Below are 57,671 nucleotides of genomic sequence, written 5' to 3'. Positions count from 1 at the left end.
GATGTCCTCGAAGTTGTCGGGCTTCATCAGCCGCAGCAGCGAGCGCATCGGCCCGCCGTCGAGCTGGAAGACGCCCAGCGTGTCACCCCGCGTGAGCAGGTCGTACGCGGGGCGGTCGTCGAGGGCGAGATGCTCGAGGTCGAGCTCCTCGCCGCGGTTGAGGCGGATGTTGTCGAGGGCGTCCGAGATGATCGTGAGGTTGCGCAGCCCCAGGAAGTCCATCTTGATGAGGCCGAGGGTCTCGCACGACGGGTAGTCGAACTGCGTGACGATCTGGCCGTCCTGCTCGCGGCGCATGATCGGGATGATGTCGAGCAGCGGCTCCGACGACATGATCACGCCGGCGGCGTGAACTCCCCACTGGCGCTTCAGCCCCTCGAGCCCGAGGGCGCGATCGAACACCGTCTTCGCCTCGGGGTCGGTCTCGATGAGCGTGCGGAACTCCACCGCCTCCTTGAAGCGGGGGTGCTGCGGATCGAACATGCCGTCGAGCGGCATGTCCTTGCCCATGACGGGCGGCGGCATCGCCTTGGTCAGGCGCTCCCCCATGCTGAACGGGAAGCCGAGGACGCGGCCGGCGTCCTTGAGCGCCTGCTTCGACTTGATCGTGCCGTACGTGACGATCTGCGCGACGCGCTCGGAGCCGTACTTCTCGGTGACGTACTCGATCACCTCGCCGCGGCGGCGGTCGTCGAAGTCGACGTCGAAGTCGGGCATCGAGACGCGGTCGGGGTTGAGGAAGCGCTCGAAGATGAGGCCGTGCTCGAGCGGGTCGAGGTCGGTGATCTTCATCGCGTAGGCGACCATCGACCCCGCACCCGAGCCGCGGCCCGGGCCGACGCGGATGCCGTGGTCCTTCGCCCAGTTGATGAAGTCCGCGACCACGAGGAAGTAGCCCGGGAAGCCCATCTGCAGGATGATCCCGGTCTCGTACTCGGCCTGCTTGCGTACCTTGTCGGGGATGCCGCCCGGGTACCGGTAGTGAAGGCCGCGCTCGACCTCCTTGATGAGCCAGCTGTCTTCGGTCTCGCCGTCGGGCACCGGAAACCGCGGCATGTAGTTCGCCGACGTGTTGAACTCGACCTTGCAGCGCTCGGCGATCAGCAGTGTGTTGTCGCACGCCTCGGGGTGGTCGCGGAAGAGCTGCCGCATCTCCTGCGCCGTCTTGATGTAATAGCCGTCGCCGTCGAACTTGAACCGGTTGGGGTCGTCGAGCGTCGACCCGGACTGCACGCACAGCAGGGCGGCGTGGGCGTCGGCCTCGTGCTGGTGCGTGTAGTGCGAGTCGTTGGTCCCGACGAGCGGGATGTCGAGGTCCTTGGCGAGCCGGAGCAGGTCGGACATGATCCGCCGCTCGATCGGCAGGCCGTGGTCCATGATCTCGGCGAAGTAGTTCTCCTTGCCGAAGATGTCTTGGAACTCGGCGGCTGCCGCCCGCGCCGCGTCGTACTGCCCCAGGCGCAGCCGGGTCTGCACCTCGCCGGACGGGCAGCCCGTCGTGGCGATGAGCCCCTTCCCGTACGTCTGCAGCAGCTCGCGGTCCATGCGGGGCTTGAAGTAATAGCCCTCCATGCTCGACAGCGAGCTCAGCCGGAAGAGGTTGTGCATGCCGGCCGTGGTCTCGCTCCACAGGGTCATGTGGGTGTAAGCGCCCGAGCCCGAGACGTCGTCGCTCTTCTGCTCGGGCGAGCCCCAGGCCACCCGCGACTTGTCGCTGCGGTGGGTGCCCGGAGTGACGTAGGCCTCGAGCCCGATGATCGGGTTCACCCCCGCGGCCTGCGCCGCGCGATAGAACTCGAACGCGGCGAACGTGTTGCCGTGGTCGGTGACCGCGATCGCCGGCATCCCGTAGTCCGCGGCGGCTTGCGTCATGGCGCCGATCTTGGCCGCCCCGTCGAGCATCGAGTACTCGCTGTGCACGTGCAGATGGACGAAGGAATCGGATGCCACGTCCTCGAGTCTACGAACGCCCGGGGACACTCCCGCCGACCTCGCCGGGTGTCAGCCGGACTGCCGCGACAGGTCGATTCACTCTCGAGTAGAGGATGAAGGTTCCGGCCGCGCGGCGGCCTCACCCTCCACCGGAGGTCGAAGGTGAGGGGCTCAGAACTCCTCGTCGAGGGCGTACTGCCGCTGCCACGACTCGGGCCGCTGAATGCCGAGGCCGTACAGGTAGCGGATCAGCTGGCCGTGGTGCTGCGTCTCGTGCTCCAGCAGCGCGAGCGCGTACGTGGCGGATGCCTCGTCATCGGCGTCGAACCCCGCGATCCAGGCGTCGACGTCCGACGCGGTCTGGACGAAGGCGGCGCGCAGGGCCGCGGCATCCGTCGTCTGCTCCGCCGTGACGGGACTCGTGAAGCCCTGCCACTCCCCTGCCCGGGCGGCCGCCGGGTAGCTCTCGCGCGCACCGAGCACGCACCAGAGCTGGTGGCCCACCGTGTCGGATGGGAGGTCGGCGAGGTGCGAGCCGAGCTGCTCGGCCGAGACGGCATCGACGAGGTCGAGATAGAGCGTGTTGGCGCGTGCGAGGCGGCGCCGGAGGAGTTCGTTCACGCGTCCACGCTAGAGGTCGCGACGCATCAGCACGCGCGGAAATCCCGACAGCACGGACTCGGTGTCCGCGGCCTTGACGAACCCCGCCTGCTCGAACAGCCGGCGGGTGCCGACGTATGCCATGGTGAGGTCGACCTTCGCGCCGCGATTGTCGACCGGATACCCCTCGATCGCCGGCGCCCCCTGCTCGCGGGCGAACTCCACGGCTCCGTCCACGAGAGCGTGCATGACGCCCTTCTTGCGGTGGCCCGGGCGGACCCGGAAGCACCACAGCGACCACACGTCCTGATCATCGACGTGCGGGATCTTCCGGAACGTCGCGAAGTGCGTGCGCGTGCGCGGCGCCACGGCGGCCCAGCCGACGACGTCGTCGCCGTCGTACGCGAGCACCCCGATCGGCCCCTCCTCGTCCATCAGACGCTGCACGCGTTCGGCGCGCTCGGGTCCCCTGAGCGCGAGATTCTCCTTGCTGGGGATGCGGTAGCTCAAGCAGAAGCACACGTTCGACGCCGGGTTCTTCGGGCCGACCATCGTCGCGACGTCTTCGAACTCCGTGGCCGGCCGCACCTCGATCGTCATGACGACACTCTGCCCGACGCATCCGACACGATCCATCCCTCGGCCGACGTCCGCCGGTTCGGCAGCGAGAGCTCGCGCGCGTCGACCCTAGGGTTGATGCATGCCCACACCTGACTTCGTCCTCGACCTCCGCAGCAAGGTCGGCACCGACCCGCTGCCCCTCGTCGGCGTCACCGCCGTCGTGCTGCGGGACGGGAAGGTGCTGCTGGGACGCCGGGTCGACAACGGGCACCTGACGCCGATCACCGGCATCGTCGATCCCGGCGAGGAGCCGGCCGACGCGGCCGTGCGCGAGACGCTCGAGGAGGCCGACGTCGTATGCCGCGTCGAACGGCTGGCGTGGGTTCACCAGCTCCCCCGAGTCACCTATGAGAACGGCGACCAGAGCGACTACCTCGACATCACCTTCCGCTGCAGCTGGGTATCGGGCGAGCCCTATCCTGCCGACGGCGAGATGACGGAAGTGGGCTGGTACGACCTCGCCGCGCTGCCCGCGCTCGTGGGGCCCGAGATGCGCCGCCGCATCGAGGTCGCCCTCGACGCCGACGGCTCGGCCCGCTTCGAGGGTGGCCGCTAGAACGCAGCTCAGTCGCCGCGCAGCACGTCGAGCGCGTGGGCGAGGTCGGCCGGGTACTCCGAGGTGAACGTGACCCACTCCCCCGTGGCCGGGTGCGCGAACGAGAGTTCGCGCGCGTGGAGCCACTGGCGTGTGAGGCCCAGGCGCGCCGACAGCGTCGGGTCCGCGCCGTAGAGGGGGTCTCCCACACACGGATGCCGGTGCGCGGCCATGTGCACCCGGATCTGGTGCGTGCGCCCGGTCTCGAGATGGATCTCCAGCAGCGAGGCGCCGGGAAACGCCTCGAGCGTCTCGTAGTGGGTGATGGAGTCCTTGCCGTCGTGCGTCACCGCGAACTTCCAGGAGTGCGACGGATGCCGCCCGATGGGCGCGTCGATCGTCCCCACGAGCGGGTCGGGGTGCCCCTGCACGACCGCGTGATAGATCTTCTCGACCTCGCGCTCTTTGAAGGCGCGCTTGAGGGCGACATACGCCCGCTCCGTCTTCGCGACCACCATGAGTCCGCTGGTGCCGACGTCGAGGCGGTGCACCACGCCCTGGCGCTCGGCGGCGCCGGTCGTCGCGATGCGGAACCCTCCCGCCGCCAATGCGCCCAGCACCGTGGGGCCCTCCCAGCCGACCGACGGATGCGCGGCGACGCCCGAGGGCTTGTCGACGACGACGATGTCGTCGTCGTCGTACGCGATGCCGAGCTCGGGCACATCGACCGGGATGACGCGCGGCGCCTCCCTCGGCGCCCACGAGACGTCGAGCCACGCGCCGCCGCGGAGCTTGTCGGACTTGGCGAGCGTGCGGCCGTCCATCGTCACGCCGCCCGCCTCGGCCACCTCAGCGGCGAAGGTGCGCGAGAAGCCGAGCATCTTCGCCAGCGCCGCGTCGACGCGGGCTCCGTCGAGGCCGTCGGGGACGGGCAGGCTGCGCGATTCCACGTCAGAGCTGGGCGCCGGAGCCGGAGCGTCCGTTGTCGGAGCCGGTGTCGCGACCGGCCTCGTACTCCTCGGCCTCGCGCTCGGCCTCCGCCTCGACCGCGCGCTGCTCGCTGTCGCTGAGCGGCGGCAGGCCGCGTTCGGCGGCCGGGATGCCGGCATCCGGATCGGCGACGGGGAACTCGTCGCCGAATCCCTCCACCGTCCCGCCGGACGCGAACTGGTCGCCCTCGGCGCCGAGGAGCGTCTCGTCGTCGCCGGCGTTCTCGTTCTCGCTGTCGTTCTTGCCGCTGCTGTCGCGCGTACCGTCCATGTGGACCCCCACGAGTACCAGGAGTGCGATCGCGATCATGTCGCACACGATGAAGATGTCGGCGATGTTGTAGATCGCCGGAGACATGCCGGGGAAGAACCACATCCACGGCGTGTTGATGAAGTCGATCACGTGCCCGACGCCGAAGCCGGGCTCGCGGAACAGCCGGTCGGTGAGGTTGCCCAGCACACCGCCGAGCAGAAGCCCGAGGGTGACGGCCCACAGGCGCGAGCGCACCCGCCTGGCGGCCAGCCAGCCGATGACGACGGCGACGACCGCCAGGGCGATCGTGAAGATCCAGGTGACCTCCTCGCCGAGCGAGAAGGCCGCGCCGGGATTGCGCGTGAGGTAGAAGCTCAGGAAGTCACCGAGGACCTCGACCGGCTCCTGGTACGGAAGATTCTCGAGGGCGAGGTACTTCGCCAACTGGTCGGCGGCCAGCACCAGCACCGCGAGAATCGCGATGATGGTGCCGGCCGCCGCCTGACGAAGGGGAGGTCGGCGCGTCAAGGCCTAGAGGCCCAGCGCCGAGACCGGCTGTGCGCCGGACGTCGTCGCCGTGGTCTCGAGGTCGCGCAGCTTGCCCTCGATGTAGCTGCGCAGCTGGGCGCGGTAGTCGCGCTCGAAGTTGCGCAGCTCGCTGATGCGGCCCTCGAGGACCGTGCGCTCGCGGTCGAGCTTCGCGAGCTCCTCGCGACCACGGGTCTCGGCCTCCGACACGATCGACGCAGCCTGCGACTTGGCGTCGGAGATGAGCTGGTCGCGCTGCGCGATGCCCTCGGCGACGTGCTCGTCGTGGAGGCGCTGAGCCAGCTCGATGATGCCCGCGCTGGCGGCAGGGGCGGCGCCGGTGGCCGGAGCGGCCTCGACGACGGGAGCGGGCGCCGGCTCGGCGGCACGTGCGGGAGCATCACCCGACTCGTACGCCGCCAGCTTGGCCTTCAGCTCCTCGTTCTCGGCGAGGGCCTTGCGCCACTCCACGACGATCTCGTCGAGGAAGTCGTCCACCTCGTCAGGGTCGAAACCCTCCTTGAAGCGGACGTGCTGGAACTGCTTGGTGACGACGTCATCGGGGGACAATGCCATGGTGATTCCTCTTTCGAGCGTCTGGACGGTGCCGGCTGACGACCGGTGCCCGGGGGCCGATGTCGGTGCGGCCGTCGTGTGACGGCCGTTCGTATCAGCAAAGCATAGTCATCGGTTCTGAGAGTGTCGAAGGCCACCGGCGGGTCGGATCGGAGTCGGCTCAGCCCGCGAGCGTACGGGTGACGCTGAGCAGGATGAAGCACAGCAGCATCGTCAGCGCGAACCCGAAGTCGATCGCGATGGCGCCGACGCGCAGCGGCGGAATGAAGCGGCGGAACAGCTTGATCGGCGGGTCGGTGACCGTGTAGACGATCTCCGCCGCGACCAATCCGGCGCCCCGCGGACGCCACTCGCGGTTGAAGAACGGGATCCAGTCGAGGATCAGCCGGGTGAGCAACACGAAGACATAGAGCAGCAGCGCGAGGTTGAGGATCGCTGCGATGAGTTGGACGACTGCCACGTAGCCAGATTACGGCTGCGCGAACGGAACCGACTCCGGATCCGCCTGTGCGACCGCTCCGTCGCCCGACACGGCGACGTTCTCGGGCGAGAGCAGGAACACCTTGCTCGTGACCCGCTCGATGCGTCCGTAGAGCCCGAGCGACAGCCCGCTCGCGAAGTCGATCAGACGGCGCGCGTCGGCGTCGCTCATCTGCGACAGGTTGATGATGACCGGGATGCCGTCGCGGAAGTTCTCGGCGATGACCTGGGCGTCGCGGTACTGCTTGGGGTGCACCGTCAGGATCTCGTTGATCGCGGCGGGCGCCGGCTGACGCACGACCGCCGGACGGTGGATCGGCGTCACAGGAGCGGCGGGCTTCTCCGCGACCTGCTCGGTCTTGCGAGCACGCGGCTGCGGGGCCGGCTCTTCGTAGACCTCTTCCTCGTCGGCGAGTCCGAGGTACACCATGGTCTTCTTGAGCGGGTTCGACATCTGATCCTCCGTAGTGCTCATGTGTTCCGAGGTTAACCGCGTTCTGGTCTGGGGCCGGTGATTGCCGACCCGATCCGCAGGTGTGTCGCACCCGCGGCGATCGCCTCGGCGAAGTCCGCGGTCATGCCCGCCGAGATCCAGCCAGCATCAGGGACCACGCGGCGCACGATCCCGGCCAGTCCGGCGAGCCGCTCGAAGGCGGGTGCCGGCGGCTCGTCGAGCGGCGCGACGGCCATGACCCCGCGCACGCGGAGCGAGGCGAGACCCGCCGTATGGGTCGCGAGGGCTTCGAGATCGCCCGAGGCGACACCCCCTCGTCCCGGGTCGTCGGTGAGGTTCACCTGCAGCAGCACGTCGAGCGGGGCGTCTTCGGGCTCTGCGGCGGCGTGCAGAGCGTCGGCGAGGCGGGCGCGGTCGAGCGAGTGGACGACGGATGCCGCGCCCCGGATCGCCCGCGCCTTGTTGGTCTGCGCCTGCCCGATGAAATGCCACCGCAGGCCGTCGAGAGGGCCGACCTCGACGACCTTGCGGCTGAACTCCTGCTGCCGGTTCTCCCCCACGTCGCGCACGCCGAGCGCGTAGAGCTCCTCGACGAGCGCGGCGGGGTGGAACTTCGTCACCACGATGCGGGTGAGCTCGGACGGATCGCGGCCGGCCGCGCGTGCGGCATCCGCTATCCGCTCATCGATCGCCGCGAGGCGCTCCGCGAGCACTTACTTGAGGAAGTCGGGGATGTCGAGATCGTCGTCGCCGAAGGCGGTGTCGTACGACGACTCCGTCACCGCGCCGACCGAGACCGGCACCGCGGGCTGCTCGACGACGTCGCGGTCCTTCGCGGCCTCGTCCGCCGACGTGGCCGGCAGGGCGGGCGCCGAGACGACGCGCGACACCGCGATGGGTTCGATGCGCGCCTGCGGCTCACCGCCGTCGAAGCCCGCGGCGATGACCGTCACGCGCACCTCATCGCCGAGCGTGTCGTCGATGACCGTTCCGAAGATGATGTTCGCCTCGGGGTGCGCGGCTTCCTTCACCAGCTGGGCGGCGTCGTTGATCTCGAAGATTCCCAGGTTGGAACCGCCCTGGATCGACAGCAGCACGCCGTGTGCACCCTCGATCGACGCTTCGAGCAGCGGCGACTCGACCGCGAGCTCGGCGGCCTTGATGGCACGGTCCGCCCCCCGCGCCGAGCCGATGCCCATGAGCGCGGAGCCTGCTCCCTGCATGACCGACTTGACGTCGGCGAAGTCGAGGTTGATCAGACCCGGCGTCGTGATGAGGTCGGTGATGCCCTGCACACCGGCGAGGAGCACCTGGTCGGCGGTCGCGAACGCCTCGATCATCGAGATGCCCCGGTCGCTGATCTCGAGGAGGCGGTCGTTCGGCACCACGATGAGGGTGTCGACCTCTTCCTTGAGCCGCGCGACGCCGGTCTCGGCCTGCTGCTGTCGGCGACGGCCCTCGAACGAGAAAGGCTTGGTCACGACACCGATGGTCAGGGCGCCGATCGACTTCGCGATCTTGGCGACCACCGGCGCACCGCCGGTGCCCGTGCCGCCGCCTTCGCCGGCCGTGACGAAGACCATGTCGGCGCCGCGCAGCGCCTCTTCGATCTCTTCGGCGTGGTCTTCCGCGGCGCGACGGCCCACCTCGGGATCGGCGCCTGCGCCGAGTCCCCGGGTCAGTTCGCGCCCGACGTCGAGCTTGACGTCGGCGTCGCTCATCAGCAGCGCCTGGGCGTCGGTGTTGATGGCGATGAACTCGACGCCCCGCAGGCCGAGCTCGATCATGCGGTTGACCGCGTTGACGCCGCCGCCGCCGACGCCGACGACCTTGATCACGGCGAGGTAGTTCTGGTTCTGGCTCATGCCGGCCTCCGTAGCCCTGGACCTTCTAAACCTTCAACCTCTAGTAGAGGTGTAAAGAATTGCCCGGTATGCAATTCCTGAGATCGAAAGTAAGCGCGCCGGGCGCGTCGGCCCGGACCGCTTCGGCGTGTCGCGGCATCCGGCGCGCAAGTCGTCGTTCGGGCTCGGCTCGGCTCGGCTCGGCTCGAGGGCCGAGGTGCGTCAGTGGATGACGATCGCGTCCGGCGACGACACGTCGTAGGTGTAGACGTCGGCGGGCGGGCGGCCGGCCATGGCCTTCTGGAGCACCAGGGCCTTCTCGGCCGACTCCTCGGCACTCCCCCACACGACCTGCGTGTTGGTGCCGCCGAGCGAGAGCGTCACGTCGTCGGGCGTCGAGGCGGTCACCTCGGTGACCTGCGCGCGGATCTCGGCCGGCAGCGACCGCATGACCTGTCCCGCCGCCGTGAAGGCGTCCGAGTCGACGCCGCCCCTGATCGTCAGCAGCGGTGTACCGGCCGCCGGCGTCGCTGTGGTCGAGAGCGCCACCCCTGCCGCATCGACGAGCGTGTAGCCCGCGCGGGTCTCGACGAGGCCGATCGGCGTGCGCTCCACGATCCGCACGACGAGCTCGTGCGGCGGTCGCGCCTCGAGCGCGTACGTCTCGATCAGCGGGAAGCCGATGAGCTCCGCCTTGACCGCGCTCTCGTCGACGAGGGGCAGCGGCGTGCCGAGCTGGCCAGACAGTGCGTCGGCGATGTCGGCGGCGGCGAGCTGCTGCGCGCCGACCACCGAGATCTTCTCGACTCCGAACAGAGGACTGTACGCGGCGCCCACCGTGCCCAGGGCGAGGAAGGTGACGGATGCCGCGGCCCCCAGCCAGACCGCCCGCCGGCGCCGCTGACGCACGGTGAAGCGGCGGATCTCGGCGCGCAGCGCCTTGCGTCGGGCGCGGGCCGCCTTCCACACCTGGCGGAAGCCGACCTCTCCCCCGTCAGGATCGCCGGCGGTCTCTCCTTCGGACGGGGTCGTTCCGGGCAGCGGGGTCGGCGAGCCTGCGAGCGCGCTCGGCGCGCCCGCAGGCGCCCCGGAGCCGATCGGGATGACCGGCGCCGTGTCGCCGTCGCCAGGGGCCGGCGCGGCCGCCGGGGATGCGGCATCCGTCCCCTCGTCGGCACCGCGGGCGAACCCGCTCTCGGCGGAATCGGGCGCCAGCGCGCCGCGGAGCCCCTCGAGGTCTTCGGTGTCGTCGGCGCCGTGCGCCCGCGTCGGGGCGGCCGCCTTCGGCGCGGCCGTCTTCGCCGTGGCGCGCGAGGCGACCGGCGGCTGCGGCAGCGGCGAGGGGCGGCGCATGCGGGTCTACTCCGCGCTGCTCGTCAGGGGTGCGGAACCCGGGCGGCCGAGGGCCTCGAGCACCTGCGGGATGATGAGGTACACGTTGCCGCAGCCGAGCGTGATGACGTAGTCGCCCTCGCGCGCGACCGACGCGGTGTAGTCGGCGGCTTCTTGCCAGTCGGGCACGAAGTGGACGTGCGACGGGTCGTCGAAAGCGTCGCTGACGAGTTCGCCGGTCACGCCGGGCACCGGGTCTTCGCGCGCACCGTAGACGTCGAGCATGACGGTGTGGTCGGCGTACTCCTCGAGCACCTGCGCGAACTCGCGGTACATCTCCTGCGTGCGCGAGTAGGTGTGCGGCTGCTGGATCGCGATGATGCGACCGTCGCCGACGACCGTGCGCGCCGCGGCCAGGGCGGCGGCCACCTCGGTGGGGTGATGCGCGTAGTCGTCGAAGACGCTGACCCCGCGCTCGACGCCGTGCAGCTCGAAGCGGCGCACCGTGCCCGCGAAGCCCTCGACCGCGCGCACGGCGGGCTCGAGCTCGTGGCCCAGCGTGAGGAGCACGGCGACCGCGCCGGCGGCGTTGATCGCGTTGTGGGCGCCGGGGACGGGCAGCTGCGCGTCGACGGTCGCACCGTCGTGCGTGATGCGGAACGACACGGGACCGTCGGTGACGATGTCGCTCACGCGCACTGCGGCATCGGCAGCCTCGCCGAAGGTGACGACGCGCGGATGGGTGAGCTGCTCGGTCACGAGCTTCGCGCCCGCGTCGTCGGCCGAGATCACGACCGCCTCGCGCGCCTCGTTCGCAAACCGGGCGAACGCGGCGTAGAACGCCTCGCGCGTGCCCCAGTGGTCCAGGTGGTCGGGGTCGACGTTCGTGATGAGCGCGATCGAGGTGTCGTAGAGCAGGAACGTGCCGTCGGACTCGTCGGCTTCGATCACGAACAGGTCGTCGCTCCCGCTGCCGCTCGAGACGCCGAGCTGCGCGATAACGCCGCCGTTGACGAAGGTGGGATCGGTGCCCAGGTCGCGCAGCGCGGTCACGATCATGCCTGTCGAGGTGGTCTTGCCGTGCGCACCCGCGACCGATACGAGGCGCCGGCCGCCGATGAGCCAGTACAGCGCCTGCGAGCGGTGGATGACATGCAGCCCGCGCTCCTTGGCGAGCAGGAACTCCGGGTTCTCGGGCCAGATGGCACCCGTGTGGACGACGGTGTCGACATCGCCGGCGAGATTCGCGGCGTCGTGCCCGACGTGGACGGTCGCGCCGAGCTCGGCGAGCTCGCGCAGCGCCGTGCTGTCGGCGCGGTCGGAGCCCGACACGCGGATGCCGCGCGCGAGGAACATGCGGGCGAGCCCCGACATGCCGGATCCGCCGATTCCGATGAAGTGGGCGGCGGTGATGTCGTCGGGGATGGGAAGACTGAGATCGGGTCTGATCATGACCGGTCAAGTCTAAGTTGGGGGACGGATGCCGCGGCCCCGGCGCGCTGGGCCGCACGGGCTCGAGCGCGGTATTTGTATTGACACATTGATACAGAACCCGACACAATAGGCTCCGTGCCCGGAGAGTTCACGATGTCGTTCGAGACATTCAACCTGCTGCTGCTCGCGGTGTTCGCCGGCGTGGCCGTGGTCATGCTGTTCGTCGTGCGTCGCGAGTCGTGGGGCACGGCGCACGTCTACCGCATGTCGGTGCGGGCGAGGCTTCCGATCGAGTCGTGGGACATGTGGAGGAGCATCCGAGACCGATCCCGCGCGATCATCCGCGCGAACATGTGGGGCCTCCTGCTGAGCCTGACGCTCGTGGCAGCCCTGTTGGTGTGGACGCCGATCGGGTCATCGCCGTTCGCGCTGTGGATCCTCACACTCGCACTGGTCGTCGGCGTCCTCGGCGTCACGTCGGCGGTCGTCGGGGTACGCGAGCGACTGTTCTCCCCCGCGCCGGCCGCCGTGCGGATCGCGCGGCCGTCCGCTCTCGGGGCGCGCGACTACCTTCCGGGCTGGGCGGCACAGCTGCCGCTGTGGCTCGTCGCGGCGAGCATTCTCGGCTGCACGGCTGTCACGGCGTCCTCACTCGGCGGCTCGATCGCCGCGGGAACGGCGGCCACGGTGTGCATCGCCCAGGCCTTCGCCGCGCTCGTGCTCGTGGTCTGTCGTGCCGCCGAGCGCCGCGTGCTCGCCCAGCCGCAGCCCGCGACCAACACCCTGGAGCTCGCGTGGGACGATCTCTTCCGCGCTGATTCGCTGAACGCGCTGCGCATGAGCGTGTCGATGGCGGCCTGGCTGCCGCTCGGGCTCGCCATCTGCGTTCTGTACCTTGCCGCTCTCGGCTTGGCCGACCCCGACGTGTCGCGGGTGCTCACGACGTTCCCCTGGTTCGGCATCCCGCTGATCCAAGTCGCGTACACGGCGACCTCGGGACGACTGCCCGCCCGGCTGTATCCGCAGTATCTTCGTGCGCAAGAAGTCGCGCCGCGGCCGGCGGGAGGAGCACTCGCATGATCGTCATCGACCCGTCCTCGCCCGTGCCGCCGTTCGAGCAGCTCCGCGCCGGACTCATCGACGCCGTCGCGTCGGGCGAGCTCGCCCCGGGCTCGCGGCTGCCCACCGTCCGCCGGCTGGCCGAGGATCTCGGCATCGCGCCGGGCACCGTCGCGCGGGCCTACCGCGAGCTCGAGGCCGCGGGCATCATCGAGACTCGAGGACGCAACGGCACGTTCGTCGCGTTCGACGCCGACCCGGCGCGGCAGCAGCTGCAGCGCGCGGCGGCCGCCTTCGCCGCCCAAGTGCGCGAACTGCGCCTCGACGCCGACGAAGCGCTGGCGATGGTCACCGCGGCCCTGCGCGGCGGCGACGTCACGCCGACCACGTGAGACTCTCGCCCCCGCGGCATATCTGAGGAGATTCGCCGATCAGAGGAGCGATCGGCCCGGAATCTCCTCGAATCCGCAGATCGCCGCTCGACGGCTGCGACGAATGCCGCAGCTCAGCGGCCGAGGGCCTCGTCGATCATCGCGACCACGTTCTCGGTGCCGTTGCGGGTGCCGACGGATGCCGCGGCCTGCGCCATCGCCGCGCGCTTGGCGTTGTCGGCCAGGAGCGGAAGCACCTCCAAGCGCACGCGGTCGCCTGTGAACTCGGCATCCGGAATCAGCACCGCAGCCCCCGCGCGCACCGCCGACGAGGCGTTCAGCGCCTGCTCGCCGTTGCCGACCGCGTACGGGACGTACGCCGTCGGGATGCCGAGCGCGCTGATCTCGCTGACGGTCGCGGCGCCGGCGCGCGAGACGATGAAGTCGGCGAGGGCGAAGGCGAGGTCCATGCGGTCGACGTAGCGCCGTACGGCGTAGCCGGCGACGCCGGGGTCGGTCAGCTCGGAGCGCTCGCCCGTCACGTGCAGCACCTGCCAGCCCGCGTCGACGACGTCGCGCCATGCCGCGCCGTGGCCCTCGCCGAAGGCGGCGTTGAGGCGCTGCGCGCCGAGCGAACCGCCGAACACCAGGAGCACGGGCTTCGCGGCGTCGAGGCCGAAGTGCGCGGCGGCCTCGGCGCGCAGCGCGTCGCGATCGAGCTCGACGATCTCGCGCCGCAGCGGCATGCCGACCACTCGCGACGCCTTGAGCGGCGTGCCCTCGAACGCGACCCCCACGCCCGCCGCGCGGGGTGCGCCGAGCCGGTTCGCCAGGCCCGGGCGCGCGTTGGCCTCGTGCACCACGAACGGCACGCGCGCGCGGCGGGCCGCGACGTAGGCGGGTGCGGAGGCGTAGCCGCCGAAGCCGACGACCACGTCGACGCCGCGCTGGGCGATGTGCGCACGCACCTGACCGATCGCCCGACGGAATCGGGCGGGGAAGGCCGCTGCAGCCCCGTTCGGGCGGCGCGGGAACGGCACCTTGTCGACGATCAGCAACTCGTAGCCGCGCTCCGGCACGAGCCGGGCCTCGAGTCCCTCGCGCGTGCCGAGGACGAGCACCTCGGCCTCGGGGTCGCGCGCTCGCAGCGCGTCGGCGACAGCCAGGAGCGGGTTGACGTGTCCGGCGGTCCCGCCGCCGGCAAGGAGGTACGTCGTCACTCCCCGAGCCTACCCGGCTCGGTCCCCCGGCCCGGTTCCCGTCCCGAGCGTTCAGACCCGAATCCGCAGCCCGCGACCGGCCCTCGCGCGGAGCAGCGCTCAGCGCAGCGCGTGCAGCTTCGCGCGCTCGCGCGCCGCGCGTGCCTCGGCGATCCGTGCCTCGCGACGGGCGACGGATGCCGGCAGTGAACGTGCGAACGCCAGCAGCACGCCCGACGCGATGAGCACCGACAGGAGCGATGTGCCGCCCTGCGACATGAACGGCAGCGGGACCCCGAGCACGGGGAACACGCGGAGCACCACGCCGATGTTGATGAGGGCCTGACCCACGATCCACACGGTGATGCCGCCGGCGGCGATGCGGACGAAGGGGTCGTCGGTCTTGCGGATGACGTGGAAGGCGCCGACCGCGAAGAGCGCGAAGAGGGTCAGCACGACGGCGCAGCCGATCAGGCCGAGCTCCTCGCCGACGATCGCGAAGATGTAGTCGTTGGCGGCGGCGGGGAGCCAGTCGTACTTCTCGCGCGAGTTGCCGAGCCCGAGTCCGAAGATGCCGCCGCTGGCCAGGCCCCAGATGCCGTGGAGCGGCTGGTAGCAGTCGTTGAAGTAGTCGTCGAGGCAGTTCGGGTTGAGGAAGCTCATGAAGCGCCGCATGCGGTCGGGGCTCGTGACCGCGAGGAAGGCGACGGCCGCCGCCGCCCCGATCGCCGGCAGCACGAAGATGCGCAGCTTCACGCCCGAGAAGAAGAGCGCGCCGAGCACGATGAGCACCAGGATCATGGCCGTGCCGAGGTCGTCGCCGGCAAGCACCGACGCGATGGCGAGGCCCGCGACCGGCACCAGCGGGATGAACACGTGCTGCCATTTGGTGAGCAGGGTGCGCTTGCGGAAGAGGATGAACGCGACCCACAGTGCGAGCCCGAGCTTCAGGAACTCCGACGGCTGCGCCTGGAATCCGCCGATGATGATCCAGTTGCGGTTGCCGTCGGCGCCGTGACCGAGCGGCGTGAACACCAGCAGCTGGAAGGCGACGCCGAAGATCAGGGCCGGCCAGGCGATCTTCTTCCAGAACGACACCGGCAGGCGGCTGGCGATGAACATGAGCGGCACGCCGAGCAGCGCGAACACGACCTGCTTGAGCACCACGTCCCACGGCGCCTCGCCCTGCGCCGTCGCGGTGGCCGACGTCGCCGACAGCACCATGACCAGTCCGAAGACCGTCAGCAGCAGCGCCGTCGACGCGATCAGCAGGAACTCGCTCGGCACGGGCGCGAACACCCGGCCGAGAGTGACGCGGGCGGCGAGTCCGCGCCGCAGCGCCGGCTCAGCCGCGGAGGTCGTCGGGGTCGGCCTGGTCGTCCGGGCCCGCGGTGGCTGTGTCGTGGTCACCCGGGTCCCCCGTTCCGATCCGATCTCTCACGGCCGCCGCGAAGCGGCGACCGCGGTCGGCGTACGACGCGAACTGGTCGAAGGATGCCGCAGCGGGAGCGAGCAGAACCACGTCCCCGTCACGCGCCACCCCTGCCGCCAGTTCGACGACCTGCGCCATGACCTCTTCAGTCTCATCGGCGTCGACCTCGAACACGGGCACCGCCGGCGCGTGTCGCTCGAACGCGGCGACGACCTCGGTGCGCTCTAGGCCGATCACGATCGCGGCCTTCGCCGCGCCGCCGCGCCCGGCCACGAGCGCGGAGATGTCGACGCCCTTGAGGAGGCCGCCCACCACCCACACGGCCCCCGGGTACGCGGCGAGCGAGGAGGCGGCGGCATGCGGGTTCGTCGCCTTGGAGTCGTCGACCCAGGTGATCCCGGCGTGGCGTGCGACCACCTCGATGCGGTGCGGGTCGAGGCGGAACCCGCGGAGCGCGTCGCGGATCGCCGCGGGTGCGACATCCAGCGATCGCGCCAGCGCCGCGGCCGCCAGGATGTTCGCGACGATGTGCGGAGCCGACAGGCCCCGCTCGGCGAGGTCGGAGACGGTGCAGAGCTCGAGCGCGCTCTTGTGCCGGTCCTCGAGGAAGGCGCGGTCGACGAGGATGCCCTCGACCACCCCCAGATCGCTGGGACCGGGGACGCCGAGATCGAACCCGATGGCCCGTGCGCCCTCGACCACATCGGCGTCCTCGACCATGCGCTGGGTCGCGGCATCCGCCTTGTTGTAGACGCACGCGACGCGCGTGTTGTCGTACACGTGCGCCTTCGCGTCGCGATAGTCCTCGAACGACCCGTGCCACTCGAGGTGGTCGTCGGCGAGGTTGAGACAGACCGCGGCGTGCGGCGAGACGGGGTCGGGAGTGTCCTGAAGCCCCAGGTACCAGAGCTGGTGGCTCGACAGCTCGACGACCAGCGCGTCGAAGCCCGAGGGATCGCGCACGGCGTCGAGCACGGGCGTGCCGATGTTGCCGACCGGCGCCGCGCGCAGCCCGCCGGCGACGAGCATGGTCGCGGTCAGTCGCGTCGTGGTCGTCTTGCCATTGGTGCCGGTGATGAGGATCCAGTCCGCGGGCGTGCCGTCGGCGCGCAGCACCTTGTCGCGCACGCGCCACGCGAGCTCGACGTCGCCCCACAGCGCGATGCCGTTCTCCCGTGCCCACGTGATGAGCGGATGCCGCGGCGAGAAGCCCGGCGAGGCCACGACGACCTCGGGCGCGAAGTCGACGAGCTCGGCCGGCACGTCTTCGAGCGCGCCGGTCCACAGCCGCGCGCCGATGACCGGCAGCAGCCGCGCGTACTCCTCGTCGGCCTTCTCGGTGACCACCAGGACCTCGGCGCCGAGCTCGGCGAGCGTGTCGGCGACGGAGAAGCCGGTCACCGACAGCCCGAGCACGGCGACCCGCAGCCCCTTCCAATCGGCGTGCCAGCTGGTCAGGGCGGAGAGGCGGTCAGAGCTCATGTGCGCGAAAGCCATTCGACGTAGAAGAAGCCGACACCCGAGACGGCCAGGAGGCCGGCGATGATCCACATGCGCACGACGATCGTGACCTCCGACCAGCCGCGCATCTCGAGATGGTGGTGGAACGGACTCATGAGGAACAGGCGTTTGCCGCGGGTGACCTTGAAGTAGAGGCGCTGCAGGATCACCGAGCCGGGGCCGATGATGAAGACGCCGGCGACCAGCACGGCGAGCAGCTCGGTGCGGGTGAGGATCGCCATCGCGGCGATCACGCCGCCGATCGACATCGAGCCGACGTCGCCCATGAAGACCTTCGCCTTGGGGGCGTTCCACCACAGGAAGCCCACGAGCGCGCCGACGAACGAGGCCGAGATGATCGCGAGGTCGAACGGGTCGCGCGTCGGGTAGCACGCGGCCTTCGCGGCTGCCGACAGCCCCTCGCCGCCCCAGCACGCCTGGTTGAACTGCCAGAACGCGATGAGGCTGTAGGCGCCGGTGACGAAGATCGCCGCGCCGGCAGCCAGGCCGTCGAGCCCGTCGGTGACGTTGACGCTGTTGGAGAAGGCGACCCCGATGAAGGTGATCCAGGCGAGGTAGAGGATCCACCCGATCACGAGCCCGAGGGTCATGAAGCCCAGCACGGGGACGTCGCGGAAGACCGAGATGAAGGGCGATGCCGGGGTCTGGTCGAACTCGTTGGGGAAGTTCAGGGCCGCGATGCCGAACGGCACCGTGACCACCACCTGGCCGACGATCTTGCGCCAGCCGCTCAGTCCCATGAACTTCTGCTGGCGGACCTTCATGTAGTCGTCGATGAAGCCCACCGCCCCGAGGCCGACCATCATCCAGATCACGAGAATGCCCGAGATCGTCGGAGGGTTGTTGCCCGCGAAACAGCCCACGAGATAGCCGACGATCGTGCCGACGATGAAGATCGTGCCGCCCATGGTGGGCGTGCCGCGCTTCGTCTGGTGGTTGGGGTTGCGGATGTCTTCGGGGGTGCGGATCACCTGGCCCCAGCCCCACTTGCGGAAGAGCCGCAGAAAGACGGGGGTGAGGAAGAGGGTGAAGGCCAGCGAGATCGCCGCCGCGGTCAGGAGAGATCTCACGAGAACGATTCTCCCAGACGATCGCCGAGGAACCGGAGCCCCGCCGAGTTGGACGACTTGACCAGCACGCGGTCACCCTCGCGCAGCTCGCCGCGCAGATAGTCGAAGGCCTCATCGGCCGTCGAGAAGAAGACGGCCTCGTTGTCCCACGATCCCTGCGCGACCGCCTCGAGGTACATCCGCCGCGCGGCGTCGCCGACGACGACGATCCGCTGGATGCCCAGGCGCACCGCGAGCAGGCCCACGCGGTCGTGCTCCTCCTCGGCGTACTCCCCCAGCTCGCTCATCGCGCCGAGGACCGCGACGGTGCGCTCCTCGGGACCGGTGATCTGCGCCAGCGTGCGCAGCGCCGCGGCCATCGAGTCGGGGCTGGCGTTGTAGGCGTCGTTGATGATGCGCACGCGGTCCGATCCCAGCGGCTGCATCCGCCAGCGCTCGGCGATCTCGACCGTCTCCAGGCGCGCCACGGCGTCGGTGAGCGACACGCCGAGCGTCGTCGCGGCGGCGATCGCCGCCAGCGCGTTCATGACGTGGTGCTCGCCCAGCACCCGCAGGCGCAGCGGCAATGAGACGCCGTCGGCGGTGACCGTGAAGGAGGTTCCGGATGCCGTCACCGCGACGTCGTCGGCGCGCACATCGGTCGCGCCGGCGCCGCGGCCGAACCACCGCACGCTCGCGCCGCGCTCGGCGGCGATCGGCGCCATCGCTGCGACGCGCGCATCGTCGGCGTTGAGGACGGCGACGCCGCCCTCGTGCAGCGACTTCACGAGCTCGGACTTCGCGTGGAAGGTCGCCTCGATGCCGCCGAAGCCGCCCGCGTGCGCCATGCCGACCATGAGCACGACGGCGACGTCGGGGTCGACGAGCCCGGCCAGCCGCGCGATCTCGCCCGGTGCGCTGGCGCCGAGCTCGCTCACCAGGAACCGCGTCGTCCCCGTGACGCGCAGCATCGTCAGCGGCGCGCCCACCTCGTTGTTGAACGAGGCCTTCGGGGCGACCGTCTCGCCTTCGCCCTCGAGGATGCGCGCGAGCAGGTTCTTCGTGGTCGTCTTGCCGTTCGAGCCCGTGATGCCGACAACCCGCAGGTCGCCGCTCTCTTTGCGCACCCGCCCGACGACCTCGCGCGCGAGGTCCGCGATGGCCGCGACGACGTCGGGCACGACGATCTGGGTGACGGATGCCGCACCCGGCGTGTCGACGACGTGCTCGACGAGGGCGAGCACGGCGCCGTTGTCGACCGCGGCGTCGACGAAGAGGTGTCCGTCGGTCTCCTCGCCCGGCTTGGCGACGAAGACGCCGCCCGGCTCGATGAGCCGCGAGTCCGTGTCGACGGTCCCGTCGACGAGGGTGTAGGGGGTGTCGCCGTCGGCGAGGTGCACCTCGCCCGCGACGGCACGGGCGATATGGGCGATACTGAGCGCGATCATGTGGGGAACTCCGGAAGCTCGGGACACTACCCGAACTTGGGCAGCAGCTCCGGCGACGTCGTGGAAGGCATGACGCGATAGGTCTTGAGCACCTGGGTCATGGCCTTCTGGAACGCGGTCGCGTTGGCCGCAGACGATGTTACCTTCGTCGGCTCGTCGAGGGTGACGACCACCACGTACTCGGGGTCCTCGGCCGGGGCGAAGCCGACCATCGTCGTGTAGTACACGCCCCGCTTGTAGCCGCCGTTGCCGTCGGACTTCTCACCGGTGCCCGTCTTGCCGCCGACGCGGTAACCGGGGATCGCGACCGTCTTGGCGTACGGCGCCTGGAGGAACACGTTCTCGAGCATCTCGCGCATCTGAGCCGAGGTGCTCTCGTTCAGGACGCGCTCGGGCTCGTCGACCTCGGGCTCGACCACGGTGCCGTCGGCCTTCGTGCACGACTCGATGATCTGGAGCGGCATCCGGACTCCGCCGTTCACGATCGTGCCGTATGCCCGCGCGAGCTCCGGCATGGTCGTCTCGACGCCCTGCCCGAACGAGGTGTTGTAGGCGGTCTGGGTACCCCACTGATCGACGGGATGGACAACGCCGATCTGCTCGTTCGGATAGCCGGATGCCGTGCCCTGCCCGATCCCGAACCTCTGGAAGTAGTCGGCGCGCGTCTGCCGGTCGACCTTCTCGCTGAACTTCGAGATGCCGGCGTTCGACGAGTCGATGAGAACTCCGGTCAGCGTGTACGTGTACGCGGGGTGCTTGAAGGCGTCGCGCACGCGGGCGCCGTCGGCGAAGAACTCCTCGCTCGACGCGACCACGGTGGAATCCTTCGTCTGCCCGCCCGCGTCGATCACCGTCGCCGCGGTGAGCGCCTTGAACGTCGAGCCCGGCTCGAACCTGCCGAGGAACATCTCGCTCGTGCGGTCCTTGACCTCGGTGGCGTCGACGTTGTTCGGGTCGACCGTCGGGTACTCCGCCGCGGCGCGCACCTTGCCGGTCTTCACCTCATAGACGAGCACCGCGCCGTGCTGCGCGGCCATGTTCTGCGTCTGCTCCGCGATGAGCTGCTGCAGGTACCACTGCAGGTCCCGATTGATCGTCAGCTGCAGGGTGCCGCCGTCGGTGGCCGGCGTCTCGACCTCAGTGCCGGGGATGACGACGCCGTCCTTGCCCTTCTCGTACGTGCGGGTGCCGTTCGTCGCGGCCAGGCAGTCGTTCTGCGACAGCTCGAGGCTCTCCTGCGGCGCGCCGTCGCTGCCGAGGAATCCGACGAGGTTGCCCGCGACCGCGCCGTCCGGGTAGGCGCGCGCAGGGTGCGAGTTGCAGGTGATGTACGGCACCCCGAGGTCGGCGAGGGCGCGGAACTGCTCTGTCGAGACGCCGTTCTTGAGCTTGGCGTACTCCGACTCCGGGTTGTCGGCGAGGGCGTCGCCGACGATGGCACGCACCTCTTCGGGCGTCTGCCCCGTGATCTCGGCGACGTCGTCCGACACGTCGGCCCACAGCGGGTCGTCGGACTCGCCCTCGAGCACCTGCGCGTCGATCTGCGTGATGAGCAGCGGCGAGAGCTGGCAGTCATACCGGAGGATGCTGCCCGCCAGCGTCTGCCCGTTCTCGTCGACGATCGCCCCGCGCGTGCCGTACAGCGTCTGCTGGCCGGCGAAGGCGACGTCGAGCGAGTCCTTGATGTGGTCGTCGGCGTTGACGACCTGGATGTCGACAAGCCTCACGATGAAACCGGCGAGCACCGCCAGGACGACGGCGAGGGCCACGACGGTGCGGCGGCGGGGGCTTCTCGTACTGCGTGTCGTCATCTCGCGTCTCGTGTCGTGATCGTTCGTCAGGCGTCGGCGTCGGTGTCGTCTCAGTGTGTGCTGGGCGTGGGCAGTCCGTCGGTGATCGGCGGCGGAGTGTTGCCGACTCCGGCGTCGCCGACGCCGGCCACCTCGACGGGCACGCCGTCGATCGTCGCGTCCGGGGCCGTGACGAGCGGCGTGTCGGTGATGAGGGCGTTGGGGACGGCCCCGCGGCCGATCGCGTCGACCGAGGACGACCCCATCGCGACCTCGGACGGTCCGAGGATCGCGCCGTCGCTCAGCCGCAGGTAGCTCGGCGCCTCGTTGATCACCATGCCGAGCGCGGCGGCGTTCGCCGCCAGGTACTGGGGCGAGCTGAGGCCGGCGACATCGTCGTACAGCATCTGCTTCTCGTACGTGAGGTCGCGCTGCTCCTTCGTCAGGGCGGCGAGCTCGTACGTGCCCTGCGTCGTCATGATCGACAGCGACATCTGCGCACCCGCGATGAGGAACGCGCCGAGAACCGCGACCACGCCGTAGAAGAGCTTCGGGCGGCGTCGGCGGGCCGGCGCCTCGACCACCCGGAGGCGGCGGCGCGCGGCATCCGATCGATCCGGCGCGACCGCGCCCGAGAGTCTGGCCGCTGTGGTGGCGTTCGCGATCGTGCTCATGCGTCGTCCTTCACTCGCTCAGCCGCCCGCAGGCGGACCGGCGTCGCGCGCGGGTTCGCCGCGCGCTCCTCTTCGGTGGCGAGCTCGGCACCTTTGACGAGCAGTCGGAACTTCGGGGCGTGCTCGGGCAGCTCGACCGGCAGCCCCGCGGGCGCGGTCGACGTGGAGGCCTCCGCGAACGCACGCTTGATCAGGCGGTCCTCGAGGGACTGGTAGGAGAGGACGACGATGCGGCCGCCGACCGGGAGGATGCCGAGCGCCGACGGCACGGCGCGCTCGAGCACCGACAGCTCGCGGTTGACCTCGACCCGCAGCGCCTGGAACACGCGCTTGGCGGGGTGTCCGGTGCGCTGCACCGCCGCGGGCGTCGCCGCCTGCAGGATCTCGACGAGCCGGCCCGACCGCTCGATCGGCGCCTCGCCCCGCGCGGCGATGATGGCGCGGGCGTAGCGCCCGGCGAGCTTCTCCTCGCCGTACCGCTCGAAGATGCGACGCAGATCGCCCTCGCCGTACGTCGCGAGGATCTCGGCGGCCGTCGTGCCGGCCGACTGGTCCATGCGCATGTCGAGCGGGGCGTCCTGCGCGTAGGCGAAGCCGCGGTCGGCGACGTCGAGCTGCAGCGACGAGACGCCCAGATCGAACAGGATGCCGTCTGCCACCGGGAAGCCGGCCGAGGTCACGGCATCCGCGATCCCGTCGTAGACCGTGTGCACGAGGTGCACGCGGTCGCCGAAGCGCGCGAGGCGCTCCCCCGCGATGCGCAATGCGTCGGTGTCGCGATCGAGGCCGACCAGCTGCAGGCCGGGGAACCGCTCGAGGAACGCCTCGGAGTGTCCGCCCATGCCGAGCGTGGCGTCGACGAAGACGGCACCGTCGCGGCCGAGGGCGGGCGCCAGCAGCTCGATGCAGCGCTCGAGCATCACCGGGGTGTGGATATCGCGCAGGTTCATGATCGTCGGGGCCTCCGGGGCCTCGTCCCCTGAACCCTGATCCCCATCCGCTCTGACCTGTCACCGGGGAAGTGGCGACAGGGCGGGAGCGGCTGGGAGTCGGGATCCAGGCGACGGAGCCTCAGAACAGGCCCGGAATCACCTCCTGCTCCAGCTCGGCGTAGCTCTCTTCGTTGGCCTCTGCGTAGGTGTTCCACGCAGCGGCGTCCCAGATCTCGGCATGAGCGCCCACGCCGGTGACGACGAGGTCTCGCTCCAGGCCGGCGTATGCGCGCAGCGGAGGGGGGATCGTGATGCGGTTCTGACTGTCGGGCTTCTCGGCACTGGCACCCGAGAGGAACATGCGCAGGAAGTCGCGCGCCTGCTTGTTCGCGAGCGGCGCCTCGCGGATGCGGTCGTGCACCCGCTCGAACTCCTTCTCGCTGAACACGTACAGGCAGCGATCCTGTCCGCGCGTCACGACGACACCCCCACCCAGGTCGTCGCGGAACTTCGCCGGGAGGATGACGCGTCCTTTGTCATCGAGCTTGGGTGTGTGCGTGCCCAAAAGCATCGGTACATCACACCCCCTTCGTCCGGCCCCCCGGGTTGTGCGCCACTTTACTCCACTCTCCTCCACTTCGCCACCAATTCGATGCACGGGACTCCCCCGGGCGCCCTGCGCGAGCAACGGCGGGTCGTTCGCGCGCAACAAAAAAGCACCGACCCGTAGGTCGGTGCTTCTCGTGCCGGCTCAGTCGGCGGGGGCGCTCAGCGCTCCTCCTGCCGCCTGTCCCAGCGATCGTTCATGCGATCCATGAACGACGAGCTGTTGTTGGTCTGTCTCGAGGGGCGATCCGGTTCGACGCGCACCTTGCCCGGTCCGCGTCCCGGCGTGACCGCGAGGAGGACTCCGCCGAGCATCACGACGAAGCCGATCACGCCGACGATCACCTGCGGGATCGAGACGCCGACGATCAGGCCGCCCAGACCCAGCAGCACGAGGATCGTGCCGTAGACGATGTTGCGATAGCTCAGGGTGCGTCCGTCGCGGGGCGCGCTGACGACATCCGCGTCGTTGCGCATGAGATGGCGCTCCATCTCGTCCAGCAGGCGCTGCTCCTGTTCGGAGAGTGGCATGCATCCCCCTCTGTACTTCGGTGGCTCGATTGTACGCGTGCCGTTCCTCACTAGGCTAGGCCCGTGTCACCCCTCGCAGAGCCGATCGAAGCCATTTCTCAGCGAGTGGACATGTTCGTCTCGGATCAGCGGAAGACCGTGACGGATGCCGGGCCCGACGCCGACGGGTTCCTCACCGCCGCGGCGGACGCCGTCACCGGCGGAAAGCGTCTGCGCGGCCGCTTCTGCATCGCCGGGTGGAGGGCAGTGGAGGAGGCAGCCGCGCCCGCGGGCGCCCCGCCTGCTCCGGTCATCGCCGCAGCCGCCGCACTCGAGGTCTTCCACGCGGCGGCGCTCGTGCACGACGACCTCATCGACAACTCCGACACCCGGCGCGGCCGGCCGTCGGCGCACCGCGCGCTCGAGGCGGAGCACCGCGCCGCGGGGTGGTTCGGCGACGCCGACGCCTTCGGGCGGTCGAGCGCGATCCTCCTCGGAGACCTCCTCGTGGCCTGGAGCGACGACCTGCTCGAGGAGGGTCTGGCCGAGACGTCGCCCGACCGTGCGGCTGCGGCCCGCCGTCAGTACGCCCTGATGCGCCGCGAGGTCACGCTCGGGCAGTTCCTCGATGTGGCCGAGGAGTCGGCGTTCGTCACCGAGCCCGACGATCGACACGCCGATCGCGCCCTGCGCGTGGCGTCGTTCAAGTCGGCGCGGTACAGCATCCAGCAGCCCCTCGCGATCGGTGCGGCGCTGGCGGGGGCGGATGCCGCGCAGGCGGCGGCGCTGGCCGCGTTCGGCCATCCGGTCGGCATGGCCTTCCAGCTGCGCGACGACGTGCTGGGCGTCTTCGGCGACGAGGCGGCAACCGGCAAGCCGTCCGGCGACGATCTCCGCGAGGGCAAGCGCACCGTGCTCATCGCCTTCGCGCGCGAGGCTCTCGCACCCAACGCCCGCCGGATCGTCGACGAGCTCCTCGGCGATCCGGAGCTCGATGCCGGGCAGATCGCGTCGCTGCAGCAGACCATCCTCGACACCGGCGCCCTGGACCGGGTGGAGAGCCTCATCGCCGACTACGCGCGCGAGGCCGACCGAGCGCTGTCCGGAGCGCGGCTGGGCAACGCCGCCGTGAGCGAGCTGCGGGAACTCGCACGCGCCGCGACGGTCCGCACCACCTGAGCCCGCGAGGCTCGCAGCGCGCCCGGCCCCTGAGCTCGTCGAAGGGTCCCTGAGCTCGTCGAAGGTCCCTGAGCTCGTGGAAGGGTCAGGCGAGGGTGCGTGCGACCCGGCGGACCTCGCTCTTGCGCCCGGCCAGGAGAGCCTCGATCGGCGAGACGCCGATCGTCTCGTCAGGGGCGAGGAGCCAGTCGATCGCCTCGTCGTCGGAGAAGCCGGCGTCGTGCAGGGCGAAGACCGTGCCGCGCAGGGAGGGCAGCGGGTGCCCGTCGACGATGAACACCGAGGGCACCTTCAGGGCGCCGTCGCGGCGGGTGCCGACGAGGTGGAAGTCGTCGAGAAGCCGGCGCACGCGACCGAGCGGTTCGCCGAGCACCTCCACCAGGTCGGGGAGGGTGAGCCAATCGGTCTCGAAGCGCGAAGCGTCGTCAGCGGTCACGAAAGCAACTATCTCAGATCACGCCGGGCACCGGACCACCCGACTCCCGCCACAGCAGTCACACCTGGCACGCCTGTTATCACCAGTTGACACCAATTCACATCCGTGACACGGTTTCGGAGTCGACTGAGGGGGGAAACTCGTGCGACCGATTCGGAGTACCGGTGATCACGCCGACCGGAGCGCCGCGTCGTCGCGGACGCTCCGCGCGGGGGTTCCTGTAGCCCTCGCCGGCTCCATCGCCCTGACGCTCACCGCCGTTCCCGCCCACGCGGCGGCGAGCGAGGCGACGACGCGACAGGCGCCGAGCGTGCTGCGCCCGGCCATCGCCACTGCCGTGGCAACGGGGGCTTCGGCCGCGTCGGCGACCGCAGCGCCGGCGGCTGCGGCATCCGTCACCGCGGCATTCGCCCCCGCGGCCGCCGCCACGGTCGCGCGCGTGACCACGACGGCCGCGCCACCGACGCACACGGTGCAGCGCGGCGACACGGTCAGCCGCATCGCAGCCCGCTTCGGCCTGCGGACCGCCGACGTGCTGGCGCTGAACGGGCTCGGATGGTCGTCGACGATCTACCCGGGCCAGGTGCTGAAGCTGTCGGCCGCTCCGGCAGCGCCCGCTCCCGCGCCGGCGCCGTCCGCCGGCACCTACACGGTCCAGCGCGGCGACACGGTGAGCGCGATCGCGAGGCGCCACGGGGTGACGACCAACGCCGTCCTCTCTGCCAACGGGCTGAGCTGGTCCTCGATCATCTATCCGGGCCAGGCCATCAAGATCCCCGGAGCCGCGGCCCCTGCCGCGTCGGCCCCGGCACCCGCGCCTGCACCCGCACCCGCGCCTGCTCCGGCCCCCGCACCGCCCGCGTCGGCCGGGACGCACACGGTCATCGCCGGCGACACCATCAGCGCGATCGCGAAGCGCTACGGCGTCACCACGAACGCGGTGCTCTCGGCCAACGGGCTCGGCTGGTCGTCGATCATCTACCCGGGCCAGACGATCAAGATCCCGGCCGCCGGGATCCCCGGCCTCACGTCGGAGCAGGCCGCCAACGCGCGGCTGATCGTCGGCATCGGACGCGAGCTTGGGGTGTCGAACCACGGCATCGCGATCGCCCTCGGCACGGCGATGCAGGAGTCCTCGCTCCGCAACCTCTCGTGGGGCGACCGCGACTCGCTCGGACTGTTCCAGCAGCGGCCGAGCTACGGCTGGGGCACCGAGGCCGAGGTGACGGACCCGGCGCGCGCGACGCGCGTCTTCTTCGGCGGACGCGGCGACCCGAACGGCTCCCGCACGCGCGGTCTGCTCGACATCCCGGGATGGGAGGCGATGAGCTTCACGCAGGCCGCCCAGGCCGTGCAGATCTCCGCCTATCCCGACGCGTACGCCAAGTGGGAGGCATCCGCCCATTCCTGGCTCGCCGCGATCGGCTGAGGCCGGATCCGGTCCGGTCGCATGCGTCACATTACGATCTCGCGTGGTGAGGCGCTCCGCCGGCACGCAGGTGCGCATCCGTAGACTCTCAGCGTGAGCACGAGTCAGCAGACGGACCCGCTGATCGGCCGTCTCGTCGACGGCCGGTACCGGGTGCGTGCTCGCATCGCCCGCGGCGGCATGGCCACCGTCTACGTCGCCACCGACCTCCGCCTCGAGCGCCGCGTCGCGCTCAAGGTCATGCACTCGCACCTGAGCGACGACACCGTCTTCCAGAGTCGCTTCATCCAGGAGGCCCGCGCGGCTGCCCGCCTCGCCGATCCGCACGTGGTGAACGTGTTCGATCAGGGGCAGGACGGCGACATGGCGTACCTCGTCATGGAGTACCTGCCGGGCATCACGCTGCGCGAACTCCTCCGCGAGCAGCGGCGCCTCACGGTGCCGCAGGCGGTCTCGATCCTCGACGCCGTGCTGTCGGGGCTCGCGGCGGCGCACAAGGCCGGTATCGTGCATCGCGACGTCAAGCCCGAGAACGTGCTCCTCGCCGAGGACGGCCGGATCAAGATCGGCGACTTCGGCCTTGCGCGCGCGACGACGGCGAACACCGCGTCCGGGGCGCAGCTGCTGGGCACGATCGCGTACCTCGCCCCCGAGCTGGTCACGCGCGGCACCGCCGACGCGCGGAGCGACATCTACGCGATCGGCATCATGCTGTACGAGATGCTCACCGGCGAGCAGCCCTACAAGGGCGAGCAGCCGATGCAGATCGCCTTCCAGCACGCCACCGATTCGGTGCCGCGCCCGAGCGTGAAGAACCCGGGAGTGCCCGAGCCGCTCGACGAGCTCGTGCTCTGGGCGACCGAGAAGTCGCCCGACGAGCGCCCGATCGACGCGCGCGAGATGCTCCAGCGACTCCGCGACATCGAGCGCGAGCTCGGCATCTCCCCCGTGGTCGCCCGCACGGGGCCGATCGGCGTCATCCGCGACGACGTCACAGCCACCGGTGAACTCACCGCCGTCCTCCCCGGCACGCCGACGGGGCCCACCACCACGATGGAAGAGGTCGACAACGCCTCGCGGCTGCGCCGTGCCACGCAGCGTCGCCGCTCGCGCGGCGCGTGGCTCATCGTGCTCGTGCTCCTGCTGGCGGCCATCGCCGGCGGCCTCGGCTGGTGGTTCGGCTCGGGCCCGGGCTCGCAGGTCGCGGTTGCCGACGTCGCCGGATTGAGCTTCGAGGATGCCGCCGCGCGTCTGCAGGAGGACTCGCTCGTCGCCGTGCAGCAGAGCGAGAGCAGTCTCGAGGTCGCCGCCGGCCAGGTGATCCGCACCGATCCCCCGAGCGGCTCCCGGCTCGACCGCTCCGCCGAGGTGAACGTGTACGTGTCGACCGGCCCCGCCGAGGCGACCTTCACGTCGTTCGCCGGCATGCCCGAGGCCGACGTGCGCGCCGCGCTGGAAGCGCAGTTCGTCACGGTGCCCGACGAGAGCTCGGAGATCTTCACCGACGCCGGGGCGGGAACGGTCACCGGCGTCGTGGTGCGCCCGGCCGGCGCCCCCGAGGACGGCTCCCAGGACGTCGCCTGCATCGAGGGCTGCACCGTGCACCAGGGCGACACCGCTCGGCTGCAGGTGTCGCTCGGCCCGCTGCCCGATGTCACGGGTGAGAGCGAGGGCAAGGCGCGCAGCACGCTCGAGGGCCTGGGGCTCGCGGTCGCCGATCCCAGCCGGACCGAGCCCAGCGACTCCGTCGAAGAGGGCCGCGTGATCACGGTGATCGGCAAGGACGACGGCAGTGCCCTCGCCCCCGGCGACACCGTCACGCTCGTCGTCTCGACCGGTCCTCCGCTGTTCGAGGTGCCCGACGTCATCGGCTTGACCCGCGACGAAGCCGTCGGAGCGCTAAGCGCGCATTTCGAAGTCGACGGCGTCGACTTCCCATGGAACATCGCAATCAACGGTCTCACCGAGGTCCAGTCGCAGAATCCGAAGGCCGGAACCATGCTTCCGGAGGGATCGCCGGTTCGGATCGAGATCGATGTCCGCGACGACGAATAGCGGCTGACCCGGGCGAGGCATCCGGACCCCGCCCGCCAATCGCGACGAGACCTCGCGGCAGCACCGCCCCGACGGCGCGGGACGGCGCTTCGCCCGGGTCTCGTGCCCGCGCCGCACGCAGCCCGCGCCGCGACACCCGCCCGACGACGGAGATCCCGGATGCCTCGGGTGAGGCATCCGGGATCTCGTTCGTGTCAGACGAAGCGGGTCGGGGTTTCGACTCGCTCCGCTCGCTCAACCTTGACGCGGGATCGCATCAACGCTCGCTGGCGCTCGCATTGATCCGACCCTCGTCAGCGCTTCTCGAGCTCCTCGGCGACGAGGAAGGCGAGCTCGAGCGACTGCATGTGGTTCAGGCGCGGGTCGCACAGGGACTCGTAGCGGGTCGCGAGGGTGGCCTCGTCGATCTGCTCGGAGCCGCCCAGGCACTCCGTCACGTCGTCGCCCGTGAGCTCGACGTGGATGCCGCCCGGGAAGGTGCCGACGGCGCGGTGCGCCTCGAAGAAGCCGCGCACCTCATCCACGACGTCGTCGAACCGCCGCGTCTTGTAGCCGGTGGGCGTCGTGATGCCGTTGCCGTGCATCGGGTCGGTGACCCACAGCGGGGTCGCGCCGGAGTCGCGGACGGCCTCGAGCAGCGGCGGCAGCGCGTCGCGGATCTTGCCGGCGCCCATGCGCGTGATGAAGGTGAGGCGACCGGGCTCGCGGTTCGGGTCGAGCTTGTCGATGAGCGCGAGCGCCGTCTCGGGCGACGTGGTGGGGCCGAGCTTCACGCCGATCGGGTTGCGGATCTTCGAGAAGTAGTCGACGTGGGCGCCGTCGAGGTCGCGCGTGCGCTCACCGATCCACAGGAAGTGGGCCGACGTGTTGTACGGCGTGTTCGTGCGCGAGTCGATGCGCGTCATCGGGCGCTCGTAGTCCATGAGCAGACCCTCGTGGCCGGTGTAGAACTCGACGCGCTTGAGCTCGTCGAAGTCGGCGCCGGCGGCCTCCATGAACTTGATCGCGCGGTCGATCTCGGTCGCCAGGCGCTCGTACTGCTGGTTCGCGGGGTTCTGCGCGAAGCCCTTGTTCCACGAATGCACCTCGCGGAGGTCGGCGAAGCCACCGGTGGTGAAGGCGCGGATCAGATTGATGGTCGATGCGGCCGTGTGGTAGCCCTTGAGGAGCCGGGCGGGGTCGGCCTTGCGCGAGTTCTCGGTGAAGTCGTAGCCGTTGACGATGTCGCCGCGGTAGGCCGGCAGCGTCACGTCGCCGCGCGTCTCGGTGTCGCTCGAGCGCGGCTTGGCGAACTGGCCCGCCATGCGGCCCATCTTCACGACCGGCATCGAGGCGCCGTACGTGAGGACGACCGCCATCTGCAGCACCGTCTTGATGCGGTTGCGGATCTGCTCGGCGGTGGCCCCCGCGAAGGTCTCGGCGCAGTCGCCGCCCTGGAGCAGGAACGCGTTGCCGGACGCCGCGCGCGCGAGGCGGTCGCGCAGGTTGTCGACCTCGCCCGCGAAGACCAGGGGCGGCAGCGTGGCGAGTTCCGCGGATGCCGCTGTCACAGCCTCGGCGTCATACCACTGCGGCTGCTGCTTGATCGGCAGGGTCCGCCAGTGGTCGAGTGCGTCGAGGTGCTGGAGCATCCCCCGATTCTAGCCGCGGGACGACTGCCGCCGGCGCCGCGTGACGGCCGCGTGGACGGATGCCGTGGGCACGGCGTGACGACCGCCCGACACGCGCGACCCGCCGCGGGTCAGCGGGTCTTCGGCTTCAGCCGATCCTTCACCGTCGAGGCGTACACGTCCTCGTACTCCTGCTCCCCCAGGCGCTGCAGCGCCACCATGATCTCGTCGGTGATCGAGCGGAGGATGTAGCGGTCGCCCTCCATGCCCTCGAAGCGCGAGAAGTCGATCGGCTCGCCCACCACGATCCCGACGCGCACGATGCGCGGGATCTTGGTGCCGATGGGCATCATCGTGTCGGTGTCGACCATCACGACCGGCACCACGGGCACGTGCGCCTCGAGCGCCATGCGCGCGATGCCGGTGCGGCCTCGGTACAGCTTGCCGTCGGGGCTGCGCGTGCCCTCGGGATAGATGCCGAGCAGGTCTCCGCTGCCGAGCACCTGCAGCCCCGTGTTCAGCGAGGCCTCCGACGCCTTGCCGCCCGAGCGGTCGATCGGCAGCTGCCCCGTGCCCTTGAAGAACATGCGGGTGGCCCAGCCCTTGAGCCCCTTGCCGGTGAAGTAGTCGCTCTTGGCCAGGAAGACCACCGGCCGGTCGAGCATGAGCGGGAGGAAGATCGAGTCCACGAACGACAGGTGGTTGCTCGCGAGGATCGCGGCGCCCTCCATCGGGACGTTGCGACGGCCGACGATCCACGGGCGCCAGATCGCCTTGACGATCGGTCCGATCACCACGTACTTCATCAGCCAGTAGAACATCGCGCTACGCCTCGGTCCCCGCGAGGTCGGCGGCGCCGATGAGGCCCGCGTCGTTCACGAGCCGCGCGATCTTGAAGGTCGCCACGGGCCGGTCGCCGTAACCGGGCAGCGACCGTTCGTACGCCACGCGCATCGGCTCGAGCAGCGCGTCGCCGAGCTGGGCGACGCCGCCGCCGATGACGAACAGCTGCGGATCGAGCACGGCCTGGAAGCCGCCGCAGGCCTCGCCGAGCGCGGTGGCGACGCGTCGCAGCGCCTCCGCGGCGCCCGGGTCGCCGGCGAGGACGAGCCGCGACACGGCCGGGCCGCTGATCTTGCCGTGCTCGGCACGGTGCGCCGCGAGCGCCTCGCCGATGCCGCCGGCGTCGGCGATGTCGTTGGCCTCGCGCTGCAGAGCCCGGCCGGACGCGTACTGCTCGAGACAGCCGCGCTGTCCGCAGCCGCACAGCAGGCCTTCGCGGATGAAGCGGATGTGGCCGAGCTCGGCGGCGATGCCGTGGCCGCCGCGGAAGAGCTTGCCGTCGAGGACGACCGCCCCGCCGACCCCGGTGCCCATCGTGAGCATCACCATGTGGTCGACGCCGCGGCCCGCTCCGAAGCGGTACTCGGCCCATCCGGCGGCGTTGGCGTCGTTCTCGATGGTGACGGGAAGTCCGACCCCGTCTTCGAGGGTCGCCTTCAGCGGCTCGTTGTGCCACGCGATGTTGGGAGCGTGGATGACGGTGGCCCGATCGCGATCGATGAAGCCGGCCGCCGCGACGCCCACCGCGCCGACCTCGTGCGAAGCGCGGAAGTAGCGGGCCATGTCGACCACGGCCTGTGCGAGGGCGGCGGTGTCGCTCGGCGTGTCGACACGGAGCTGCTCGACGATGCCGCCATCGGAGTCGACGACGCCTCCCGCGATCTTCGTTCCGCCGATGTCGATGCCGACCTTGAGCACAGTCTCCCTCTCCGGCCGCCGCACGCACGACAGCGCCTTGAAGTCTATCCAGGCGCCGTCGTCCACACCCGCCCACGGCCCGATGTGACAGCGGATTAGACTCGGATGAGATCCACCCGAGATTACATTCGTCCGGTACCGAAGGAGCTGCCGTGGTCCAGTTCGAAGTCCCTGCCATCGTCCCCGCCGATCCGCAGGCCAACATCACCGACCTGCTGGTCGAGCGCGTCAAGGCGACGCCCGATCGCGCACTGTTCGCCGTGCCCGAGGGCGACGGCTGGCGCGACATCACGGCGGCCGAGTTCCAGAAGCAGGTCATCGCCCTCGCCAAGGGCCTCGTCGCCGGCGGCATCGAGCCCGGCGACAAGGTCGGCTTCATCGCGCGCACCACCTACGAGTGGACGCTCGTCGACTTCGCGCTCTTCTACGCCGGCGCCGTGATGGTGCCGATCTACGAGACGAGCTCCAGCGCGCAGATCGCCTGGAACCTCACCGACTCGGGCGCCGTCGCCATCATCACCGAGCTGCCCGAGCACACCGCCCGCTTCACCGAGGCGCGTCCCGAGCTTCCGCTCATCCGCTCCGCCTGGGAGATGCACGGCGGCGACCTCGAGCGCCTCATCACCGAGGGCGCAAGCGTGTCGGACGACGAGATCGAGCGCCGGCGCAACCTCGCCAACGGCGCCGACATCGCCACCCTCATCTACACGTCGGGCTCGACCGGACGCCCCAAGGGCTGCGTGCTCACCCACAGCAACTTCGTGGAGCTCGCCCGCAACTCGGCCAAGTCGCTGCACGAGGTCGTCGAGACGCCGGGCGCGTCGACGCTGCTCTTCATCACGACCGCGCACGTGTTCGCCCGCTTCATCTCGATCCTCGACATCCACGCGGGTGTGAAGACCGGTCACCAGCCCGACACCAAGCAGCTGCTGCCCGCGCTGGGCTCGTTCAAGCCCACGTTCCTCCTGGCCGTTCCCCGCGTGTTCGAGAAGGTATACAACTCGGCCGAGCAGAAGGCCGAGGCCGGTGGCAAGGGCAAGATCTTCCGCGCCGCCGCGCACACCGCCGTCGAGCACTCCAAGCTCCAGCAGGAGGGCAAGAAGGTCCCGCTGCTGACGAAGATCAAGTTCGGCCTGTTCGACAAGCTCGTCTACAGCAAGCTGCGCACCGCGATGGGCGGACGCGTCGTGTACGCGGTGTCGGGCTCCGCTCCCCTCGGACCGCGCCTGGGCCACTTCTTCCACAGCCTCGGCGTCACGATCCTCGAGGGCTACGGGCTCACCGAGACCACGGCGCCGGCGACGGTCAACCTCGCGACCAAGTCGAAGATCGGCACGGTCGGTCCGGTGCTGCCCGGTGTCGGCATCCGCCTCGGTGACGACAACGAGGTCCAGGTGCGCGGCATCAACGTGTTCAAGGAGTACTGGCGCAACGCCGAGGCGACCGCGGAGGCGTTCGACGGCGACTGGTTCAAGACCGGCGACATCGGCTCGTTCGACGACGAGGGCTTCCTCACGATCACCGGCCGCAAGAAGGAGATCATCGTCACCGCCGGCGGCAAGAACGTCGCACCCGCGGCCCTCGAAGACCCGATCCGCGCGAACCCGATCGTGGGTCAGGTCGTCGTCGTCGGCGACCAGAAGCCGTTCATCGCGGCGCTCGTGACGCTCGACCCCGAGATGCTCCCGGCGTGGCTCGCCAACAACAATCTGCCGGCCGACATGCCGCTCGCCGAAGCCGCCGCGCACGACTCCGTGCGTGCCGAGGTGCAGCGTGCGATCGACCACGCGAACAAGAACGTCTCGCGTGCCGAGTCGATCCGCAAGTTCACGATCCTCCCGACCGAGTGGACCGAGGCGAGCGGTCACCTGACGCCGAAGATGAGCATCAAGCGCAACGTGATCCTCACCGACTTCGCCGGCGACATCGAAGAGATCTACACCGTTCCGGTCAGCACCACGAACGTCTCGCTGAGCTAGATCTCGGTCGAAACGCAGAGACGAAACGCCCCGGACCGACGATTCAGGTCGGCTCGGGGCGTTTCGTCTCGCTTCGCTCGCTCAACGAGCGGATGAACTCAGAACCAGTCGGACTCGCGGATCTCGCGCATGGCGACGCGGCGCGCCTCGGGGGTGAGCCTCTCGAGGTAGAGCGTGCCGTCCAGGTGGTCGGTCTCGTGCTGGAGCGCCTGAGCCAGCAGGCCCTCGCCTTCGAGCACGATCTCGTTGCCTTCGAGGTCGATCCCGGTGACCTTGGCCCACGGGTAGCGGACGGTGTCGTGCCACAGACCGGGAACCGAGAGGCAGCCCTCGCCGATGGGCTCCGGTTCGCCCGACACCTCGACCAGGACCGGATTGAGGACGTACCCGATGTCGCCGTCGATGTTGTAGCTGAACGCGCGCAGGCCGACGCCGATCTGCGGAGCGGCGACGCCCGCGCGGCCCGGCAGCTCGACGGTGTCGAGCAGGTCGCGCACGAGCGCGCGCACCCCGTCGTCGATCTGCTCGACCGGGGCGCTGACAGACTTCAGGACGGGGTCGCCGAAGACACGGATGGGACGGACGGCCACCTCAGGCCGCCGAAGCCAGCGAACGCAGGCCCTCGACCACGGTCGCCGCGAGCTCGCGGGCGGCCTGGCGCGTCGCCGGCTGCAGCTCGCGGAACACGATCGCGCTGCCCGCCGCGATGTGCGAGTCGTACGGCACCCGGACGACGGCGCGCACGCGGGTGCGGAAGTGCGATTCGAGCTCATCGAGCTGGACGAGCGGATGCCCCGGCCGCGCGTTGTTGAGCACCACGACCGCATTGCGCACCTTGTCGGCGTAGCCGTTGGTCTCGAGCCACGTGAGCGTCTCGGACGCCAGGCGGGCCTCGTCGACGCTCAGCCCCGCGACGATGACCAGCTGGTCGGCGAGGTCGAGCGTCGCCCCCATCACCGAGTGGACGATGCCCGTGCCGGTGTCGGTGAGGACGATCGAGTAGTAGTGCGCGGCCAGGGCCGCGACGTCGCGGTAGTCGGCGTCGTTGAACGCCTCGGACACGCGTGGATCGGTGTCGGATGCCACGACGTCCAGGCGTGTCTCGTCGCGCGCGACGATGCCCGACAGGTCGTTGAACCCGACGACCTCAGGGCTGATGCGCACGAGGTCACGGACCGTCTTGCCGCTGTCGCGCGAGATGCGCTCGGCCAGCGTGCCCCGGTCGGGGTTGGCGTCCACGGCGATGACCCGGTCGTCGCGCGCGTCGGCGAGCGCCTGGCCGAGCAGCGTCGTGACGGTCGTCTTGCCCACGCCGCCCTTGCGCGAGAGCACCGGGACGAAGCGGGCGCCGCCGGCGAGCGGGCCGGCGATCCGCCGGTCGAGCTCCTTGCGGGCCTTCGCGCGCTTGCTGTCACCGAGGTTGATGCGCCGGCCCGAGATCGAATAGACGAAATGCTGCCACGCGCCCTCCGGCTCGGGCTTCACGACCTGATGCGGGTCGAGCAGACGGTCGGCCGTCAGCAGGTCGGCGGTCTCACGGTCGGCCTCGAACTCTCCGAGCCGCTTCGAGGCGAGCGCCACGTCGCCGCGCGGGAACGGCGCACGCTCGACAGCGCTGCGCTCCGCCGGGCGGTCGGCGACCGGCTGCGCGCCGGTGTGGTTCGCCTCGCGGCGCGTGGCGGGCGTCGGACCGGTCGTCGCCTTCGCGGCAGCGGCCGCCGGGGTCGACGGCCCGGTCGTCGCCTTCGCGGCAGCGGCCGCCGGGGTCGACGGCGCTGCGGGCGGGGTCGTTGCAGCGGACGCCGCCGCGGTCGCGGCATCCGTCGCCTTCGCCTCGTTCCCCTCGGGGGCCGGGGTCTTCGCGCTCATGGGCTCCTCCGCGATGTCGTCGGTCGCGATGACATCGTCTCCTGTCGCGGCGTTCTCCGCCAGGGCGGCCTCGATGCCGTCGTCCTCGAGAACGAGGTCGAACTCGGCGGGGTCGAACTCGGCGTCGAAGTCCGCGTCCTCGAACTCCTCCGCGTCGAAGTCGACGACGGCGAACTCGTCGGCGGGCTCCTCAGCGGCGGGAAGCTCGGTGGCGTGGGGGCTCGGCGCCGCGCGCTCGTCGATCGCCGTCGCGTCGGCGAGTTCCCGCTCGGGCTCCGGCTCGGGCTCCGGCGCGCGCTCCTGCTCTGCCGAAGCTGCCTCGACCTCAGCATCGTCCGCTGCGACGCCGCGCTCGGCGCCCTCGACGTCGACCTCGACCTCGGCCGCGGGCTCGATCACCGCGACCTCGTCGACGGCGTCGTGCTCCGGCGCATCGTCGACGACCACGTCCGCGTCGGCGATGTCTTCGACGGCGGGTGCCGGAGCGAAGCCGTCGCCCTCGACCGTCCACTCCTCGAGATCGGCGGACGGCTCGATGATCTCGGCCTCCGTGGTCTCGGTGCCGGGCTCGGCGAACTCGGCGTCGTATGCCCCCGGAGCGGCATCGAGGACCGGCAGATCGGCGTCGGCCGGGATCTCGATGACGAACGGCACCTCGTCGTCGATGACGTCGTCATCGGCGAGGTCGTCGTCCGATTCCGTCGGCAGCTCGACGTTCACCTGCGCCGTCGCACCGCCCAGGAGTCCGAAGCCGGTCGTGTCGATGCTCCCCGTCTCGGAGAGCACGCCGTTCTCAGGCTCGTCGGGGGTGTGTTCGGTGCGATCGGGCGTCACTGCGGAGTTCTCCTGGAAAGACGGCGCCTGTGCTCGGGGCGCGGGCGCGTAGGGCGGATGCCACCCTCCAGGCTACTGGGCGGGGCGGATGACGACCAAAAGGTCGCCGGCATCCACCTGCGCGGTCTCGGCGATCGCGACCCGCTCGACGACCCCGTCGACGGGTGCGGTGATCGCCGCCTCCATCTTCATGGCCTCGATGGACGCGACGGGCTGGCCGGCAACGACGGCATCGCCGGCGTTCGCCTTGAGGGTGACCACCCCCGAGAACGGCGCAGCGACCTGGCCGGGCTTGGACGTGTCGGCCTTCTCCGCCTGCTTGGTCTCGACCTTGATGCTGCGGTCGCGCACGAAGACCGGCCGGAGCTGGCCGTTGAGAGTGGTCATCACGGTGCGGATGCCCTTGTCGTCCGCCTCGCCGATGGCCTCGAGTCCGACGTACAGCTGCACGCCGGGGTCGATCTCGGCGACGTGCTCCTCCCCCGGCTTGAGACCGTAGAGGTAGTCGGGTGTGCCGAGCGCGGTCAGGTCGCCGTACGTCTCTCGGTTCTTCTCGAACTCGCGGGCCGGTCCGGGGAACAGCAGGCGATTCAGGGTGCGACGGCGGGTCGCCGCCTCGCCCGCCAGGCCCTCGTGCTCGTCGGCGGTGAGCGGCGGCACCTCGATCGAGATCGTCCTGCCCTCCAGCACCTTCGTGCGGAACGGCTCGGGCCATCCGCCCGGCAGATCGCCGAGCTCTCCCGCCATGAAGCCGACGACCGAGTCCGGGATGTCGTAGTTCTGCGGGTTCGCCTCGAAGTCGGCCGGGTCGGCGCGCACGGCGACGAGGGCGAGCGCGAGGTCGCCGACGACCTTCGACGACGGCGTGACCTTGGGGATGCGGCCGAGGATGCGGTCCGCGGCGGCGTACATGTCCTCGATCAGCTCGAAGTCGTCGGCCAGGCCGAGCGCGATCGCCTGCTGGCGGAGGTTCGACAGCTGACCACCCGGGATCTCGTGGTGGTACACGCGGCCCGTGGGAGCGTCCAGCCCCGACTCGAAGGGCCGGTACAGGTGCCGCACCGCCTCCCAGTAGGGCTCGAGGTCGCTCACGGCCTGCAGGCTGAGCCCGGTGTCGCGGTCGGTGTGGGCGAGCGCGGCGACGAGCGCCGAGAGCGACGGCTGGCTCGTGGTTCCCGACATCGGTGCGGCCGCGGCATCCACCGCGTCCACTCCCGCCGCACTCGCGGCCAGCAGCGTGGCGAGCTGGCCGCCCGCGGTGTCATGCGTGTGCAGGTGCACGGGCAGGTCGAAGTTCTCGCGCAGCGCCGTGACGAGCTTGGCGGCGGCCGCCGGCCGGACCAGGCCCGCCATGTCCTTGATGGCGAGGATGTGGGCGCCCGACTCGACGATCTGCTCCGCGAGGCGCAGGTAGTAGTCGAGCGTGTACAGCCGCTCCGAGGGGTCGAGGAGGTCGGACGTGTAGCAGAGCGCCACCTCGGCGATCGCCGTGCCGGTCTCGCGCACCGCGTCGATGGCGGGGCGCATCTGCGAGACGTCGTTGAGGGCGTCGAAGATGCGGAAGATGTCGACGCCGGTCGCCGCGGCCTCGGTCACGAAGGCGTTCGTCACCTCGACCGGCCGGGGCGTGTAGCCCACAGTGTTGCGACCGCGCAGGAGCATCTGGATCGGGATGTTCGGCATCGCCGCGCGCAGCGCCTCGAGACGCTCCCACGGGTCCTCGGCGAGGAAGCGGAGGGCGACGTCGTACGTCGCGCCGCCCCAGGCCTCGACGGACAGCAGCTGCGGCGTCATGCGCGACACGTGCGGGCCGACGCGCACGAGGTCGCGCGTGCGGACGCGGGTCGCGAGCAGCGACTGGTGAGCGTCGCGGAAGGTCGTCTCGGTGACGGCGAGGGCGCTCTGCTCGCGCAGCGCGCGGGCGAAGCCCTCGGGGCCGAGCTCGCGGAGCCGGTCGAGCGTTCCTGCCGGCGGCGCAGCCGCGAGGTCGATCTCGGGCAGCTTGCTGCCCGGCGAGACCGCCAGCGGCTTCTCGCCGTACGGGCGGTTGACGGTGACGTCGCCGAGCCACGCGAGGAGCTTCGTCGCCCGGTCGCGCGACGGGTTGCTCGTCAGCAGCTGCGGTCGCTCGTCGATGAACGAGGTGCTGACGTCGCCCTCGACGAAGGCCGGGTCGTCGAGGACCGCGCGCAGGAAGGGGATGTTGGTGGCGACGCCGCGGATGCGGAACTCCGCCAGCGCGCGGCGCGCACGCGCCACGGCGGCCGGGAAGTCGCGGCCGCGGCACGTGAGCTTCGCCAGCATCGAGTCGAAGTGGGGGCTGATCTGCGAGCCGGCCGCGGTGGTGCCGCCGTCGAGGCGGATGCCGGCGCCGCCCGGCGAGCGGTACGTGGTGATGCGCCCGGTGTCGGGACGGAAGCCCTGCGACGGGTCCTCCGTGGTGATGCGGCACTGCAGCGCTGCGCCGCGGAGCTGGATGCGGTCCTGCGTCAGGCCGAGGTCGGCGAGGGTCTGGCCGGCGGCGATGCGCATCTGCGACTGCACGAGGTCGACATCCGTCACCTCCTCGGTGACGGTGTGCTCGACCTGGATGCGCGGGTTCATCTCGATGAAGACGACCTCGCCGGTGCGCGGCCCGGCGGTCTCGAGGAGGAACTCGACGGTGCCGGCGTTCTGGTACCCGATCGAGCGGGCGAACGCGACGGCGTAGCCGTGCAGCGCGTCGCGCACCTCGGGGTCGAGGTTGGGCGCCGGCGCGATCTCGATGACCTTCTGGTGGCGGCGCTGCACCGAGCAGTCGCGCTCGAAGAGGTGGACGGTCTCGCCCTCCCCGTCGGCGAGGATCTGCACCTCGACGTGGCGCGGGCGCTGCACGGCCTGCTCGAGGAAGACGCGAGCGTCGCCGAAGGCGCTGCCCGCCTCGCGCATGGCCTCGGCCAGCGCGGGCGCGAGCTCCTCGCGGCGCTCGACGCGCCGCATCCCTCGTCCGCCGCCGCCGGCGACAGCCTTCACGAAGATGGGGAAGCCGATGTCATCGGCCTGTCCGAACAGCTCGTCGACATCATCGGATGCCTCGGTCGAGCGCAGCACCGGGACCCCAGCGGCGACCGCGTGCTGCTTGGCGGTGACCTTGTTGCCGGCCATCTCGAGCACCTGCGCGGGCGGCCCGATGAAGGCGATGCCGTTGGCCGCGGCCTTCTCCGCGAGCTCGGGGTTCTCCGAGAGGAAGCCGTATCCCGGGTAGATCGCGTCGGCGCCGGCCTCCTTCGCGACCCGGATGATCTCGTCGACGTCCAGGTAGGCGCGGACGGGATGCCCCTTCTCGCCGATCTCGTAGGACTCGTCCGCCTTCTGCCGGTGCAGCGAGCCGCGGTCCTCGAACGGGAACACCGCAACCGTGCGCGCCCCCAGCTCGTACGCGGCCCGGAAGGCTCGGATGGCGATCTCACCACGGTTTGCAACGAGAATCTTCGTAAACATACGACCTCCGGGGCGGCGGTGCGGACGGGGCTGAGTGTGCTCTCAGCCTAGGGGACGGTAACGTGGTGGCTTGTGCACGTCCTATCCGTCAGCTCGCTCAAGGGTGGCGTCGGCAAGACGACCGTGACTCTCGGACTCGCGTCGGCGGCTTTCGCCCGCGGTGTCCGCACGCTCGTCGTCGACCTCGACCCGCAGTCCGACGTCTCGACGGGCATGGACATCCAAGTGGCCGGCCGGCTGAACGTCGCCGACGTCCTGGCCAACCCGAAGGAGAAGACGGTCCGCCAGGCCATCACCTCCAGCGGCTGGGCGAAGGTGCACCCCGGCACCATCGACGTCATGATCGGCAGCCCGTCCGCCATCAACTTCGACGGCCCGCACCCAAGCGTCCGCGACGTCTGGAAGCTCGAAGAGGCACTCGCCACCATCGAGGGCGACTACGACCTCGTCCTGATCGACTGCGCCCCGTCCCTCAACGCCCTCACGCGCACCGCGTGGGCGGCATCCGACCGCGTCATCGTGGTCACCGAGCCCGGCTTGTTCTCCGTGGCCGCCGCCGACCGCGCGCTGCGGGCGATCGAAGAGATCCGCCGCGGTCTCTCACCGCGCCTGCAGCCGCTCGGCATCGTGGTGAACCGCGTGCGGCCGCAGTCGATCGAGCACCAGTTCCGCATCAAAGAGCTGCGCGACATGTTCGGTCCGCTCGTCCTCTCGCCGCAGCTTCCCGAGCGCACGTCGCTGCAGCAGGCGCAGGGCGCCGCGAAGCCGCTCCACATCTGGCCGGGCGACTCCGCCCAGGAGCTCGCGGCCGACTTCGACTCGCTGCTCGACCGCATCATGCGCACCGGCCGCATCCCGGTTCCGGAAGACACGCGTCCCTGACGATGACGGATGCCGCGCCCGCGGCATCCGCGCGGGTGAACACTTTGCTCATCCGATGAGCACATTGCGCACTTTGTGCTCGCCTCCGTCAGCGTGATTTGAGTTTCGCGGCGATGTCGCTGACCATATCGCCATGGCACCGATGACGCTGCACCCTGACAGCCTTGCCGTGCACGCCGGCCGCGACGATCTCGCGGACCTGGGTGTGCACGCCCTCCCCCTCGACCTCTCGTCGACCAACCCACTGCCCGGCATCGAGCTCGGCGGCATGTCGTACGAGGTCCTCGCGACCGGCGGGCACCCGTTCGAGGGCGGATCGAACGTCTATGCCCGCCTGTGGAACCCGACCGTCGCTCGGTTCGAGGAGGCTCTGGCCGTCTTGGAGCACGCTGAAGAGGCGGTCGCCTTCTCGTCGGGCATGGCCGCGGTCACGGCGGTGCTGCTCGCTGTGACGCACGAGTCGCAACGGCGCCATGTCGTCGGCGTGCGACCGCTGTACGGCGGCACCGACCACCTGCTCGCGTCGGGCCTGCTCGGTGTCGAGGCGACCTTCTGCACCCCCGACGGCGTCCGTGCGGCGCTGCGCGACGACACCGCCCTCGTGGTGCTCGAGACGCCCGCCAACCCGACGCTCGAGCTCGTCGACATCGCCGCCGTCGTCGCGGACGCGGGCGATGTGCCCGTGCTGGTCGACAACACCTTCGCCACGCCGGTGCTGCAGCACCCGCTCGATCTCGGTGCGGCCCTCTCGCTCCACAGCGCGACGAAGTACCTCGGCGGCCACGGTGACGTCGTGGGCGGCGTGGTCGCGTGCGATGCACGGCTGGCCGCGGCGCTTCGCCGCACCCGCGCGATCACCGGCGCGATCATGCATCCCCTGGCGGCCTACCTCCTCCACCGCGGCCTGGCGACGCTGCCGGTGCGCGTGCGCGCGCAGCAGGCAGGCGCACACGCCGTGGCGGAGTGGCTTCGGACCCGCCCCGAGGTGCACCGCGTCCACTTCCCCGGGTTCGCGGAGAGCGACCCGCTCGGCCTCGTGGGCACGCAGCAGGCCGGCCCCGGCGCCATGGTCGCGATCGAGCTGGCAGGCGGGTTCGACGCCGCCGCGGCGCTCACGTCATCGGTTCAGCTGTTCACGCACGCGGTGTCGCTGGGCAGCGTCGACTCGCTGATCCAGCATCCGGCTGCGCTGACGCACCGTCCGGTCGCCTCCGACGCGAAGCCCTCCGACGCCCTCGTTCGCCTGTCGATCGGGCTCGAAGACCCGCAGGATCTCATCGCCGACCTCGCGCAGGCGCTCACGTCGACCACGTCAACGGGCGACAGCGCCGCGGGCAGAGCCGTGCAGACGGCCCGCTGAGTCAGGCGGAGCGGGCGGCGCGGCGGACGGCGAGCTCGTCCATCGGGTCGGGCTTCTCGACCTCGAACTCGAGGAGCTCGGTCTCGACCTCGCGGAGCACCTTGCCGACGGCGATGCCGAAGACGCCCTGGCCGCGGCTCACGAGGTCGATGACCTCGTCGTTCGACGTGCACAGGTAGACCGAGGCGCCGTCGCTCATGAGGGTGGTCCCTGCGAGGTCGCGGATGCCGGCGGCCCGCAGCTGGTCGACGGCCGTACGGATCTGCTGCAGCGAGATGCCGGTGTCGAGGAGCCGCTTGACGAGCTTCAGCACGAGGATGTCGCGGAAGCCGTAGAGGCGCTGGGATCCGGAGCCGCTGGCGCCGCGGACGGTGGGCTCGACCAGTTCGGTGCGCGCCCAGTAGTCGAGCTGGCGATACGTGATGCCCGCGGCCTTGGCGGCGGCAGCACCCCGGTAGCCCACTTCGTCGTCCATCGCGGGGAGCCCGTCGGTGAAGAGGAGTTCCGCACCGAACGGCTCGCCAGGAGTCACGTCTCCGGACATGTCGTTCCCCCCTCCGGATCGAATACTTCCACGCTAGATCAGGCTCCCCCTCGCGGCAACGACATCCGGCCATCGGGGGTCGGCGTGTCGCGCGAGGGGCGCGTCAGGAGAGCATGCGGTCGAGCGCCGTGCGCACGAAGATCGCGCGCACGTCGTCGAGGCGCCGGGTCAGCTCGGGCGCCAGCTCGCCCGCACGACCGCGGGACGAGGCATCCGTCCGCCGCAGCAGCGGTGCCAGCGCCGACTCGACCAGCGCGACGTCGCGCTCTGCGCTCTGGCGCAGCGCCCGCACGTGCCGCGGCTCGATGCCGTGGCGGTCGAGGGCGACCAGCGCCCTGAGCAGCGTGACGGACTGCTCGGTGTACGACTCGGCACCGGCGATGATGCCGGTGCTGATCGCGTCGTTGAGCAGCTGCGGCGCGGCGCCGGCGGCGGCGAGCATCTCGTCGCGGCGGTATCGGCGCGGCGCCGGCACGATCGACGGCGGCGGCACCGCCGTAGGTGTCGCGGGGTCGCGCCCGGCGTCGACGTCTTCGAGGTATTCGCGGATGACCGACAGGGGCAGGTAGTGGTCGCGCTGCAGGGTGAGCGCGAGCCGGAGCCGCTCCAGGTCGTCCTGCGAGAACTTGCGGTAGCCCGACTCGGTGCGCAGCGGCGTCACGATGCCCTGGACCTCGAGGAAGCGCAGCTTGCTGGAGGTGAGGGAAGGGAACTCCGGCGAGAGGCGCGCCAGAACCTGCCCGATGCTGAGAAGACCCGCGGACGACGCCCTTTCGTGGGCGGATGCCGCGGGCATCAGGCCTCCGCCGCCCGCGAGAGGTCGGCGGGAGAGACGAAGAAGTTGAGTCGGAACTTTCCGATGCGCACCTCGGCGCCGTTGACGAGCGTGGCCCGGTCGACCCGCTCGCCGTTGACGTAGCTGCCGTTGAGGGAGCGCTGGTCGACGAGCTCGAAGGACGTGCCGGTGCGCGTGATCTCGGCGTGACGGCGCGAGACGGTGACGTCGTCGAAGAAGATGTCGGCCTCCGGGTGGCGACCGATCGTCGTCACGTCGGAGTCCAGCAGGTAGCGGGCGCCCGCGGTGGGTCCGGAGCGGACCAGCAGAAGCGCGGCACCCGACGGGAGCGCCTCGATGGCGTCGAGCTCGGCATCCCCGAGCTCACTGCCGAAGGGCACGAACGACAGATCGGAGTCGTGGCCGAAGGTCTGCGTCGTGTCGGCCGCGCGATCGGAATCGTGTGCGTCGGCCCCGGCTGCGCGGCGGATGTCGCCCTGATCGGGTCGGCGGTCGTGCTCCACGGTTTCCTCCTCTGTCCGTTCAGACTATCTGATCGCTCCCGGCTCCGACGAGGACGATTCCATTCGCGCAATGTTTCGCCGCGTGTCGGGCGAGATGCCAGGACCGGAGCCCCCACCTAGCCTGGCAGGACCGCAACGATCCGTCGGAGAGAAGGAGTCGATCGTGTCCACCCCGCACAGCCACATCCCGCCCCTCGAGGTGCGTGAGCGTGCGGCGTGCATGTGCGACCACAGTGACACCTGCTCCTCGTTCGCACCGGGTCACGCGCTGCACCTGATCCAGGCGCGCCTCGCCGCGGCGACCCCGTCGGACTGGGCGGACGCCATCGTCGAGGCATCCGATCCGCGCTCGGGCTTCGTGATCGTCCGCACGCTCGCGGACTGGTCCCCCGTCGCGCTGTGGAACGGCACGGGAGCCGCCGCTGCGGCCGCACCCGGCACGCCGGTCGCGCTCCACGAGCGCTACCACGTGCTCGCCGTGGGCGGCTCGCGGTTCAACGTCCTGCGCGGCTGACGCCCCCGGGTGAGCCGGTTCCGCCAGCCGCTCGCATAAGAGAAGCGACGAGCCTCAGCTCATCGCCATCATCATGTCCTTCATGGCCATGCAGGCGTCCATGCACGCCTTGCATGCCTGAGCGCACATCTTGCAGACCTCGCTGTGGTCGGCGTGCTCCATGCACTCGTCCATGCAGAGCTGGCACATCGCGATGCACGCGTCGAGCATCGACATCATGGTGGCGGGGTTCATGCCCTGCATGCGCATCATGGCGCGCATCATCGTGTTGCACATGTCCGCGCAGTTCATGCACGCGGGCGCGCACGACATCATCTGCGTGGAGCACACCGTGCATGCCTGCTCGCAGGCCGAGCAGGCGTCCATACAGGCCTGCATGACCGACATGTCCATGGTCTCCATGCCGGGCATGCTCATCATGTCTTTCGACATGGCGCCCATCATCATCTGGTCCATCGGCCGCATCCTTCCGCTGTGGGGAACGACGGGCAGGGGGCCCGCCTGCGGCCATGCTAGACCTCACCGCCCGCGGATCGAAGAGGTGACATGAACGGGCCCCCGTCCCGTAACGCGAGCGAAACGGGACGGGGGCCGTCGTCGGGGTCAGTCGCCGTCAGCCGCCCAGAAGATGGCGTTCGCGGCTTGGCTCATCGCCCCCTTCGGGTGTGTGCGGAAGAACGGAGAGGTGCCGAACACCACGGCACGCGCGCCGGATGCCGCCTCTCCCGAGATGACCGCTGCCTGCCCGGCAGCCGCGGCGGGACCGTTCGTGCCGGCGCCGCTCGCGCGCCAGTGCCCGGCGAGGAGCGGGTCGGCGGCGTACCGGAGCTCCGCTGCCGTGCCGGCACCCAGGTTCGTGAACCAGTACGCCGGGTAGATGAACGATGCGTCCTGCGGGTGCGCCGAGAACAGCGACCCCTCGGGCGTGTCGACATCCACGATGCCGTTGCCCGAGTTGTTGCCGGCCACGATGCTCGCCGACACCAGACCGTACGTCGATGCCGCGGAGTACGCCTGGTTGGTGCGTCCGACGATGGATCCGCCCGCGTCCACCCACTGCTGGACGTACGTGCGGCCCGCGGAACCTGCGGCGAGCGAGAACGAGGAGCCGACCCAGAGCACGTCCGCGCCCTCGAGACCCGTCGTGCCGGTGGCGGCGCCTGCCTGCACTCCCGCGGCCGTGACGGGCACGACCTCGGTGAAGCCGAGCTCGGCGAGCGAGAGCACATCGTCCTGCGTCCCCGCGACGGCGATGGTGAGCTGCTCGAGCTCGGTGGCGGCGTCGAGCGCCGCGACGTCGCCGGGCGAGGCCGCCTCGAACGGGATGTCGTACGCGACGACCGCGTCCGCCGCGGCTCCCAGTCCCTCGGGACCGACCACCGCGCGGCCGTCGTCGAGCAGCCACACCGGAGCGTCGGCGGCCAGCAGCGCGTTCAGGGCGCGGTAGTCCTCGACGCCCGCGACATCGAACGCGACGTAGGGGGCCTTCTTCGGCAGCACGCCGTCCTGCGGCACGCGGTGAAGCGGCACCACCGCGCCGATCGGCGCGTCGGTCGTGGCGCCGACCTTGTCGACGGTGGCGCCCCACAGGTAGGCGAGGCTCCACGCCGAGATGTCGTACATCGACGGCACCTTGGCCGAGATGTCGGTGCCGAGATCGAGCAGGGCGTTCGCGAGTCCGCGGCGGGGCTGATGCATGTCGACCACGAAAGACCCGGCGGGGTAGGTCACCGCCCCGACGGTCGTGTCGTTGGCCAGCCGGCCCACCGCGATGCCGTGGAACAGCAGCGCGTCGACGAGCGCCTCGGCGTCCGATCCCGATCGCTGCGCGTCGCCCAGCGGGATGACGTACGCGCGCGGCAGCTGGACCGGATCCTGGTCGTCGACGACATCCCAGAGCGGCTTCCACTGATCCGGGCCGGCGACCGCGGCCACCCCGTCGACCGTGAGCGCGGCCTTCGGCTCACCGGCGAGGCCGCGGCGGAACACCTCGATCTGGTCGGCGAGCATGGCGGCGTCGTTGGCGGCGACGTAGCGCAGCATCGACTCCATCGTCGTCTTGGCGACGGCGGTGTTGATGGCGGCGTTCGCGGGCGTCGTGGTCGGGCCGGTGCGGCCGAGCGGCAGCTCGACCGTGGCGGTGACCGCGCCGTTGTACGCGGCGTACTGCGCGGTGAAGATCGGCGGATAGTCGTCCCATCCCGACGGCGTGTCGCGGTACGGGATCTTGATGTTGCCGGTGTTCGTCGTCGTCGTGCCGCCCGTGGCGGTGTTGTAGTAGCGGTTGCCGGGGATCTCGGCGGCGACGACGTCGGCCTCCACCTGCAGCGCCGCGGCGTAGCCGTGCGGCAGGAAGAGGTCGTACTCGTAGTTCTCGCCGTGCGGCGGTCCGCACGGCTCCACCTGCAGCACGCTGGTATAGCCGTGGAAGTCCGCCGCGTAGAGCGGCTGCAGCGCCTGCGCGGTGGCCACGAACGATCGCGCCTCGGGCGTGGTCAGCGTGACCATGTCGCGGTTGCCGTCGAGCGACAGCGCGGTGGCGCGCGTCGCGACCGTGCGCCCGTCGGGGTTGAGCGTCAGCGAGAAGTAGAGGCGGTGCTGCTCGAGCATCGCGACCGTCGCGGGATCCTGCGACGCCGCGAGGTCTTCGATCAGCTGCATCGCCGCGTCGGTGCCCTCCCACTCGTTTCCGTGGATGTTGGAGCTGATCCAGATCGGCGTCTTGTACCGATCCGCGAGCTGCCGGTCGGCCGCCGCCTTCTCGGGAGCGTTGCGGATCTCCTCGCGCCACTTGGTCTGCTGGGTCGTCTCACCGCGCTTCTCGGGGGCGGTCACGGTGACCAGGTAGAGGTCCCGGCCGTTCGTCGACTGGCCCACGACCTGCGTCGAGACGCGGTCGCTCGCGCCCATCAGCGCGTTCAGGCGCGGCGCGAGCTCAGAGAAGGCGATCGTGTCGTTGAGCTGCGTCGCGTCGTTCGGGTCGGCGGGAAAGACGGTGAGCGAGGGCTGGAACGGGTAGGACGCCGGCATCTCGATGGCGCCGTCGGTGGCCTTCGCCGCCCGATCCGTCTTCGCCCGCTTGACCAGGTCGGAGAAGGACGGCGTCCCGGGAGCGTCCGGATCCCGCTCCGGCCCGCGCCCGCCCGCGTCCGCGGGGGGTGCGTCGGGCGGGGTGGCCGCGAAGGCGGCTCCGCTGGTGAGCGATCCGGCGGCGATGGCGAATCCGGCGATGACCGCGATGGTGCGCTGTAGCCTCATGGCTCCCTTTCGTCCTTGAATCGTCCGTCGTGCGGACGCGAGCCCTGGCTGGGGGCCGGGGCTCGGGGCAAGCGTGGCAGTGCTTTGTTTCCCCCCGGGGCCGCTCTGTGAACAGGGTGTAACCAGTGCCGCGGCCGCAGGGTGGTTGAAACATAGCGGTTAGGCTCGATCGGGTGGAAGCACTCGGAACCCGCCTCGCCCGCCCGCTCCGCGCACTCGCGCTCGTCGCCGCCTTCCTGCTGGCACTCGCCGGTCTCTTGGCGTGGTCGGCGCCGGCCCACGCGCACGACGAGCTGATCGGCAGCGACCCCGCGGCCGGCAGCACGGCGGCGTCGCTTCCCGCGCAGCTGACGCTGACCTTCAGCGGCGAGATCGCCGACGACGAGGGCGCCTCGGTCGTGGAGGTGACGGATGCCGGGGGCACCGCGCTCACCGGCGGCACGCCGACCGTCCGCGACAATGTGCTGACCCAGCCGCTCGCGGGTGAGGCATCCGGTGCCGTCAAGGTGCTGTGGAAGGTCGTCTCGAGCGATGGGCACCCCATCTCGGGCGAGTTCTCGTTCACGGTCGAAGGCGCGCCCGCGCCGACGCCCACCGAGACCTCGACGCCGACTCCGACCGAGACGGCAGCGCCCACCGAGACGGCCTCGCCGGAGCCGACGCCCACCGTGACCGACAGCGTGCCCTCGGACTCCGCGGACACGGCGTCCGGAGCCGTGTGGCCGTGGGTGGTCTTCGGCATCATCGGGCTCGGCGTGGTCGGCGCCGTCGTCTACCTCCTGGTGTCGCGCTCGCGGCGCGAGAAGGCGCTTGCCGGCGACCCCTCGAGCCCCGCCCCGGGCGCCCCGCGGCCCGGCTCCGAGCCTCCGGCCGACCACTAGGCTGGAAGCATGCCTCACTACGACGTCGCCATCCTCGGCGCGGGGCCCGGCGGGTACGTCGCGGCCGTCCGTGCTTCTCAGCTCGGCCTCAAGGTCGCGATCATCGAAGAGAAGTACTGGGGCGGTGTCTGCCTGAACGTCGGCTGCATCCCCTCCAAGGCTCTGCTCAAGAACGCCGACCTCGCGCACCAGTTCCACCACAAGGCCGAGCTGTTCGGCATCTCGGGTGACGTGCACTTCGACTTCGGCGTCGCGTGGGACCGCAGCCGCAAGGTGGCCGAGACGCACGTCAAGGGCATCCACTACCTGATGAAGAAGAACAAGGTCGACGAGTACGAGGGCCGCGGCTCGTTCGTCGACGCGAACACGATCGACGTCGCGAAGTCCGACGGCACGACCGAGCGCGTCACGTTCGACAACGCCATCATCTCGACCGGTTCGAAGGTGCGCCTGCTGCCCGGCGTGCAGATCGGCGGCAACATCGTGACGTATGAGGAGCAGATCCTCGCCCGCGACCTGCCCCAGTCGATCGTCATCGTCGGCGCCGGCGCGATCGGCATGGAGTTCGGCTTCGTGATGGCGAACTACGGCGTGAAGGTCACGATCATCGAGTTCCTCGACCGGGCCCTCCCCAACGAGGACGCGGACGTCTCGAAGGAGATCGCGCGCCAGTACAAGAACTACGGCGTCGACATCCTCACCTCGACCAAGGTCGAGACGGTCACCGACCACGGCGACAAGGTCACCGTCACGTACACCGCCAAGGACGGCACCGCCGGCTCGATCGACGCCGACAAGGTCATGATGTCGATCGGCTTCGCCGCGAACGTCGAGGGCTTCGGCCTGGAGAACACCGGCGTCAAGCTCACCGATCGCGGTGCGATCGACATCGACGACTACATGCGCACCAACGTGCCGCACATCTACGCGATCGGCGACGTAACGGCGAAGCTGCAGCTGGCCCACGTGGCCGAGGCGCAGGGTGTGGTCGCGGCCGAGACCATCGGCAAGGCCGAGACCATGACGCTCGGCGACTACCGCATGATGCCGCGCGCGACGTTCTGCTCGCCGCAGGTCGCCTCGTTCGGTCTGACCGAGCAGCAGGCGCGCGACGCCGGCTACGACGTCAAGGTCGCGAAGTTCCCGTTCTCGGCGAACGGCAAGGCCAACGGCCTGGGCGAGCCCATCGGCTTCGTCAAGCTCATCGCCGACGGCGAGCACCTCGAGCTGCTCGGCGGCCACCTCATCGGCCCCGACGTCTCGGAGCTGCTGCCCGAGCTCACGCTCGCGCAGAAGTGGGACCTCACCGCCCTCGAGGCGGCGCGCAACGTCCACACGCACCCGACGCTGTCGGAGGCCGTGCAGGAGGCGTTCCACGGCCTCGCCGGCCACATGATCAACCTGTGATCCGCTGACCGCAGCGAAAACGCCCCGGACCCCCTCGAAGGTCCGGGGCGTTTCATCTCGCTCGTTTCTCGCTCGCTCAACGGGCGGCGATTCGGCCGTTGAGCGAGCGAAGCGAGACGAAACGCCCCTAGCGTCTCCGGAACCCCGGGCGTTCCACGCGGCCGTTGAGCGAGCGAAGCGAGACGAAACGCGTCGGGCTCGCGCGCGACTTCACTGTCCGAGGGTGCGGGCGAGCTTCGAATCGGATGCCGCGGTCCGACCGCCGGCCCTGCGCACCGCCTTCTCGGCGGCGGCGAAGAGCGCCCGGCGCTCGTCGGCCGAGGCGGGGGCGGCGGCGGCGAGCTCGAACTCCCACTCCCGCCACGTGCGCTCCACGCCCGCGCGCTCGTCGGTCGCGGTGACGCGATCGTCGACGAACTCGGCGACCACTCCTCCCGCGGCGTCGAGCAGGGCGTACGCCGTGCGGCTGTTGCGGATGCGGGCGATCGGCGCCAGATGCCGCACCGCTGCGACCGACGAGACCGCCTGGGCCACGGCATCCGGAATCTCTTCCTCGGTGCCGAGCGGCCAGTGCTGCTCGACCCGGCCGCCGTCTGCCCCGCGGGGTCCTTTGATGTGCCACCCCTCGTCGGGCCCGCCGGTGCGGCGGCGCACCGCGTAGCCGGCGTGCGCCAGCGCGAGATCGTCGCTGTCGAGATACAGCGCGTCGAGTTCGCGGGGCTCGGGCTCGCCCACGGAGGCGACCCCCGGAAGGGTCGTCCAGTCCGGCAGCGGCGTGACGTCGTCGACGTCGAACTTCAGCTCGATCTCGACGGAGTGCGTCGCCCCCGTCGGCTCGGCGCCGGACTGATCAGCGGCGCTCACGGGGGTGGTCGCTGTCGGGGTCGATCTCATCCTCGGCCTCGAGGAACCAGAACTCGGCCTCGGTGGGTCCGTCGTTCTCGCCGGTGCGGCCGAGGTCGCCGCGGCGCTCGTAGACCACCTGCGTCTCGCTGTAGGGAACGATCATGCGGTCGAGGTCGGGGTCTTCCAGAGGGAGGAGCTGGCCGTCGAGCGGCCCTCCGTGCAGTCGTGCGATGGCCATGGCCCCAGCGTAGACCCCGCGCACGACACCACCAGCGCCCTTGCGGTTCACTGCGAGTCGTGGCATCCGCCGCCCCCGTCCTCCGCTTTCGAATCGCGCACTTTGCAGTTCGGGGCGGCCGACTTCTGCAAGGTGCGCGATTCGAACGGCGAAGGGCCGCCTGCGACGGTGCAAGCGCTTCCAGCTTCTCCCCCTAGAATCGCGTGCGTGAAGGCCATCCGCACATTCACCGTCCGCCCCGTCCTCGCCGAATCCCTCGCACCGCTCGACCGCCTCGCCTCGAACTGGCGCTGGTCGTGGAGCCGCGCGACGCACTCCCTCTTCGCCTCGATGCACCCCGCGCTGTGGGACGAGATCGGCGCCAACCCCGCCCGCATGCTCGGCGCGCTCGGTCAAGAGCGGCTCGACGAGCTCGCCCGCGACGAGGAGTTCGTCGCCCGCGTCCGTGAAGAGGACGAGCGCCTCACCGCGTATCTCGAGGGCGACCGCTGGTTCCAGCGCCTCGAGGGCGACAAGCCCGTCCACATCGCCTACTTCTCCCCCGAGTTCGGCGTGGACGGTTCGCTCCCCCAGTACTCCGGCGGTCTCGGCATCCTCGCGGGCGACCACCTCAAGAGCGCGTCCGACCTGGGCGTGCCGCTCACCGGCGTCGGGCTGTTCTATCGCGCCGGCTACTTCCGGCAGTCGATCGGCGACGACGGCTGGCAGCGCGAGAGCTACCCGCTGCTCGACCCGTACGGCCTGGGCCTGACGCTGCTGCGCGACCGCGAGGGCGCTCCCGTCGAGATCGCGCTGGATCTTCCCGGCGACCGTCGGCTGCACGCGCGTGTCTGGGTCGCCGACATCGGCCGCGTGCCGCTGCTGCTGCTCGACTCCGAGACGCCGTCGAACTCCGACGACATGCGCCGTGTGACCGACCGCCTCTACGGCGGCGGCGGCGAGCACCGGCTCCTGCAGGAGCTGCTCCTCGGCGTCGGCGGCGTGCGCGCGGTGCGCGCCTGGTCGGAGCTGTCGGGTCGCCCGGCCCCCGACGTGTACCACACCAACGAAGGCCACGCGGGCTTCCAGGGCCTCGAGCGGATGTCGGAGCTCATCACGCAAGATCACCTGAGCTTCGACGAGGCCCTCGCCCAGGTACGGGCGGGCACGGTGTTCACGACCCACACCCCGGTCCCGGCCGGGATCGACCGCTTCTCGCGCGACCTCATCGCCGACTTCTTGACCAGCGGTCTGTTCCAGGGCCTCGACGCGGGCCGGGCGATCAGCCTCGGCCTCGAGACCTTCCCGGGCGGCGACCAGGGCGTCTTCAACATGGCGGTGCTCGGCCTGCACCTCGGGCAGCACGCGAACGGCGTCTCGGTGCTCCACGGCGAGGTCAGCCGCGGCATGTTCGGCATGCTGTGGCCCGGTGTCGACACCGACGAGGTGCCGATCACCTCGATCACGAACGGCGTGCACGCGCCGACGTGGGTGCACCCGGCTCTCAAGGCCGTGAGCGAGCGGGCCTGGGGCGACGCCCACACCGACACGCACGACTGGACCGATCGGTCGATCGTGACGGATGCCGAGCTCTGGGGCGTCCGCCAGCAGATGAAGGGCGAGCTCGTCGCCGAGGCGAGGCGGCGGGTCGCGGCATCCGTCGACGTCAACGGCAGCGGCCGCACGCCCTCGTGGGTCGAGGACCTGCTCGACCCCGAAGTGCTCACGATCGGCTTCGCGCGCCGCGTGCCGACGTACAAGCGCCTGACGCTCATGCTGCGCGACCCCGAACGGCTCACGCGCCTGCTCACCGACCCGGAGCGTCCGGTGCAGATCGTGATCGGCGGCAAGTCGCACCCGGCCGACGACTCGGGCAAGATCCTCATCCAGCAGCTCGTGCGGTTCAGCCGCGACCCGAAGGTGCGCGGGCGCATCGTCTTCCTGCCGGACTACGACATCACGCTCGCGAAGGATCTGTACCCCGGCTGCGACGTGTGGCTCAACAACCCGCTGCGCCCGCTCGAGGCGTGCGGCACGAGCGGCATGAAGGCGGCGCTCAACGGCGCGCTGAACCTGTCGATCCTCGACGGCTGGTGGGACGAGTGGTTCGACGGTCAGAACGGCTGGGCGATCCCGACGGCCGACACCGCCGCGAACGACGAGGAGCGCGACGACGCCGAGGCCGCGGCGCTGTACGACCTCATCGAGCACCAGCTGGTGCCGAAGTTCTACGACCGCGAGGGCGGCATCCCGACCGCGTGGCTCGGCATGGTGCGCCACACCATGACCGAGCTCGGCAAGAAGGCGACGAGCGACCGCATGGTGCGCGACTACGTCGAGCGCCTCTACGTGCCGGCGGCGGCGCACGACGTCGCGCTGCGCGCCGACGGGTTCGCGCAGGCGCGGGGACTCGCCGCGTTCGTGAGCCGGGTCACCGGCGCGTGGAGTCGCGTGTCGGTCGCGAGCGTCGACAGCTCGGGCATCCCGCAGCAGGCGCAGGCGGGCGACGTGCTCGAGGTGCGCGCCGACGTGCGTCTCGACGGGCTGTCATCCGACGACGTCGCGGTGGAGCTGCTCTACGGCCGCACCGACGAGGACGACGCGCTCGCTCGCGACCACTCGGTGTACCGCCTCTCGCTCGCCGGCGACGGTCCCGACGGCGTGCGCACGTTCACGGGCACGCTGCCCCTCACGTTCACCGGCACGTTCGGCTACACCGTGCGCGTGCGGCCCGCTCACCCCCAGCTCGTGTCTCCGGTGGAGCTGGGCCTCGTGACCTTCGCTTCCTGAGCTTTCAGACGACGGATGCCGCGACCCGCGCACTGCGCCGGGTCGCGGCATCCGTCATCTCATCCCGAGCACAGAATCGGAAGAATCCCGCGACACGCCGGATGCGGATGCCGCGGACCGGCGTGTCGGCCGAAAGTTCCGATTCTGTGCACGCGGCGCGACGCCGGATGCGGTTCACAGGTGCAGTCCGCGGTCGACGTGGCCGAGGATCGCCAGCTCGACTGTCTCCCAGTCGTGCACGACGAGCGCGTAGTCGAAGCGGAGCGTCACGAACCCCCACGCGGCCGCGTGGGCGTCGCGGACGAGATCCCTGTGCCGGTGCGACTCGCCGTCGTGGTTCGGCGCGCCGTCGACTTCGACGATCAGCCGCCGGCCGATGACGAAGTCCACGCGACCCACCGACACGATCGACTGCTGCGTGCGCACCGAGAGCCCGTGTCGGCGCAGCCGCCAGCGCAACAATGATTCGAGGCCGCTGTCGGCATCCGTGCGGGCGAACGCGACCGCGTCCCGCGCGGCCGGATTCGTGTAGTCGCGGAGCCAGGCGATGTCGGCCCTCGACAGACGGCGCTTGCGAAGCGCCGACTCCAGCGCGACGAAGAAGGCTTCCAGCCCCTGGCACCTGAGGATCTGCCGCAGCACCAGTCGCACAGACGGCAGGCCGAAGGCGCTCGCCTTCGCGTCGTCATCGTTCCAATGGGGAACGCACGCGCATTCGCCGTGCGGATAGGCCCGCCCGTTCCGACGGAGTCCGATGTGCAGCCCTCCGTCGTGCGCAGCGACCCAGAGGCCCAGGTGTTCTGCCGCCGTCACGCACGCGAGCGAACCGCCGTGCGCCGCCGCGGCTGTGGCCTCGGGGCAGCAACCGAGGCGCTCGTAGACTCCTCGCCGCAGCGACCGGAGCTCACCGCGCTGCAGCGACGACGCGATGGCCGCTCGGGTGAGCCCCGACGCCCGCAGCTCCGCGAACGTCACGACGGCCGGGGAAGCTGATGTGCACATCCGGCCCATGCTGCCGAGGACCAGGCACGGCCCTTCGCGCCGTCGAGACATCTGTGGATCAGCGCGGGCTGCCGGGCGATGGGCAGGAACCACGGGAGAGTCCCTACACAGAATCGGAAGAAGGTCGCGACGCGCCGGATGCGGATGCCGCAACGCGGCGTGTCGCGAGAACCTTCCGATGTTGTGCCGGCAGATCGCACATTAAATCGTTCCAATCTCACCGACTGATCCATTGACCTCGGAGAACCGGTCGTCTATCGTCGCTCCGGAAAACGTATTCCCCACGTTTGCAACGATGCACGGCCCGCATCCCCACGCGGGCCTCGATCCGGGAGAGCGATTCGAAGATGAGTCTCGGGAGAACCTCTGTCCGCGCGCTGGTGGCCGGCACGGCCGCTTGCGCCCTCACCCTGGGCCTCGCGCAACCTGCGCTGGCCGACGACGCCACGCCCGCGGGCGCGCAGCTCGAAGCCCTCGACCGCGGGCTGGTCGCGGTCTCGACCGCCGAGGGCGTGTTCCTCAGCTGGCGGCTGCTGGCCACCGAGGCGGGCCCTGCCACCGACACCGGCGTCAGCGGGCCGTCGTTCGCGGTGTTCCGCGACGGTGAGCGCATCGCCACGGTCGACGACAGCACGAACTACGCCGACCCGGCCGGGTCTTCGGCATCCGTCTACACGGTCGCTCCGGCGTGGCACGACGTGACCGGCGAGCAGTCGGCGCCGGTCTCCGCCTGGAGCGCGGGCTACTACGACCTGCCGCTGCAGAAGCCGGCCGGCGGCAAGACGCCGCCGGGCGTCATCCACCCGGGCGGCGAGGACTACACCTACTCGGCCAACGACGCGTCCGTCGCCGACGTCGACGGCGACGGCGCGCTCGAGTTCGTCGTCAAGTGGGATCCCTCCAACTCGAAGGATGTCTCGCAGGTCGGCTACACCGGCCCGGTCTACATCGACACGTACGAGCTCGACGGCACGCTGCTCAACCGCATCGACCTCGGTGTCAACATCCGTGCCGGCGCGCACTACACGCAGTTCATGGTCTACGACTTCGACGGCGACGGCCGCTCCGAGACGATGCTCAAGACGGCGCCGGGCACGAAGTCCACGCAGTACAACGCGGACGGGTCGGTCGCGGCATCCGACTACATCTCGCTGCTCGCCGAAGACGTGGAGGCCGGCGTCACCCACGCCGAGGACTACCGCATGAGCGCGGCGGACTACGAGGCCCACCTCGTGAAGATGTTCCAGGGGTGGACCGAGCATCCCGAGGTCGTCGCGGGCAACTGGCCGGCGACGCTCGAGCAGGCCTTCGGCATCCCGGTAGCCCACGACTACCCGCTGTCGCAGACCGACGCCCAGGAGCTCGTCGACTACTTCATCGACACCTACGCCCCCTCGCGCAGCGCCCGCAACGTGCTGCGCAACTTCGAGGGCTTCATCGTCGACGGGCCGGAGTACCTGACGGTGTTCGACTCGGCGACCGGTGAAGAGCTCGAAACCGTCCGCTACGAGCCGGGCCGCGATGACGACGGCCTGCTGTGGGGCGACTACGCGATGGCGCGCATCGAGCCGGGCAACCGCGTCGACCGCTTCCTCGCGGGCGTCGCGTACCTCGACGGCACGCGCCCGTCGGCGATCTTCGCGCGCGGCTATTACACGCGCTCGACCATCGCGGCGTACGACTGGGACGGCGAGCACCTCAGCAAGCGCTGGCTCGTCGACAGCGGCCACGTGCCGATGACGAACCCGTTCAACGACGGACCCCACGGGCGCGACGGCACCGACCCGGTGTACGGCACGATCACCACGCAGGGCTTCCACTCGCTGAGCGCGGCCGACGTCGACGGCGACGGCAAGCACGAGATCGTCTA

Annotated in this window: 51 protein-coding genes and 1 pseudogene (2 of these 52 cut by a window edge); 14 read left to right on the top strand and 38 right to left on the bottom strand. The window is 70.5% G+C overall.

All coding sequences use genetic code 11. The annotated features are described in order from the left end of the window. The 3 genes from dnaE to IM770_RS00785 form a co-directional block, all read right to left on the bottom strand. Positions 1–1,902, bottom strand: the 5' portion of a protein-coding gene (gene dnaE, locus IM770_RS00795; RefSeq protein ID WP_239065658.1) for a DNA polymerase III subunit alpha. It extends 1,569 nt beyond the left edge of the window; the window shows 1,902 of its 3,471 coding nt (coding positions 1–1,902); its start codon is at positions 1,900–1,902; the stop codon falls past the left edge of the window. A 201-nt stretch (positions 1,903–2,103) separates the two neighbouring features. Further along, positions 2,104–2,553 carry a DinB family protein gene (locus tag IM770_RS00790; protein WP_203579243.1) on the bottom strand — a complete coding sequence of 150 codons (450 nt, stop codon included), beginning with the start codon at positions 2,551–2,553 and terminating at the stop codon, positions 2,104–2,106. 9 nt (positions 2,554–2,562) lie between these two features. Then, positions 2,563–3,132: a GNAT family N-acetyltransferase gene (locus tag IM770_RS00785; protein ID WP_203579242.1), complete on the bottom strand. Its 570-nt coding sequence runs from the start codon at positions 3,130–3,132 to the stop codon at positions 2,563–2,565. A gap of 100 nt (positions 3,133–3,232) precedes the next feature. Between IM770_RS00785 and IM770_RS00780 the strand changes: the two genes are divergently transcribed. After that, on the top strand, positions 3,233–3,709 hold the full coding sequence (locus IM770_RS00780) for an NUDIX hydrolase (RefSeq protein WP_203579241.1): 477 nt from the start codon (positions 3,233–3,235) through the stop codon (positions 3,707–3,709). An 8-nt stretch (positions 3,710–3,717) separates the two neighbouring features. On the opposite strand, the gene IM770_RS00775 is transcribed toward IM770_RS00780, so the two are convergent. The 9 genes and pseudogenes from IM770_RS00775 to murC all read right to left on the bottom strand — a co-directional run bounded on the left by IM770_RS00775 (position 3,718) and on the right by murC (position 11,596). Further along, positions 3,718–4,638, bottom strand: a complete 921-nt coding sequence (locus IM770_RS00775) for an RluA family pseudouridine synthase (RefSeq protein WP_203579240.1) — start codon at positions 4,636–4,638, stop codon at positions 3,718–3,720. 291 nt (positions 4,639–4,929) lie between these two features. After that, positions 4,930–5,458: pseudogene (lspA, locus tag IM770_RS00770) on the bottom strand (signal peptidase II); the annotation flags it as partial. Positions 5,459–5,461: 3 nt separating this feature from the next. Continuing rightward, complete coding sequence (locus IM770_RS00765) at positions 5,462–6,034, bottom strand: DivIVA domain-containing protein (protein ID WP_203579239.1); 573 nt, start codon at positions 6,032–6,034, stop codon at positions 5,462–5,464. Positions 6,035–6,194: 160 nt separating this feature from the next. After that, on the bottom strand, positions 6,195–6,494 hold the full coding sequence (locus tag IM770_RS00760) for a YggT family protein (protein ID WP_109209270.1): 300 nt from the start codon (positions 6,492–6,494) through the stop codon (positions 6,195–6,197). Positions 6,495–6,503: 9 nt separating this feature from the next. Beyond that, a complete protein-coding gene (locus IM770_RS00755; RefSeq protein ID WP_203579844.1) occupies positions 6,504–6,968 on the bottom strand; it encodes a cell division protein SepF in 465 nt (154 codons plus the stop codon). A 32-nt stretch (positions 6,969–7,000) separates the two neighbouring features. Continuing rightward, positions 7,001–7,681, bottom strand: a complete 681-nt coding sequence (locus IM770_RS00750) for a YggS family pyridoxal phosphate-dependent enzyme (protein ID WP_203579238.1) — start codon at positions 7,679–7,681, stop codon at positions 7,001–7,003. After that, entirely contained in the window at positions 7,682–8,833 is a 1,152-nt protein-coding gene (ftsZ, locus tag IM770_RS00745) for a cell division protein FtsZ (RefSeq protein WP_203579237.1), read from the bottom strand. A gap of 201 nt (positions 8,834–9,034) precedes the next feature. Further along, a complete protein-coding gene (locus tag IM770_RS00740) occupies positions 9,035–10,165 on the bottom strand; it encodes an FtsQ-type POTRA domain-containing protein (RefSeq protein WP_203579236.1) in 1,131 nt (376 codons plus the stop codon). Between the two features lie 6 nt (positions 10,166–10,171). After that, the gene (gene murC, locus IM770_RS00735) at positions 10,172–11,596 is read right to left on the bottom strand and encodes a UDP-N-acetylmuramate--L-alanine ligase (protein ID WP_203579235.1); all 1,425 of its coding nucleotides are present in this window, start codon (positions 11,594–11,596) and stop codon (positions 10,172–10,174) included. A 117-nt stretch (positions 11,597–11,713) separates the two neighbouring features. On the opposite strand from murC, the gene IM770_RS00730 reads away from it, so the two are divergent. Then, a complete protein-coding gene (locus tag IM770_RS00730; RefSeq protein ID WP_203579234.1) occupies positions 11,714–12,658 on the top strand; it encodes a hypothetical protein in 945 nt (314 codons plus the stop codon). Continuing rightward, positions 12,655–13,029 (top strand): GntR family transcriptional regulator, encoded by a 375-nt coding sequence (locus IM770_RS00725; RefSeq protein ID WP_203579233.1) that lies wholly within the window; start codon positions 12,655–12,657, stop codon positions 13,027–13,029. The genes IM770_RS00730 and IM770_RS00725 overlap by 4 nt, the downstream gene beginning before the upstream one ends. A 113-nt stretch (positions 13,030–13,142) precedes the next feature. Here the strand turns inward: IM770_RS00725 and IM770_RS00720 are convergent, their stop codons facing one another. The 10 genes from IM770_RS00720 to IM770_RS00675 form a co-directional block, all read right to left on the bottom strand. Further along, positions 13,143–14,228 carry a UDP-N-acetylglucosamine--N-acetylmuramyl-(pentapeptide) pyrophosphoryl-undecaprenol N-acetylglucosamine transferase gene (locus tag IM770_RS00720; protein WP_203579232.1) on the bottom strand — a complete coding sequence of 362 codons (1,086 nt, stop codon included), beginning with the start codon at positions 14,226–14,228 and terminating at the stop codon, positions 13,143–13,145. 99 nt (positions 14,229–14,327) lie between these two features. Further along, on the bottom strand, positions 14,328–15,617 hold the full coding sequence (gene ftsW, locus IM770_RS00715; RefSeq protein WP_203579231.1) for a putative lipid II flippase FtsW: 1,290 nt from the start codon (positions 15,615–15,617) through the stop codon (positions 14,328–14,330). Further along, on the bottom strand, positions 15,553–17,121 hold the full coding sequence (gene murD, locus IM770_RS00710; RefSeq protein ID WP_203579230.1) for a UDP-N-acetylmuramoyl-L-alanine--D-glutamate ligase: 1,569 nt from the start codon (positions 17,119–17,121) through the stop codon (positions 15,553–15,555). Before murD ends, ftsW begins: the two co-directional genes overlap by 65 nt. Further along, a complete protein-coding gene (gene mraY, locus IM770_RS00705) occupies positions 17,118–18,230 on the bottom strand; it encodes a phospho-N-acetylmuramoyl-pentapeptide-transferase (protein WP_203579229.1) in 1,113 nt (370 codons plus the stop codon). The genes murD and mraY overlap by 4 nt, the downstream gene beginning before the upstream one ends. Beyond that, positions 18,227–19,657: a UDP-N-acetylmuramoyl-tripeptide--D-alanyl-D-alanine ligase gene (locus IM770_RS00700; RefSeq protein WP_203579228.1), complete on the bottom strand. Its 1,431-nt coding sequence runs from the start codon at positions 19,655–19,657 to the stop codon at positions 18,227–18,229. The genes mraY and IM770_RS00700 overlap by 4 nt, the downstream gene beginning before the upstream one ends. A gap of 26 nt (positions 19,658–19,683) precedes the next feature. Next, the gene (locus tag IM770_RS00695) at positions 19,684–21,468 is read right to left on the bottom strand and encodes a peptidoglycan D,D-transpeptidase FtsI family protein (RefSeq protein WP_203579227.1); all 1,785 of its coding nucleotides are present in this window, start codon (positions 21,466–21,468) and stop codon (positions 19,684–19,686) included. Positions 21,469–21,518: 50 nt separating this feature from the next. Beyond that, positions 21,519–22,121: a cell division protein FtsL gene (gene ftsL / locus IM770_RS00690; RefSeq protein WP_203579226.1), complete on the bottom strand. Its 603-nt coding sequence runs from the start codon at positions 22,119–22,121 to the stop codon at positions 21,519–21,521. Next, entirely contained in the window at positions 22,118–23,071 is a 954-nt protein-coding gene (gene rsmH / locus IM770_RS00685) for a 16S rRNA (cytosine(1402)-N(4))-methyltransferase RsmH (RefSeq protein ID WP_203579225.1), read from the bottom strand. The genes ftsL and rsmH overlap by 4 nt, the downstream gene beginning before the upstream one ends. A gap of 121 nt (positions 23,072–23,192) precedes the next feature. After that, complete coding sequence (gene mraZ / locus IM770_RS00680) at positions 23,193–23,624, bottom strand: division/cell wall cluster transcriptional repressor MraZ (RefSeq protein ID WP_203579224.1); 432 nt, start codon at positions 23,622–23,624, stop codon at positions 23,193–23,195. 197 nt (positions 23,625–23,821) lie between these two features. Further along, on the bottom strand, positions 23,822–24,190 hold the full coding sequence (locus tag IM770_RS00675) for an SCO2097 family morphological protein (RefSeq protein WP_203579223.1): 369 nt from the start codon (positions 24,188–24,190) through the stop codon (positions 23,822–23,824). Between the two features lie 111 nt (positions 24,191–24,301). Here IM770_RS00675 and IM770_RS00670 point away from each other — a divergent pair, with 111 nt between their 5' ends. Next, positions 24,302–25,348 carry a polyprenyl synthetase family protein gene (locus tag IM770_RS00670; RefSeq protein WP_203579222.1) on the top strand — a complete coding sequence of 349 codons (1,047 nt, stop codon included), beginning with the start codon at positions 24,302–24,304 and terminating at the stop codon, positions 25,346–25,348. An 85-nt stretch (positions 25,349–25,433) separates the two neighbouring features. Here IM770_RS00670 and IM770_RS00665 read toward each other — a convergent pair whose 3' ends face one another. After that, a complete protein-coding gene (locus tag IM770_RS00665) occupies positions 25,434–25,784 on the bottom strand; it encodes an Rv2175c family DNA-binding protein (protein ID WP_203579221.1) in 351 nt (116 codons plus the stop codon). 168 nt (positions 25,785–25,952) lie between these two features. Then, positions 25,953–26,231, bottom strand: a complete 279-nt coding sequence (locus tag IM770_RS18120) for a hypothetical protein (RefSeq protein WP_307785329.1) — start codon at positions 26,229–26,231, stop codon at positions 25,953–25,955. Here IM770_RS18120 and IM770_RS00660 point away from each other — a divergent pair. After that, complete coding sequence (locus IM770_RS00660) at positions 26,224–27,213, top strand: LysM peptidoglycan-binding domain-containing protein (protein WP_307785328.1); 990 nt, start codon at positions 26,224–26,226, stop codon at positions 27,211–27,213. The two genes, IM770_RS18120 and IM770_RS00660, sit on opposite strands and share 8 nt — an antisense overlap. Positions 27,214–27,306: 93 nt before the next feature. Continuing rightward, positions 27,307–29,268: a Stk1 family PASTA domain-containing Ser/Thr kinase gene (gene pknB / locus IM770_RS00655; RefSeq protein ID WP_203579220.1), complete on the top strand. Its 1,962-nt coding sequence runs from the start codon at positions 27,307–27,309 to the stop codon at positions 29,266–29,268. Between the two features lie 293 nt (positions 29,269–29,561). Here the strand turns inward: pknB and IM770_RS00650 are convergent, their stop codons facing one another. The 3 genes from IM770_RS00650 to IM770_RS00640 form a co-directional block, all read right to left on the bottom strand. Further along, positions 29,562–30,899 (bottom strand): class II 3-deoxy-7-phosphoheptulonate synthase, encoded by a 1,338-nt coding sequence (locus IM770_RS00650; protein ID WP_203579219.1) that lies wholly within the window; start codon positions 30,897–30,899, stop codon positions 29,562–29,564. A gap of 110 nt (positions 30,900–31,009) precedes the next feature. After that, complete coding sequence (locus IM770_RS00645) at positions 31,010–31,699, bottom strand: lysophospholipid acyltransferase family protein (protein ID WP_203579218.1); 690 nt, start codon at positions 31,697–31,699, stop codon at positions 31,010–31,012. Positions 31,700–31,703: 4 nt separating this feature from the next. Then, a complete protein-coding gene (locus IM770_RS00640) occupies positions 31,704–32,639 on the bottom strand; it encodes an ROK family glucokinase (protein ID WP_203579842.1) in 936 nt (311 codons plus the stop codon). A gap of 152 nt (positions 32,640–32,791) precedes the next feature. Here IM770_RS00640 and IM770_RS00635 point away from each other — a divergent pair, with 152 nt between their 5' ends. Next, positions 32,792–34,618, top strand: coding sequence for an AMP-dependent synthetase/ligase (locus IM770_RS00635; RefSeq protein ID WP_203579217.1), 1,827 nt, complete (start codon positions 32,792–32,794; stop codon positions 34,616–34,618). Positions 34,619–34,716: 98 nt separating this feature from the next. Here the strand turns inward: IM770_RS00635 and def are convergent, their stop codons facing one another. The 3 genes from def to IM770_RS00620 all read right to left on the bottom strand — a co-directional run bounded on the left by def (position 34,717) and on the right by IM770_RS00620 (position 40,801). Continuing rightward, on the bottom strand, positions 34,717–35,208 hold the full coding sequence (def, locus tag IM770_RS00630) for a peptide deformylase (RefSeq protein ID WP_203579216.1): 492 nt from the start codon (positions 35,206–35,208) through the stop codon (positions 34,717–34,719). A gap of 1 nt (position 35,209) precedes the next feature. Further along, positions 35,210–37,321 (bottom strand): MinD/ParA family ATP-binding protein, encoded by a 2,112-nt coding sequence (locus IM770_RS00625; RefSeq protein ID WP_203579215.1) that lies wholly within the window; start codon positions 37,319–37,321, stop codon positions 35,210–35,212. Between the two features lie 72 nt (positions 37,322–37,393). Further along, positions 37,394–40,801 (bottom strand): pyruvate carboxylase, encoded by a 3,408-nt coding sequence (locus IM770_RS00620; protein WP_203579214.1) that lies wholly within the window; start codon positions 40,799–40,801, stop codon positions 37,394–37,396. Between the two features lie 72 nt (positions 40,802–40,873). Here IM770_RS00620 and IM770_RS00615 point away from each other — a divergent pair, with 72 nt between their 5' ends. Together IM770_RS00615 and IM770_RS00610 are read left to right on the top strand one after the other, a co-directional pair. After that, positions 40,874–41,683 carry a ParA family protein gene (locus tag IM770_RS00615; RefSeq protein WP_203579213.1) on the top strand — a complete coding sequence of 270 codons (810 nt, stop codon included), beginning with the start codon at positions 40,874–40,876 and terminating at the stop codon, positions 41,681–41,683. Between the two features lie 133 nt (positions 41,684–41,816). Next, positions 41,817–43,043 (top strand): trans-sulfuration enzyme family protein, encoded by a 1,227-nt coding sequence (locus IM770_RS00610; RefSeq protein WP_372430622.1) that lies wholly within the window; start codon positions 41,817–41,819, stop codon positions 43,041–43,043. 1 nt (position 43,044) lies between these two features. Here IM770_RS00610 and IM770_RS00605 read toward each other — a convergent pair whose 3' ends face one another. The 3 genes from IM770_RS00605 to IM770_RS00595 all read right to left on the bottom strand — a co-directional run bounded on the left by IM770_RS00605 (position 43,045) and on the right by IM770_RS00595 (position 44,886). Beyond that, positions 43,045–43,587, bottom strand: coding sequence for a MerR family transcriptional regulator (locus IM770_RS00605; protein ID WP_203579212.1), 543 nt, complete (start codon positions 43,585–43,587; stop codon positions 43,045–43,047). A 103-nt stretch (positions 43,588–43,690) separates the two neighbouring features. Then, positions 43,691–44,383 (bottom strand): transcriptional regulator FtsR, encoded by a 693-nt coding sequence (gene ftsR, locus IM770_RS00600; RefSeq protein WP_203579211.1) that lies wholly within the window; start codon positions 44,381–44,383, stop codon positions 43,691–43,693. Further along, a complete protein-coding gene (locus IM770_RS00595) occupies positions 44,383–44,886 on the bottom strand; it encodes an FHA domain-containing protein (protein WP_203579210.1) in 504 nt (167 codons plus the stop codon). The genes ftsR and IM770_RS00595 overlap by 1 nt, the downstream gene beginning before the upstream one ends. Before the next feature lie 163 nt (positions 44,887–45,049). Between IM770_RS00595 and IM770_RS00590 the strand changes: the two genes are divergently transcribed. After that, positions 45,050–45,400, top strand: coding sequence for a hypothetical protein (locus IM770_RS00590; protein ID WP_307785327.1), 351 nt, complete (start codon positions 45,050–45,052; stop codon positions 45,398–45,400). Positions 45,401–45,454: 54 nt separating this feature from the next. On the opposite strand, the gene IM770_RS00585 is transcribed toward IM770_RS00590, so the two are convergent. Together IM770_RS00585 and IM770_RS00580 are read right to left on the bottom strand one after the other, a co-directional pair. Beyond that, the gene (locus IM770_RS00585; protein ID WP_203579209.1) at positions 45,455–45,856 is read right to left on the bottom strand and encodes a four-helix bundle copper-binding protein; all 402 of its coding nucleotides are present in this window, start codon (positions 45,854–45,856) and stop codon (positions 45,455–45,457) included. Between the two features lie 147 nt (positions 45,857–46,003). Further along, positions 46,004–48,658 carry a M14 family zinc carboxypeptidase gene (locus tag IM770_RS00580; RefSeq protein WP_203579208.1) on the bottom strand — a complete coding sequence of 885 codons (2,655 nt, stop codon included), beginning with the start codon at positions 48,656–48,658 and terminating at the stop codon, positions 46,004–46,006. Positions 48,659–48,831: 173 nt separating this feature from the next. On the opposite strand from IM770_RS00580, the gene IM770_RS00575 reads away from it, so the two are divergent. Together IM770_RS00575 and lpdA are read left to right on the top strand one after the other, a co-directional pair. Then, positions 48,832–49,539, top strand: coding sequence for a copper resistance CopC family protein (locus IM770_RS00575; protein ID WP_203579207.1), 708 nt, complete (start codon positions 48,832–48,834; stop codon positions 49,537–49,539). A 9-nt stretch (positions 49,540–49,548) separates the two neighbouring features. Then, complete coding sequence (lpdA, locus tag IM770_RS00570) at positions 49,549–50,946, top strand: dihydrolipoyl dehydrogenase (RefSeq protein ID WP_203579206.1); 1,398 nt, start codon at positions 49,549–49,551, stop codon at positions 50,944–50,946. 210 nt (positions 50,947–51,156) lie between these two features. Here lpdA and IM770_RS00565 read toward each other — a convergent pair whose 3' ends face one another. Both IM770_RS00565 and IM770_RS00560 read right to left on the bottom strand, forming a co-directional pair. Beyond that, positions 51,157–51,810, bottom strand: a complete 654-nt coding sequence (locus IM770_RS00565) for a CYTH domain-containing protein (protein ID WP_307785326.1) — start codon at positions 51,808–51,810, stop codon at positions 51,157–51,159. Then, a complete protein-coding gene (locus IM770_RS00560; protein WP_203579204.1) occupies positions 51,797–52,030 on the bottom strand; it encodes a response regulator in 234 nt (77 codons plus the stop codon). The genes IM770_RS00565 and IM770_RS00560 overlap by 14 nt, the downstream gene beginning before the upstream one ends. Before the next feature lie 207 nt (positions 52,031–52,237). Between IM770_RS00560 and glgP the strand changes: the two genes are divergently transcribed. Then, positions 52,238–54,799 carry an alpha-glucan family phosphorylase gene (gene glgP, locus IM770_RS00555; RefSeq protein ID WP_203579203.1) on the top strand — a complete coding sequence of 854 codons (2,562 nt, stop codon included), beginning with the start codon at positions 52,238–52,240 and terminating at the stop codon, positions 54,797–54,799. A gap of 174 nt (positions 54,800–54,973) precedes the next feature. On the opposite strand, the gene IM770_RS00550 is transcribed toward glgP, so the two are convergent. Then, positions 54,974–55,801, bottom strand: coding sequence for a type IV toxin-antitoxin system AbiEi family antitoxin domain-containing protein (locus IM770_RS00550; protein WP_203579202.1), 828 nt, complete (start codon positions 55,799–55,801; stop codon positions 54,974–54,976). A 347-nt stretch (positions 55,802–56,148) separates the two neighbouring features. Between IM770_RS00550 and IM770_RS00545 the strand changes: the two genes are divergently transcribed. Then, on the top strand, positions 56,149–57,671 hold the 5' portion of the coding sequence (locus tag IM770_RS00545; RefSeq protein ID WP_203579201.1) for a rhamnogalacturonan lyase. It continues 1,021 nt past the right edge of the window; the window shows 1,523 of its 2,544 coding nt (coding positions 1–1,523); it begins with the start codon at positions 56,149–56,151; the stop codon falls past the right edge of the window.

Source organism: Microbacterium hibisci (assembly GCF_015278255.1).
GTDB lineage: Bacteria > Actinomycetota > Actinomycetes > Actinomycetales > Microbacteriaceae > Microbacterium > Microbacterium hibisci.
Note: the sequence above shows the minus strand (reverse complement) of the source record. Positions and strands in the feature narration are given on the sequence as shown.

What these genes read in the sequence shown, in the direction of transcription:
- lpdA (WP_203579206.1), top strand. Translation starts at nt 49,549, where the DNA reads ATGCCTCACTACGACGTCGCCATCCTCGGCGCGGGGCCCGGCGGGTAC.
- IM770_RS00550 (WP_203579202.1), bottom strand. Translation starts at nt 55,801, where the DNA reads ATGTGCACATCAGCTTCCCCGGCCGTCGTGACGTTCGCGGAGCTGCGG.
- rsmH (WP_203579225.1), bottom strand. Translation starts at nt 23,071, where the DNA reads ATGAACCTGCGCGATATCCACACCCCGGTGATGCTCGAGCGCTGCATC.
- IM770_RS00780 (WP_203579241.1), top strand. Translation starts at nt 3,233, where the DNA reads ATGCCCACACCTGACTTCGTCCTCGACCTCCGCAGCAAGGTCGGCACC.
- mraZ (WP_203579224.1), bottom strand. Translation starts at nt 23,624, where the DNA reads ATGCTTTTGGGCACGCACACACCCAAGCTCGATGACAAAGGACGCGTC.
- IM770_RS00765 (WP_203579239.1), bottom strand. Translation starts at nt 6,034, where the DNA reads ATGGCATTGTCCCCCGATGACGTCGTCACCAAGCAGTTCCAGCACGTC.
- ftsR (WP_203579211.1), bottom strand. Translation starts at nt 44,383, where the DNA reads ATGCCCGCGGCATCCGCCCACGAAAGGGCGTCGTCCGCGGGTCTTCTC.
- IM770_RS00725 (WP_203579233.1), top strand. Translation starts at nt 12,655, where the DNA reads ATGATCGTCATCGACCCGTCCTCGCCCGTGCCGCCGTTCGAGCAGCTC.
- murD (WP_203579230.1), bottom strand. Translation starts at nt 17,121, where the DNA reads ATGAGCTCTGACCGCCTCTCCGCCCTGACCAGCTGGCACGCCGATTGG.
- IM770_RS00560 (WP_203579204.1), bottom strand. Translation starts at nt 52,030, where the DNA reads ATGGCCATCGCACGACTGCACGGAGGGCCGCTCGACGGCCAGCTCCTC.
- murC (WP_203579235.1), bottom strand. Translation starts at nt 11,596, where the DNA reads ATGATCAGACCCGATCTCAGTCTTCCCATCCCCGACGACATCACCGCC.
- IM770_RS00670 (WP_203579222.1), top strand. Translation starts at nt 24,302, where the DNA reads ATGTTCGTCTCGGATCAGCGGAAGACCGTGACGGATGCCGGGCCCGAC.
- ftsL (WP_203579226.1), bottom strand. Translation starts at nt 22,121, where the DNA reads ATGAGCACGATCGCGAACGCCACCACAGCGGCCAGACTCTCGGGCGCG.
- ftsZ (WP_203579237.1), bottom strand. Translation starts at nt 8,833, where the DNA reads ATGAGCCAGAACCAGAACTACCTCGCCGTGATCAAGGTCGTCGGCGTC.
- IM770_RS00610 (WP_372430622.1), top strand. Translation starts at nt 41,817, where the DNA reads ATGGCACCGATGACGCTGCACCCTGACAGCCTTGCCGTGCACGCCGGC.
- IM770_RS00620 (WP_203579214.1), bottom strand. Translation starts at nt 40,801, where the DNA reads ATGTTTACGAAGATTCTCGTTGCAAACCGTGGTGAGATCGCCATCCGA.
- IM770_RS00740 (WP_203579236.1), bottom strand. Translation starts at nt 10,165, where the DNA reads ATGCGCCGCCCCTCGCCGCTGCCGCAGCCGCCGGTCGCCTCGCGCGCC.
- IM770_RS00695 (WP_203579227.1), bottom strand. Translation starts at nt 21,468, where the DNA reads ATGACGACACGCAGTACGAGAAGCCCCCGCCGCCGCACCGTCGTGGCC.
- IM770_RS00645 (WP_203579218.1), bottom strand. Translation starts at nt 31,699, where the DNA reads ATGTTCTACTGGCTGATGAAGTACGTGGTGATCGGACCGATCGTCAAG.
- IM770_RS00675 (WP_203579223.1), bottom strand. Translation starts at nt 24,190, where the DNA reads ATGCCACTCTCCGAACAGGAGCAGCGCCTGCTGGACGAGATGGAGCGC.
- IM770_RS00650 (WP_203579219.1), bottom strand. Translation starts at nt 30,899, where the DNA reads ATGCTCCAGCACCTCGACGCACTCGACCACTGGCGGACCCTGCCGATC.
- IM770_RS00700 (WP_203579228.1), bottom strand. Translation starts at nt 19,657, where the DNA reads ATGATCGCGCTCAGTATCGCCCATATCGCCCGTGCCGTCGCGGGCGAG.
- IM770_RS00605 (WP_203579212.1), bottom strand. Translation starts at nt 43,587, where the DNA reads ATGTCCGGAGACGTGACTCCTGGCGAGCCGTTCGGTGCGGAACTCCTC.
- IM770_RS00755 (WP_203579844.1), bottom strand. Translation starts at nt 6,968, where the DNA reads ATGTCGAACCCGCTCAAGAAGACCATGGTGTACCTCGGACTCGCCGAC.
- IM770_RS00585 (WP_203579209.1), bottom strand. Translation starts at nt 45,856, where the DNA reads ATGGACCAGATGATGATGGGCGCCATGTCGAAAGACATGATGAGCATG.
- IM770_RS00580 (WP_203579208.1), bottom strand. Translation starts at nt 48,658, where the DNA reads ATGAGGCTACAGCGCACCATCGCGGTCATCGCCGGATTCGCCATCGCC.
- IM770_RS00785 (WP_203579242.1), bottom strand. Translation starts at nt 3,132, where the DNA reads ATGACGATCGAGGTGCGGCCGGCCACGGAGTTCGAAGACGTCGCGACG.